Source organism: Pseudomonas sp. 24 E 13 (assembly GCF_900004715.1).
GTDB classification, from domain to species: domain Bacteria; phylum Pseudomonadota; class Gammaproteobacteria; order Pseudomonadales; family Pseudomonadaceae; genus Aquipseudomonas; species Aquipseudomonas orientalis_A.
Window position 1 is genome coordinate 1 of the sequence record NZ_CVTO01000058.1, and the last position, 49,532, is coordinate 49,532.

The 49,532-nt window shown below is 58.5% G+C and carries 49 protein-coding genes, 4 tRNA genes and 1 riboswitch; of the genes, 31 read left to right on the plus strand and 22 right to left on the minus strand.

Annotated elements, in window-relative coordinates:
- Positions 1-1,008 precede the first annotated feature (1,008 nt).
- A complete protein-coding gene (locus BFP90_RS02375; protein ID WP_065884417.1) occupies positions 1,009-1,278 on the minus strand; it encodes a DUF2790 domain-containing protein in 270 nt (89 codons plus the stop codon).
- Between the two features lie 400 nt (positions 1,279-1,678).
- On the opposite strand from BFP90_RS02375, the gene acs reads away from it, so the two are divergent.
- From acs to BFP90_RS02410, 7 genes are all read left to right on the plus strand, one after another.
- Complete coding sequence (gene acs, locus BFP90_RS02380) at positions 1,679-3,634, plus strand: acetate--CoA ligase (protein ID WP_065892695.1); 1,956 nt, start codon at positions 1,679-1,681, stop codon at positions 3,632-3,634.
- Between the two features lie 696 nt (positions 3,635-4,330).
- On the plus strand, positions 4,331-5,116 hold the full coding sequence (locus BFP90_RS02385) for an ABC transporter substrate-binding protein (RefSeq protein WP_065892694.1): 786 nt from the start codon (positions 4,331-4,333) through the stop codon (positions 5,114-5,116).
- 92 nt (positions 5,117-5,208) lie between these two features.
- Positions 5,209-5,898, plus strand: coding sequence for an ABC transporter permease (locus tag BFP90_RS02390; protein ID WP_065895863.1), 690 nt, complete (start codon positions 5,209-5,211; stop codon positions 5,896-5,898).
- On the plus strand, positions 5,895-6,593 hold the full coding sequence (locus BFP90_RS02395; RefSeq protein ID WP_065892692.1) for an ABC transporter permease: 699 nt from the start codon (positions 5,895-5,897) through the stop codon (positions 6,591-6,593). The genes BFP90_RS02390 and BFP90_RS02395 overlap by 4 nt, the downstream gene beginning before the upstream one ends.
- 1 nt (position 6,594) lies before the next feature.
- Positions 6,595-7,707 (plus strand): succinylglutamate desuccinylase/aspartoacylase family protein, encoded by a 1,113-nt coding sequence (locus BFP90_RS02400; RefSeq protein ID WP_065895864.1) that lies wholly within the window; start codon positions 6,595-6,597, stop codon positions 7,705-7,707.
- A gap of 27 nt (positions 7,708-7,734) precedes the next feature.
- On the plus strand, positions 7,735-8,499 hold the full coding sequence (locus tag BFP90_RS02405; protein WP_065884422.1) for an ABC transporter ATP-binding protein: 765 nt from the start codon (positions 7,735-7,737) through the stop codon (positions 8,497-8,499).
- Between the two features lie 144 nt (positions 8,500-8,643).
- Positions 8,644-9,624: a GlxA family transcriptional regulator gene (locus BFP90_RS02410; protein WP_065895865.1), complete on the plus strand. Its 981-nt coding sequence runs from the start codon at positions 8,644-8,646 to the stop codon at positions 9,622-9,624.
- A 6-nt stretch (positions 9,625-9,630) separates the two neighbouring features.
- Here BFP90_RS02410 and BFP90_RS02415 read toward each other — a convergent pair whose 3' ends face one another.
- Positions 9,631-15,516, minus strand: coding sequence for a dermonecrotic toxin domain-containing protein (locus BFP90_RS02415; protein ID WP_065895866.1), 5,886 nt, complete (start codon positions 15,514-15,516; stop codon positions 9,631-9,633).
- Between the two features lie 295 nt (positions 15,517-15,811).
- On the opposite strand from BFP90_RS02415, the gene BFP90_RS02420 reads away from it, so the two are divergent.
- The 7 genes from BFP90_RS02420 (at position 15,812) to astE (ending at position 23,558) form a co-directional block, all read left to right on the plus strand.
- Positions 15,812-17,032, plus strand: a complete 1,221-nt coding sequence (locus tag BFP90_RS02420; RefSeq protein WP_065884425.1) for an aspartate aminotransferase family protein — start codon at positions 15,812-15,814, stop codon at positions 17,030-17,032.
- A 198-nt stretch (positions 17,033-17,230) separates the two neighbouring features.
- The gene (gene aruF, locus BFP90_RS02425) at positions 17,231-18,250 is read left to right on the plus strand and encodes an arginine/ornithine succinyltransferase subunit alpha (RefSeq protein WP_065884426.1); all 1,020 of its coding nucleotides are present in this window, start codon (positions 17,231-17,233) and stop codon (positions 18,248-18,250) included.
- A 51-nt stretch (positions 18,251-18,301) separates the two neighbouring features.
- Complete coding sequence (gene astA, locus BFP90_RS02430) at positions 18,302-19,327, plus strand: arginine N-succinyltransferase (RefSeq protein ID WP_065884427.1); 1,026 nt, start codon at positions 18,302-18,304, stop codon at positions 19,325-19,327.
- Complete coding sequence (gene astD / locus BFP90_RS02435) at positions 19,324-20,793, plus strand: succinylglutamate-semialdehyde dehydrogenase (RefSeq protein ID WP_163001579.1); 1,470 nt, start codon at positions 19,324-19,326, stop codon at positions 20,791-20,793. Before astA ends, astD begins: the two co-directional genes overlap by 4 nt.
- An 88-nt stretch (positions 20,794-20,881) precedes the next feature.
- Complete coding sequence (astB, locus tag BFP90_RS02440; protein ID WP_065895867.1) at positions 20,882-22,228, plus strand: N-succinylarginine dihydrolase; 1,347 nt, start codon at positions 20,882-20,884, stop codon at positions 22,226-22,228.
- Positions 22,229-22,254: 26 nt separating this feature from the next.
- Positions 22,255-22,542 carry a topoisomerase II gene (locus BFP90_RS02445; protein WP_065884430.1) on the plus strand — a complete coding sequence of 96 codons (288 nt, stop codon included), beginning with the start codon at positions 22,255-22,257 and terminating at the stop codon, positions 22,540-22,542.
- An 11-nt stretch (positions 22,543-22,553) separates the two neighbouring features.
- Positions 22,554-23,558, plus strand: a complete 1,005-nt coding sequence (astE, locus tag BFP90_RS02450) for a succinylglutamate desuccinylase (RefSeq protein WP_065895868.1) — start codon at positions 22,554-22,556, stop codon at positions 23,556-23,558.
- A gap of 131 nt (positions 23,559-23,689) precedes the next feature.
- On the opposite strand, the gene BFP90_RS02455 is transcribed toward astE, so the two are convergent.
- Complete coding sequence (locus BFP90_RS02455; protein WP_057723717.1) at positions 23,690-24,199, minus strand: 6,7-dimethyl-8-ribityllumazine synthase; 510 nt, start codon at positions 24,197-24,199, stop codon at positions 23,690-23,692.
- Between the two features lie 97 nt (positions 24,200-24,296).
- Positions 24,297-24,466: riboswitch (FMN riboswitch) on the minus strand.
- A 190-nt stretch (positions 24,467-24,656) separates the two neighbouring features.
- Here BFP90_RS02455 and ltaE point away from each other — a divergent pair.
- The 8 genes from ltaE (at position 24,657) to mgtE (ending at position 32,407) form a co-directional block, all read left to right on the plus strand.
- Entirely contained in the window at positions 24,657-25,661 is a 1,005-nt protein-coding gene (ltaE, locus tag BFP90_RS02460) for a low-specificity L-threonine aldolase (RefSeq protein WP_065895869.1), read from the plus strand.
- Between the two features lie 146 nt (positions 25,662-25,807).
- Entirely contained in the window at positions 25,808-28,426 is a 2,619-nt protein-coding gene (gene alaS, locus BFP90_RS02465) for an alanine--tRNA ligase (protein ID WP_065892685.1), read from the plus strand.
- Between the two features lie 97 nt (positions 28,427-28,523).
- Positions 28,524-29,765 (plus strand): aspartate kinase, encoded by a 1,242-nt coding sequence (locus BFP90_RS02470; RefSeq protein ID WP_057723714.1) that lies wholly within the window; start codon positions 28,524-28,526, stop codon positions 29,763-29,765.
- Between the two features lie 174 nt (positions 29,766-29,939).
- Positions 29,940-30,128, plus strand: a complete 189-nt coding sequence (gene csrA / locus BFP90_RS02475) for a carbon storage regulator CsrA (protein WP_003175645.1) — start codon at positions 29,940-29,942, stop codon at positions 30,126-30,128.
- Between the two features lie 62 nt (positions 30,129-30,190).
- A tRNA-Ser gene (locus BFP90_RS02480) sits at positions 30,191-30,281 on the plus strand.
- A 108-nt stretch (positions 30,282-30,389) separates the two neighbouring features.
- Positions 30,390-30,466, plus strand: a tRNA-Arg gene (locus tag BFP90_RS02485).
- 73 nt (positions 30,467-30,539) lie between these two features.
- A tRNA-Arg gene (locus BFP90_RS02490) sits at positions 30,540-30,616 on the plus strand.
- Between the two features lie 348 nt (positions 30,617-30,964).
- On the plus strand, positions 30,965-32,407 hold the full coding sequence (mgtE, locus tag BFP90_RS02495; protein WP_065892684.1) for a magnesium transporter: 1,443 nt from the start codon (positions 30,965-30,967) through the stop codon (positions 32,405-32,407).
- Positions 32,408-32,503: 96 nt separating this feature from the next.
- Here mgtE and BFP90_RS02500 read toward each other — a convergent pair whose 3' ends face one another.
- The 3 genes from BFP90_RS02500 to BFP90_RS02510 all read right to left on the minus strand — a co-directional run bounded on the left by BFP90_RS02500 (position 32,504) and on the right by BFP90_RS02510 (position 33,641).
- Complete coding sequence (locus BFP90_RS02500; RefSeq protein ID WP_065884435.1) at positions 32,504-32,830, minus strand: Arc family DNA-binding protein; 327 nt, start codon at positions 32,828-32,830, stop codon at positions 32,504-32,506.
- Between the two features lie 392 nt (positions 32,831-33,222).
- Positions 33,223-33,402, minus strand: a complete 180-nt coding sequence (locus BFP90_RS02505) for a PA3371 family protein (RefSeq protein WP_065884436.1) — start codon at positions 33,400-33,402, stop codon at positions 33,223-33,225.
- 11 nt (positions 33,403-33,413) lie between these two features.
- Complete coding sequence (locus BFP90_RS02510) at positions 33,414-33,641, minus strand: hypothetical protein (protein ID WP_065895870.1); 228 nt, start codon at positions 33,639-33,641, stop codon at positions 33,414-33,416.
- A 319-nt stretch (positions 33,642-33,960) separates the two neighbouring features.
- On the opposite strand from BFP90_RS02510, the gene BFP90_RS02515 reads away from it, so the two are divergent.
- A tRNA-Arg gene (locus BFP90_RS02515) sits at positions 33,961-34,037 on the plus strand.
- 141 nt (positions 34,038-34,178) lie between these two features.
- Positions 34,179-35,000 (plus strand): hypothetical protein, encoded by an 822-nt coding sequence (locus BFP90_RS02520; RefSeq protein ID WP_065895871.1) that lies wholly within the window; start codon positions 34,179-34,181, stop codon positions 34,998-35,000.
- Here the strand turns inward: BFP90_RS02520 and BFP90_RS02525 are convergent.
- Positions 34,978-35,595, minus strand: coding sequence for a recombinase family protein (locus tag BFP90_RS02525; RefSeq protein ID WP_065895872.1), 618 nt, complete (start codon positions 35,593-35,595; stop codon positions 34,978-34,980). The two genes, BFP90_RS02520 and BFP90_RS02525, sit on opposite strands and share 23 nt — an antisense overlap.
- 269 nt (positions 35,596-35,864) lie before the next feature.
- Between BFP90_RS02525 and BFP90_RS02530 the strand changes: the two genes are divergently transcribed.
- Positions 35,865-36,329, plus strand: coding sequence for a trypco2 family protein (locus BFP90_RS02530; protein ID WP_065895873.1), 465 nt, complete (start codon positions 35,865-35,867; stop codon positions 36,327-36,329).
- A 136-nt stretch (positions 36,330-36,465) separates the two neighbouring features.
- Here BFP90_RS02530 and BFP90_RS02535 read toward each other — a convergent pair whose 3' ends face one another.
- From BFP90_RS02535 to BFP90_RS02560, 6 genes are all read right to left on the minus strand, one after another.
- Positions 36,466-37,062 (minus strand): tail assembly protein, encoded by a 597-nt coding sequence (locus BFP90_RS02535; RefSeq protein ID WP_065895874.1) that lies wholly within the window; start codon positions 37,060-37,062, stop codon positions 36,466-36,468.
- A gap of 8 nt (positions 37,063-37,070) precedes the next feature.
- Positions 37,071-37,415 (minus strand): hypothetical protein, encoded by a 345-nt coding sequence (locus BFP90_RS02540; RefSeq protein ID WP_065895875.1) that lies wholly within the window; start codon positions 37,413-37,415, stop codon positions 37,071-37,073.
- Between the two features lie 69 nt (positions 37,416-37,484).
- On the minus strand, positions 37,485-38,318 hold the full coding sequence (locus tag BFP90_RS02545) for a hypothetical protein (protein WP_065895876.1): 834 nt from the start codon (positions 38,316-38,318) through the stop codon (positions 37,485-37,487).
- A 4-nt stretch (positions 38,319-38,322) separates the two neighbouring features.
- A complete protein-coding gene (locus tag BFP90_RS02550; RefSeq protein ID WP_141688907.1) occupies positions 38,323-38,532 on the minus strand; it encodes a hypothetical protein in 210 nt (69 codons plus the stop codon).
- A complete protein-coding gene (locus BFP90_RS02555) occupies positions 38,519-38,950 on the minus strand; it encodes a hypothetical protein (RefSeq protein ID WP_058410856.1) in 432 nt (143 codons plus the stop codon). Before BFP90_RS02555 ends, BFP90_RS02550 begins: the two co-directional genes overlap by 14 nt.
- The gene (locus BFP90_RS02560) at positions 38,947-39,363 is read right to left on the minus strand and encodes a DUF5681 domain-containing protein (protein ID WP_065895877.1); all 417 of its coding nucleotides are present in this window, start codon (positions 39,361-39,363) and stop codon (positions 38,947-38,949) included. The genes BFP90_RS02555 and BFP90_RS02560 overlap by 4 nt, the downstream gene beginning before the upstream one ends.
- Before the next feature lie 719 nt (positions 39,364-40,082).
- On the opposite strand from BFP90_RS02560, the gene BFP90_RS02565 reads away from it, so the two are divergent.
- Complete coding sequence (locus BFP90_RS02565) at positions 40,083-40,274, plus strand: hypothetical protein (protein ID WP_256097428.1); 192 nt, start codon at positions 40,083-40,085, stop codon at positions 40,272-40,274.
- A 186-nt stretch (positions 40,275-40,460) separates the two neighbouring features.
- On the opposite strand, the gene BFP90_RS02570 is transcribed toward BFP90_RS02565, so the two are convergent.
- The 3 genes from BFP90_RS02570 to BFP90_RS02580 form a co-directional block, all read right to left on the minus strand.
- Positions 40,461-42,005 carry a TIR domain-containing protein gene (locus BFP90_RS02570; protein ID WP_065895879.1) on the minus strand — a complete coding sequence of 515 codons (1,545 nt, stop codon included), beginning with the start codon at positions 42,003-42,005 and terminating at the stop codon, positions 40,461-40,463.
- A 378-nt stretch (positions 42,006-42,383) separates the two neighbouring features.
- Positions 42,384-42,650 carry a DUF6953 family protein gene (locus BFP90_RS02575; RefSeq protein WP_065895880.1) on the minus strand — a complete coding sequence of 89 codons (267 nt, stop codon included), beginning with the start codon at positions 42,648-42,650 and terminating at the stop codon, positions 42,384-42,386.
- On the minus strand, positions 42,650-42,844 hold the full coding sequence (locus BFP90_RS02580; protein ID WP_065895881.1) for a YodC family protein: 195 nt from the start codon (positions 42,842-42,844) through the stop codon (positions 42,650-42,652). The genes BFP90_RS02575 and BFP90_RS02580 overlap by 1 nt, the downstream gene beginning before the upstream one ends.
- 261 nt (positions 42,845-43,105) lie before the next feature.
- On the opposite strand from BFP90_RS02580, the gene BFP90_RS02585 reads away from it, so the two are divergent.
- Positions 43,106-43,309: a hypothetical protein gene (locus BFP90_RS02585; protein WP_065895882.1), complete on the plus strand. Its 204-nt coding sequence runs from the start codon at positions 43,106-43,108 to the stop codon at positions 43,307-43,309.
- 20 nt (positions 43,310-43,329) lie between these two features.
- Here BFP90_RS02585 and BFP90_RS02590 read toward each other — a convergent pair whose 3' ends face one another.
- Positions 43,330-43,992, minus strand: a complete 663-nt coding sequence (locus BFP90_RS02590; protein WP_043050367.1) for a DUF4145 domain-containing protein — start codon at positions 43,990-43,992, stop codon at positions 43,330-43,332.
- A gap of 289 nt (positions 43,993-44,281) precedes the next feature.
- On the opposite strand from BFP90_RS02590, the gene BFP90_RS02595 reads away from it, so the two are divergent.
- From BFP90_RS02595 to BFP90_RS02605, 3 genes are all read left to right on the plus strand, one after another.
- Complete coding sequence (locus BFP90_RS02595; protein ID WP_065895883.1) at positions 44,282-44,500, plus strand: hypothetical protein; 219 nt, start codon at positions 44,282-44,284, stop codon at positions 44,498-44,500.
- A gap of 121 nt (positions 44,501-44,621) precedes the next feature.
- Positions 44,622-44,936 (plus strand): hypothetical protein, encoded by a 315-nt coding sequence (locus tag BFP90_RS02600; RefSeq protein ID WP_065895884.1) that lies wholly within the window; start codon positions 44,622-44,624, stop codon positions 44,934-44,936.
- On the plus strand, positions 44,933-45,451 hold the full coding sequence (locus tag BFP90_RS02605) for a hypothetical protein (RefSeq protein WP_065895885.1): 519 nt from the start codon (positions 44,933-44,935) through the stop codon (positions 45,449-45,451). Before BFP90_RS02600 ends, BFP90_RS02605 begins: the two co-directional genes overlap by 4 nt.
- Before the next feature lie 468 nt (positions 45,452-45,919).
- Here the strand turns inward: BFP90_RS02605 and BFP90_RS02610 are convergent, their stop codons facing one another.
- The 4 genes from BFP90_RS02610 to BFP90_RS02625 form a co-directional block, all read right to left on the minus strand.
- On the minus strand, positions 45,920-46,324 hold the full coding sequence (locus BFP90_RS02610; RefSeq protein WP_065895886.1) for a hypothetical protein: 405 nt from the start codon (positions 46,322-46,324) through the stop codon (positions 45,920-45,922).
- 63 nt (positions 46,325-46,387) lie between these two features.
- Positions 46,388-46,660 (minus strand): helix-turn-helix domain-containing protein, encoded by a 273-nt coding sequence (locus tag BFP90_RS02615; RefSeq protein WP_083203141.1) that lies wholly within the window; start codon positions 46,658-46,660, stop codon positions 46,388-46,390.
- Positions 46,651-46,923 (minus strand): hypothetical protein, encoded by a 273-nt coding sequence (locus tag BFP90_RS02620; protein WP_065895887.1) that lies wholly within the window; start codon positions 46,921-46,923, stop codon positions 46,651-46,653. Before BFP90_RS02620 ends, BFP90_RS02615 begins: the two co-directional genes overlap by 10 nt.
- Positions 46,924-47,018: 95 nt before the next feature.
- Positions 47,019-47,225, minus strand: a complete 207-nt coding sequence (locus BFP90_RS02625) for a helix-turn-helix domain-containing protein (protein WP_065895888.1) — start codon at positions 47,223-47,225, stop codon at positions 47,019-47,021.
- A 117-nt stretch (positions 47,226-47,342) separates the two neighbouring features.
- Here BFP90_RS02625 and BFP90_RS02630 point away from each other — a divergent pair, with 117 nt between their 5' ends.
- Complete coding sequence (locus BFP90_RS02630) at positions 47,343-47,867, plus strand: hypothetical protein (protein ID WP_065895889.1); 525 nt, start codon at positions 47,343-47,345, stop codon at positions 47,865-47,867.
- Here BFP90_RS02630 and BFP90_RS02635 read toward each other — a convergent pair.
- Entirely contained in the window at positions 47,864-49,075 is a 1,212-nt protein-coding gene (locus BFP90_RS02635) for a site-specific integrase (protein WP_065895890.1), read from the minus strand. The genes BFP90_RS02630 and BFP90_RS02635 overlap by 4 nt on opposite strands.
- Between the last annotated feature and the right edge of the window lie 457 nt (positions 49,076-49,532).

Consider the following 49,532-nt stretch of genomic DNA (forward strand, 5'->3'; position numbering starts at 1 on the left):
TGGCGGCGGCGGCGCCGGCTCCGTCGAGGCGGTCCATGTTGGCTTCGGTGGCGTGGCCGGCGTTGGCGCCCTTGGTGGCTACTTCGCCTTCTTCTTCTTTGTCGAATTCGTCCCAGCTCAGCATGACGTGTCGTCTCCTGCGTGAGGGCTCAAAGGTGCCCGTGTGAAACCGGATAGTGGGGTGTTCACACGGCCCTGAGGCCGCGGTGGATCTTAAGGAATCGTTTGTTGCAGCAGCTCGCGCAGGCAAATAAACGGAAATTGCGTAACGGGTACTGCATGAGGCTTGAGGTGCGGAGCGGTAGGTGCAGGCTCCAGCGGAGGCCTCAGGTCTGGCTCTTCATCCCTGTGTAAAGGGATATTGCAGGCCCGATTTACCCGCGCATTATAGGGAAAAAAACGGGTTTGTGTTGTGGCGGATTGTCCCGGTGGGCGGACAAAAAGGTGGATATTTAGGCCAGAGTGAGGGATTACGGGGGGTTGGTGGGTAGGAAGTTTTTGACGGGAGGTGTCGGTATTTTACCGAGGGGGGAAGAGGTGATCAGGTTGTGGGTATTTGCGTTGCTCTGCGACGAGGAGCTCCCTTAAATTGCAGCAGTCAGCTACGTTGGGGAGGCAACTTGTTATGCGCACTGTTTCGATCATTGAGAGTGGAGAGGGTCAGACGATCCATTTGCTAGCGGATATGGCTTACGACGGGGTGGATGAGCTGGAAATTCTCAGGGAGGGGGACACAATTATTCTGAGGCCAGTCAGGCCCAGTTGGTTGTCGCTGGTCGATTTGCCTAAGGTGGATGAGGTTTTTTTTGCAAGAAAGGAAAGATGTCATTGAGCGTGTGAAGCCCGATTCGGGCGCTTAGAGCGGATTGCAGTGGTGCAGCATCTATCGTCTTCGCGAGCAAGCCCGCTCCCACATTTGATCTGTGGTGCATTCGAGGTGGGTTCTTGGCCGCAAGAACGATCTCCTGCGGCGACCAAGATCCGGGTTAAAGCTAAATAACGAAGTTATTACCCGTTAGAGCAACCATTCCCCATCACATGATAATTAAGAATATGACGCTGGCCTTGCGAGTCTTCATATTCCATCTTCACCGGTACTACTTCACACACTTGTGGAATGTCACTCATGGACACTACTTTGGCGACGTCCAGGTGGGTGCTGTAGGTGTAGTCCTCGACAATCGGCGCGTTGCCGCCAGCCAGCTCCGTCGGGGCTTCGTCGGCCAGGGCGGCGGTGGCGCACAGGCTGCTGAGGGCTAATACTACTAAAGCTTTCATTTCTCTATTTACCTTCTTCAGGGCGAAAGGGGTCACGGGGCCCTTGTGAGGCCACGTGTGTCACTTGAAAGTTGGGAAGTTCGGATTAACGTTGCCTTCGTGGGGGCTGTTACGGTGTTAATCACAGTGCCTTGGTTGGCGGAGTTGATTTTAGGCGCCCGGGTTATATTCATATACCCGTGGTTTTGATAAACACTTTTGACGGTTTTTGTAACAATCCCTCGATGGAGATTTTTTAAGCAGGCCGCCAAGCGCCACAGGACGCGGGCCAGAGCGGGATACCGGCATAGCTGGGCAATTTGTAGGGTCTTGTTACTACCATCGTCGAATGGTTCTATAGGCCTACCCCGGCTACAACAGGGGCCATACAACAACAACTATTGTCACCGAGGTAAGAAAGATGAGTGCGGCTTCCCTGTACCCCGTTCGTCCCGAAGTAGCAGCCAACACGCTGACCGACGAGGCGACCTACAAGGCGATGTACCAGCAGTCGGTGGTCAATCCCGATGGTTTCTGGCGCGAGCAAGCCAAGCGTCTCGACTGGATCAAGCCTTTCACCACGGTGAAGCAGACCTCGTTCGACGATCACCATGTCGACATCAAGTGGTTTGCCGATGGCACCTTGAACGTTTCCTACAACTGCCTGGACCGCCACCTCGCCGAGCGCGGCGACCAGATCGCGATCATCTGGGAGGGCGATGACCCTGCCGAGAGCCGCAACATCACCTACCGCGAACTGCATGAACAAGTCTGCAAGTTCGCCAACGCCCTGCGCGGCCAGGACGTTCACCGCGGCGATGTGGTGACTATCTATATGCCGATGATCCCCGAAGCCGTGGTCGCCATGCTGGCCTGTACCCGCATCGGGGCGATTCATTCGGTGGTGTTCGGTGGGTTCTCGCCGGAAGCCCTGGCCGGTCGCATCATCGACTGTAAGTCGAAGGTTGTTATCACGGCTGACGAAGGCATTCGCGCGGGTAAGAAGATTCCGCTCAAGGCCAACGTCGACGATGCCCTGACCAACCCGGAAACCAGCAGCATCCAGAAGGTCATCGTGTGCAAGCGCACCAATGGCGCGATCAAGTGGAACCAGCATCGCGACATCTGGTACGAAGACCTGATGAAAGTGGCGGGCACCGTGTGTGCGCCCAAGGAGATGGGCGCCGAAGAAGCGCTGTTCATCCTCTACACCTCCGGCTCCACCGGCAAGCCTAAGGGCGTGCAGCACACCACCGGCGGCTATCTGCTGTATGCGGCCCTGACCCATGAGCGCGTGTTCGACTACCGCCCGGGCGAAATCTACTGGTGCACCGCCGACGTCGGCTGGGTCACCGGCCACACCTACATCGTCTACGGCCCGCTGGCTAACGGCGCGACCACGCTGCTGTTCGAAGGTGTGCCGAACTACCCGGATATCACGCGGGTGGCGAAGATCGTCGACAAGCACAAGGTCAACGTCCTCTACACCGCGCCGACCGCGATCCGCGCGATGATGGCCTCGGGCACCGCCGCCTGCGAAGGCGCCGACGGCAGCAGCCTGCGCCTGCTGGGGTCGGTGGGCGAACCGATCAACCCGGAAGCCTGGGACTGGTACTACAAGAACGTCGGCCAATCCCGTTGCCCGATTGTCGACACCTGGTGGCAGACCGAAACCGGCGGCAACATGATGAGCCCGTTGCCGGGCGCCCATGCGCTCAAGCCGGGTTCGGCGGCGCGTCCGTTCTTTGGCGTGGTGCCGGCGCTGGTGGACAACCTGGGCAACCTGATCGAAGGTGCGGCCGAAGGCAACCTGGTGATCCTCGATTCATGGCCGGGCCAGGCGCGTACGCTGTACGGCGACCATGATCGTTTCGTCGACACTTACTTCAAGACCTTCCGCGGCATGTACTTCACTGGTGACGGTGCGCGACGTGACGAGGACGGTTACTACTGGATCACCGGGCGTGTGGACGACGTGCTCAACGTGTCCGGCCACCGCATGGGCACCGCCGAGATCGAAAGCGCCATGGTCGCCCACCCGAAAGTCGCGGAAGCGGCGGTGGTGGGGGTGCCGCATGACATCAAGGGGCAGGGCATTTATGTCTACGTCACCTTGATCGGCGGCGAAGAGCCCAGCGAGCAATTGCGCCTGGAGTTGAAGAACTGGGTGCGCAAGGAGATCGGCCCGATTGCTTCGCCGGACGTGATCCAGTGGGCGCCGGGCTTGCCGAAGACACGCTCGGGGAAAATCATGCGGCGCATTCTGCGCAAGATTGCCACGGCTGAATATGACGGGCTGGGGGATATCTCCACCCTGGCCGACCCGGGGGTGGTTGCGCAGTTGATTGAGACGCACAAGACCATGAACGTCGCGTAAGGCGGGGTAGGTGGGACAAAGCCCCATTCGGTGCAGGCCGGGTGGGGCTTTTTTATGGGATCTTGCACACAGTGAAGATCCCTTGTGGGAGGGGGCTTGCCCCCGATGGCAGTGGGTCAGTGGAGCATGTATCAGCTGGCACACCGCTATCGGGGGCAAGCCCCCTCCCACATTTGGATTGCATTTCAAGGCGTGTGCAGAGGGTGGTCTGACAGACCCGCATAACCAACAAGCCAATAAATATCGATTTGCGCAGTAGGATATTTCTGAATGTTACCGTCGAACGCAAATGTGTAACCCTGCGCCCTGGCATGAGGCGAACGGCTACATCCGCGCCCCGAAAAACCGCGTTTCAGACACCCCCGCAAATAAGATTAAACGCCACACTTGCCGTGCCAGAAGGGTTTGCGAATAATAGGCCCGCAATTTGCAGCATTAGCTGGTTTAATATCTTTTGTCTCTGCATAAAATTCAGAGGCTGTCAATGGGCTGGAACCGCTTTCTCGGTGCTTCTGTAAATTGTTGTCGCATTGAGGAAATATCGGCTTTCCGCCTGTCGTTAGAATGCCGATCACTCGCTCGTCGTCGCTGGCACTCTCTGGCGCAGGACGCTGCAACGCTATTCGGTTTCACCTTCGCCGCATCGTGGGCCATGGCTCATACTGCTGTTTTGCCCTATACCGATGGAGTCCCAAGATGAAGAAACTCGTGCTGTTGGGCGCCCTGGCGCTGTCCGTGCTGTCCATGCAGGCTTTCGCCGAAGGCAAGCCACTGAAGATTGGTATTGAAGCCGCTTACCCTCCGTTTGCCTCGAAGGCGCCGGATGGCAGCATCGTCGGTTTTGACTACGACATCGGCAACGCCCTGTGCAAGCAGATGGACGTGAAGTGCACTTGGGTCGAGCAGGAATTCGACGGCCTGATCCCGGCGCTGAAAGTGCGCAAGATCGACGCGATCCTGTCGTCCATGTCCATCACGGAAGACCGCAAGAAGTCCGTCGACTTCACCAACCGCTACTACCTGACGCCGGCGCGCCTGGTGTTGAAGGAAGGCACCACGGTCAGCGACAGCCTGGATGAACTCAAGGGCAAGAAGATTGGTGTGCAGCGCGGTTCGATCCACGATCGCTTCGCCAAGGAAGTGCTGGCCCCCAAAGGCGCCACGGTTGTGCCTTACAGCTCGCAGAACGAAATCTACCTGGACGTGGAAGCCGGTCGCCTCGACGGCACCGTGGCTGACGCCACCCTGCTGCAGGAAGGTTTCCTCGACACCCCCGCCGGCAAAGGCTACGCGTTCACCGGCCCATCGTTCACCGACGTCAAATACTTCGGCGACGGCGTAGGCATCGCGGTACGCAAGGGCGACCAGGAAAACCTGGACCGTATCAACGCCGCTATCGCAGCGATCCGTGCCAACGGCGAGTACAAGAAAATCCAGGACAAGTACTTCAACTTCGACATTTACGGGCCTGAAGCCAAGTAAATCGTCGCAGCTGTCTGTCTGAAATGGCGCAAGCAACAGAACACTCTGAAGTTTGCGCCATTTTTTCATCCCCCTTTTCGAGGACCTGAATCATGTTGAAAGGCTACGGGGCCGTTATCCTCGATGGCGCATGGTTGACGCTTCAGCTCGCCTTGTCGTCCATGGCCCTGGCCATTGTTCTGGGTCTGATCGGGGTCGCGTTACGCCTGTCGCCGGTGCGCTGGTTGGCCTGGCTGGGTGACTTGTACTGCACGGTGATCCGCGGGATCCCCGACCTGGTGCTGATCCTGCTGATTTTCTACGGCGGTCAGGACCTGCTCAACCGCGTCGCGCCGCTGCTCGGCTACGACGACTATATCGACCTGAACCCCCTGGCCGCCGGTATCGGCACCCTGGGTTTCATCTTTGGCGCCTACCTGTCGGAAACCTTCCGCGGCGCCTTCATGGCCATTCCCAAGGGCCAGGCTGAAGCCGGCCTGGCGTATGGCATGAGCAGCTTCCAGGTGTTTTTCCGGGTGATGGTGCCGCAGATGATTCGGCTGGCGATCCCCGGTTTCACCAACAACTGGCTGGTTCTGACCAAGGCGACTGCGCTGATTTCAGTGGTGGGCCTGCAAGACATGATGTTCAAGGCCAAGCAGGCGGCCGACGCCACCCGCGAGCCTTTTACCTTCTTCCTCGCAGTGGCGGCGATGTACCTGGTGATTACCAGCGTGTCGTTGCTGGCCCTGCGCTACCTTGAGAAGCGCTACTCGGTAGGCGTAAGGGCGGCTGATCTATGATCTTCGACTACAACGTCATCTGGGAGGCCATGCCGCTGTACCTCGGCGGCCTGCTGACCACCCTCAAACTGCTCGCCATCGCACTGTTCTTCGGCCTGCTCGCCGCCTTGCCCCTGGGCCTGATGCGCGTGTCCAAGCAGCCGATCGTCAATGGTGCGGCGTGGCTGTACACCTATGTGATTCGCGGCACGCCGATGCTGGTGCAGCTGTTTTTGATCTACTACGGGCTGGCCCAGTTCGAAGCGGTGCGGGAAAGCTTCCTGTGGCCGCTGCTGTCCAGCGCTACGTTCTGTGCGTGCCTGGCGTTTGCGATCAACACCAGCGCCTACACCGCCGAGATCATCGCCGGCAGCCTCAAGGCCACGCCCAATGGCGAGATCGAAGCGGCCAAGGCCATGGGCATGTCGCGCTACAAGCTGTACCGCCGCATCCTGTTGCCTTCGGCCCTGCGCCGCGCGCTGCCGCAGTACAGCAACGAAGTGATCATGATGCTGCAGACCACCAGCCTGGCCTCCATCGTCACCCTGATCGATATCACCGGTGCCGCGCGCACGGTGAACGCCCAGTATTACCTGCCGTTCGAAGCCTATATCACCGCCGGCGTGTTCTACCTGTGCCTGACATTCATCCTGGTGCGCCTGTTCAAGTTGGCCGAGCGCCGCTGGCTGAGCTACCTGGCTCCACGGAAGCATTGATATGGAACGTATCGATCACCTGTTGCCCTGGGGTCACCTGGGCTGTGAACGCCAGCTGAGCGTGTTTCGTTTCGGCAGTGGCGAGCGCAAGGCGTATATCCAGGCCAGCCTGCACGCCGATGAGTTACCCGGCATGCGCGCGGCCTGGGAGCTGAAAAAGCGCCTCACCGAACTGGAACAGCAAGGCGCGCTTAACGGCGTGATCGAGTTGGTACCGGTGGCCAACCCGATGGGCCTGGGCCAGTTGCTGCAAGGCAGCCATCAGGGCCGTTTCGAGGTGGGCAGCGGCAAGAATTTCAACCGCGATTTCGTTGAGCTGAGCGAGCCGGTCGCCGAGCGGCTGCAAGGCAAGCTGGGCGATGACCCCCATGCCAATGTGCGCATGATTCGCCAGGCCATGAGCGATGTGCTCACGGCCTTGCCCGCGCCGAGCAGCCAGTTGCAAGGCATGCAACGTATCCTGCTCAGCCATGCCTGCACCGCCGACGTGGTGCTCGACCTGCATTGCGACGCCGAGGCCGCGCTGCACATGTACGCACTGCCCCAGCACTGGCCGCAGTGGCGCTCGCTGTCGGCGCATTTGCATGTGAAGGTCGGCCTGCTCGCGGAAGATTCCGGCGGCAGTTCGTTTGATGAAGCCTGTTCGTTGCCCTGGCTGCGTTTGTCGCGCACGTTCCCCGACGCGCAGATTCCACTGGCCTGTCTGGCGACGACGCTGGAGTTGGGCGGCCAGGCTGACACCGGTCGCGATGAAGCGATCTTCCACGCTGAAGGCATCCTGGCGTTTCTGGCCGAGCAAGGCCTGATCAAGGGCGAATGGCCGGCACCGCAACACGAAGCGTGCGAAGGCATGCCGTTCGAAGGCACCGAATTGCTGTTCGCTCCCCACGCCGGGGTGATCAGTTACCTGCGTAAGGCCGGTGACTGGGTCGAGCAGGGCGACCCCATTTTTGAAGTGATTGATCCCCTGGCCGACCGCGTGAGCATTATCTGCGCGGGTACGTCCGGGGTATTGTTTGCCGTTGAACGGCTGCGTTATGCCCAAGCGGGTTTCTGGCTGGCCAAGGTGGCGGGGCGCGAAGCGCTGCGTCACGGGCGCTTGCTCAACGACTGACCACCTGTTTTTGTGAGAACCGACCGCATGTACAAGCTTGAAGTCCAAGACCTGCATAAACGCTATGGCAGTCATGAAGTGCTCAAGGGCGTGTCCCTGGCCGCCGCAGCTGGTGATGTGATCAGCATCATCGGCTCCAGTGGTTCGGGCAAAAGTACGTTTTTGCGCTGCATCAACCTGCTGGAGCAGCCCCACGCCGGCAAGATCCTGCTCAACAACGAAGAGCTGAAACTGGTCGCGACCAAAGACGGCGCGATGAAGGCCGCCGACCCCAAACAACTGCAGCGCATGCGTTCGCGCCTGTCCATGGTGTTCCAGCATTTCAACCTGTGGTCGCACATGACCGCGATTGAAAACGTGATGGAAGCGCCGGTGCATGTGCTGGGCGTGTCGAAGAAAGAAGCCCGTGAAAAGGCCGAGCACTACCTGGCCAAGGTCGGTGTGGGCCATCGCAAGGATGCGTTCCCCGGCCACATGTCCGGCGGCGAGCAGCAGCGCGTGGCCATTGCCCGTGCCCTGGCGATGGAGCCTGAGGTGATGCTGTTCGACGAACCGACCTCGGCGCTTGACCCCGAGTTGGTCGGTGAAGTGCTCAAGGTGATGCAGGACCTGGCCCAGGAAGGCCGCACCATGGTGGTGGTGACCCATGAAATGGGCTTTGCCCGTGAGGTGTCGAACCAGTTGGTGTTTCTGCATAAAGGCATTGTCGAAGAGCGCGGCAACCCGCGCGAAGTGCTGGTGAACCCGCAGTCCGTACGGTTGCAGCAGTTCCTCTCCGGCAGCTTGAAATAGTCCTTTGCTGTTGGAGCTGCTTTATGTAGGAGGGGGCAAGCCCCCTCCCACATTTGATCACCATTGTTTTTGAGATTTGTGTCGGTTTACCGGCTAGCATTGGCCTCTGTCTTCATTACCGTTACTCGCTTCGGATAGCACTCCATGACCGCCCATAAAATTGGTTTCCTGATTTGGCCCAGCACAAAAGCACTCACGCTTGCGCTGGCTGAGGAGGCCTTGCGCGTTGCTCAGCGGGTGCATCCGGAGGTGGTCTACGAGTTATCGTTTCTACAGGCCGAGCCGCAAACCGAAGGGGCCTGGCAGTTGCCCGGCGAGCCGTGGGCCGGCAAGTTGGACGGCTTTCAGAAACTGTTCCTGCTGGCGGACGAGCCGCCCACCTTCATCGCTTCCCAGCTCAGCACTGCGCTCAAGCAACTGGTCCGGGCAGGGTGTGTGATCGGTGGATTATCGGCGGGCGTGTACCCGCTGGCCCAGCTCGGCTTGCTCGACGGCTATCGCGCCGCCGTGCACTGGCGCTGGCAGGACGATTTTGCCGAGCGCTTCCCCAAGGTCATCGCCACCAGTCATCTGTTTGACTGGGACCGTGATCGCCTGACCGCTTGCGGCGGCATGTCGGTGCTCGATCTGCTGCTGGCGGTACTCGCGCGTGACCACGGCGCCGAACTGGCCGGCGCGGTCTCCGAAGAACTGGTGGTAGAGCGCATCCGTGAAGGCGGCGAGCGCCAGCGCATCCCCTTGCAGAACCGCCTGGGTTCCAGTCATCCGAAACTGACCCAGGCTGTTCTATTGATGGAAGCGAATATCGAAGAACCGCTGACCACCGATGAAATCGCCCAGCACGTGTGCGTGTCCCGACGACAACTGGAACGCATCTTCAAGCAATACCTCAACCGCGTCCCCAGTCAGTACTACCTCGAATTGCGCCTGAACAAGGCCCGCCAGATGCTGATGCAAACCAGCAAGTCGATCATCCAGATCGGCCTGTCGTGCGGCTTTTCCTCGGGGCCGCACTTCTCCAGCGCCTACCGTAACTTCTTCGGCGCTACGCCGCGCGAAGACCGCAACCAGCGCCGCAGCAGCAGCCCGTTTGAATTGTCGTCGGTACCGTCCGAGCGCGGTTGATCGACCTCAGTCTTCGTCGGGGACAGGCCTGGCCACTACCAGGGGTCTGCCTTGATTGTCCACGGTGGCGGCCGCCACCTGGAAGTCCACGCCCGTGCGCTGATAGTACTGACGCAAGCGCAGCAGGCTTTGCGCCGACAGGGGGTTGCCGCTCAAATCGCTGTCGCCATTGAAGGCTGCCGAGGTCTCCAGCAAGTCCGCCGGTATCTCCTGGATGGCGTTGTTGCTCAAGTCCAGCGTTTGCAGTTGATCCAGGCCAAAGACGCCCTGCGGAACTTCGTTCAGTGCCGCGTTGCTCAAGTGCAGCGAGGTCAGTTCACGCAATGAGCTGATTTCAGGGGTAAGGCCCAAGGGGTTGTGGCTCAGATTGACGAACTCAAGTTCGGTCAGGGCGGTCAGCCTGCCACGGGTTTCGGGGGTCAATCGTATCGCGCATTCGGTCATGTCCAGCGTGGACAGCTTGGGCATGCGCTGGAGCGCCTCGGGCAGGGCGCCCAGGGAGCATTTGCTGAGCCTGAGTGTTTGCAGGTGGGTGAAGCTGCGCAACATCGTGTCGACGCCGGTCGTGGTGCCGTTCCCGTCCAGTTGGAGCAAGGTCACGTGGTCGAAGTTGGCGTTCAATGTTGGTAAATCGCCCATCACCGGAGTGTCGAGTATGACTTGATGGGTGAGCTCATCGTCCAGGCTGTCTTCATCCTCGGGGCTTTCTCGTCGCCAGGCCTGTTCCAGCAGTGTCTTGAAGTTGCGTCGCCTCAGTTGGTCCTGGGCACGGGTTTGTTCATCAATGGGTACATCCAGGATCGGATGGCGGTCCGGAACGGCCTGCACCCACAGTTGCAGGTCATTGCCCAGTTGTTCGTACTCGGCCGCCAGGTGCGTCAGCGTTGGGTCCACTGCCGCCAAGTCGCCGGGCAGGTGGAAGATGAAACGGTCTGCCTCGGTGTCGAGGAACGAGGGGTATAGCTGCTGCGTGCGCCGGCGTTGGGCCACGGGTGCCTGGGCGGCGAAGCTTTCGCCGGTGCGCTGGCAGTAGCGTTTGATCGACTCCAGGGCCTGGGGTGCCAACGGGTTTTCCGACAGGTCCAGGCCACTGGTGCTCGAGGCCGGCATGGAAAACAGCGCGTCGGGCAGTTGCTCGATAGCGTTTTTGCTCAAGTTGATCGACTGGCGTGGCGGGTCGCCCAGCAGGCTCTGGGGGACCTGCGTCAATCCGGTGTCCTTGAGTGAAATGCTGCTCAGTCTGGACAAGTGACTGAAGTCCGGGGTGTTTACCAGTGGATTGTGATCCAGGTTCAGGTATTCGAGGCGGCTCATGCCTTGCAACTTCGCGGCGCTGGCGGGGCTCAGTGCTATCGAGCAGCGTGGCAGTCCCAGTACGGTCAGTGCCGGCAGGTTGAACACCGGCGCCGGCATGTCGCCGAGCGCAACGTTTTCGAGGTGCAGGATGCTCAGGGCCGGGAAACTGTCGATCAAGGCCGTCGATTGCATTGGGCCGCCATTGCCTTTGATGGTCAGTGAGCCAACATGCTTGAAGCGCGCGCTCAGCGTGGGCAACTCGCCCGCCAGTGTTGCGGGGATTTCCAGGGCATGGACGAATTGAGTGTCCTGGGGGATTTCCCTGCGCCAGCTTCGTTCAAGCAAGGCGTTAAGCTGGCTGCGCCGGGTGGCTTCCGGGGGCGCCAGCTGCGGTTGTTGCGCCCAATGGTTGAGTTCTGACTGCAGCGTACCCAATTCCCCCGCCAATCTTGCCAGCTCGCGCTTACCCGCTTCCAGATTGCCTGGGAGGCTGTAGATAAACTGGTTGATCTTGTTGATGTCCAGCGAGGGGTACAGCTGTTGTGCGTCACGCACATCTACCGCTGGCGCATTGGCCTCCCAGTAGGTGCCATGTTGCTGATAGTAGGTTTTAACGCGCTCAAGGGTGGCCGATGACAGCGGGTTGTCAGACAGGTCGAAGGCAACGCTGGTATGTGAGGGCAGTTCGAACAGCGCCTCAGGTAATTCGCTGATCCGGTTGCCGCTGAGAAAGGCCGCGCTCAGGTCATTGCGGGTGAGCATGCCGGGAGGGAGGCGATCAATGCCGGTTTCGGACAGGTCCAGGGTGTTCAACTCGTTCATTGCTTCCACGCTGGGCACCCGGCCCAAAGGGTTTTTATGCAGGTCCAGGGTTTGCAGTTGGGTCAGCGAGGCGAGCCGGGTCTGGCTGTGGGGCGTCAGGGTGACGCTGCAGTCGCTCAGGCTCAGTACGTTCAGGCCGCGCATCTGAAACACGACCGGCGGCACGCTGCCCAAGGGAATACTGTCAACGCTCAGATGGCGCAGGCGGGGAAAGAGGGCCAGAAACCCGGCGGCGCCCTGTGTGTGGTGGCTGCCTGAGAGGGTCAGCATCGAGACGTGATCGAAGTTGGCCGATAGCCGTGGAAGTTCGCCGCGAATGTGATAGTGAAGGTTCAGCCGGTAGCCGTCGCGCGCAGGGTCTTCGAAGTAATCATCAACGGGCAGCTCCCGGCGCCAGCAGCGTTTGAGTTCAGTGGCAATGAGTTCGCGATTGCGTTGCTCGTACTGGCGCTGGCGCAGGCTGAGCAGGGAGCCGTGCGCGGGGTCTTGAAGCGGGATATTGCGTTGCCAGGTACTGAGGTCACGTTCCAGTTGGCGGTATTCGATGCCCAGCGCTTCCAGGCCGGCGAGCGCGCCACCTGTCTGTGAGTGCAAGTGGTTCACCAGCGTGGTCAATGGGTGTTCGCGAAGTTCGGGGTACAGGGCGCGCGCGCGGTCCAGCAGGCTCGGCGGGCCCAGCGGTGCCGGTGCCTGGGCACGGTAGCCGTTGTCGCTGCCTAACAGGCGCAGGGTTTCCGTGACGCTCTGCGGTTTGATATCAGGCGTGAGCAGCACACGCAGTTCATCGCGGGGCAATGAATGTTGCCGCAGGCGCCTCTTGAGTTCGGCGCCCTGGTGAATCCGCAGGTCGAGCTGATCGCGTTGTTGATCGGGCAGTGCACTCAAAATGGCCGAATACAGGTCCGTTTCACTCGAAAGCTCGCCCTGTTCGTCGCAGGGGATGTAGCGCCCTGCTTCGGTGCGCACCAGTGTGCGGTGAATGGGCGCATCGGTCGGGCCGATCTGCAGCCAGGTGGGGCCGGTGGGCGAGTGATGGCGAGCGTCGAACCGTATCTCGCTCGACCAGCCCGGCAGCAGGCGCAGGCTGTTCAATTCAAGGCGATCGGTGTCCAGGGGCGGCGGTGCGGCCAGGTGCTGCCCCTCGTAGGCGCGATTGACCCGTACTTCGCTCCATGCGGTGCGTGCCAGTTCGGCCAGGCGTGGCGGGGTGTTGCCGTCATGCAGGAGCGCAAGCTCGGCGCCGGTCATTTGGTTCACCAGGGTTTGCGCAACGCTTGCGGGCAATTCAGGTGTGGTGCTGAGCAATTGTTGGGTAAGGGGGGCGACGGAGGCCCGCAACGGTGCATAGCGCGATTCGAACAACGCGCTGCGCTGACGCTCGGCAATATCGGCCAGGCTATGGCGCAGCAGGCGGCTGCGGTTTTCCAGGCTCAGCTCGGGGTCGCTGGCGCGTTCATCGAATTGGGCGCGAATTTCCTCGGGGCCCAGCCCACGCAAGACGGTTTTGAGCAAGTCGCCGTTTTCCAGCTGGGCTTCGTGTACCTGGATCACCGGCACGTTCCTGTCGCCGAACGCCCAGGCGGTCTGGCCCTTGTCATCGATGATGCGCAACGCTTTGGTACGCGGCCATGGCCCGTGGGTGGTCAGCAACTGCAAGGTGTCTTGAGGGTCGATCTGGTGATGCACCGCCGGGTCGTCGCTGCGCAGCTGCTCGATCAGCCGTTGGAGGCTGCGGTCGATGCGCAGGCGGCTCAAGGTATCGTCCAGCAGGGGCGACAGGCGTTCGCTGTTGACGTGCATCTTGCGCACGGCGTCTTCGGGAACGCCGCTGATGTCCAGGGCCAGTTCCCGGTCCGCCTCGCTCAGTGCCTGGGCACTGTGCCCCAGCCGACGCAACAGCGTAGGTCTGTCCCACGCCAGCGGTTGTTCAAGCTCGGTATGCCAGGCGCCGGCCTGGTTGTGCCGCACCACGGGGCGGTAGGCTTCAGGACGGCTTGGGTGCTTGATGCGATAGAACTCGCTGTCGGCGTCTTTTTCCACGGAGTACAGCTTGCCTTCATGGGGCAAAATCGATTCCCTGCGCACCTCGTGCAGGCCCAACTCATTGATGCCGATGCGCGGCGGCAAGGCGGATGGATATTCGTAGGGCGCCAGGTCCGGTTTCCAGTAGCGTTGGGCGCCGTTGGCCAGGCTCACCGGTTTGAAGCTGTCGATGTACGCGAGGACGGGTTCGGGCAGCACTTTGCGCAATTCGGCCGGGCCAATCTGGCCGCCCACTGCGAAAGCCCCCATTTGCACCAGGGATTCCAGCACGCTCATGAGATGACCAAAAGCCTCCTTGCCCAGGCCTTCGGCCCAGTCGACGATGCCTTCGAACACGTCATCAAGCAGTTGATAGGCCATGTAGCCCAGCATCAATTCGCCCAGCCCCGGGACGAAGGGGGCCACCACCATCAGTGCGGCATTGAGGATTGAGGCCGCTACATCGACGAAAGAGTCCCACAGCCGCCAGCGCGCCTCACGATCGACGCTGGCGGTGGAGACCGCCAGCGTGCGGGCGTCGTTGAGGATCTTGTCGAGTTTGCGATGGTACAGGTGCAACCAGGGATCGCCCGTGATGGGCTGGGCATCAAACTGTAGCTTGGGGTCGTCGATGGGCGTGCTGCGCCAGGGCGCCTGGCCGCTGCCCTTGACCGGCGGGTGCCAGGTGATCCGTGCCAGATGCTGGCTCAAGCCGGAAAAAAACACCCCGAGTTGAGCGTGGGGCACGAAGCGGCTGAAAAAGGTTTGGTAGTCGCGGTCACGCAGTTGTCGGGTCAGCTCCTGCTTGAACGCCAGGGGTGACGCATATTCCTTGACGGGGTGCTGCGGATCATCGGGAACATACGCCACCAGGCGTTGCGGCGACCGCGGGCTTTCAAGCTCGGGGGCGAACAGTTGAATGCCCGTCAGCGCAATCCCCATCATGCGTAAATCCTGGCAGCGCAGGCGCGCGCCGTCGAGCCTGGGGTCGGGTGTGCCGGCGATCAAGCTTTCGATCACGTCAGCGTAGTCATCGCTGATATCTGCGTTGATCCGGGCCAATTGCAGGGCTGCCCGTAGAGCGGCTTTCTGGCTGGCATCGACCTTCAGGCGCAAGACCGCAGCGGCCACAGGGTTGGACATGCCCAGCGCTTCGTTGAGGTAGCGGGCGTAGCGGGCGCCGATATCCAGGTCACGGCACAGGCTGGTGAACGCCGGAATTGAAAGCACACGCTTGATCTGCGCCAGGGTGTCGAATTGGCCGCCGGTCGAGGGCTTTGTGATAAAGGTCGAGGCCGGTGCGTAGGCGTCGACCAGGGTTTCCTTGTGTTCGAAATTATGCAGGGCGGCGTCCAATAGCGAGACCGTCCAGGTTCGCGCTGCGCCGGAGCGTATCGAAAACCAGGGGATGTGATCGGGGATGTACAGGCGCAGATAGGTCGCCTCGACATCCAGCACCAGGTTGAAGTCGGCTTTGAGTGCCTGTTCGAGTATCGGCGTGGCGAACGCCTTGATGTCCTGCAGGCTTTGCAACCCCAGGTCTACGCTGTTTTGCGCCTCCCAGTGGGCGCCGGTCAGCCGCGCAAGTGCGGCCCGTTGTTCAGCGCTGCCCTGCAACTGCAGCGGCTGGACGGCTTTGAGCGCCTGGCGTTTGCTGGCAGAGGCATTGCCGAGCCAGGGGGGCAGGGTGCCGGTCAACAGTTGATAGTGGCTGTCAGGCAGGCGGGTATCGGAATAGTCGATGTTCGTCATGGAGCGGGTCCGTGCAAGTCATGAAGGCTTGCAGTTAACCAGCCGGTCCCGGGCGGCGAACTTTAGATAGTTAGCGCGTCGCCACCCTTTCACCGGATATCCTGACGCAAACCTGATGCACCGTTTAAACTGCGCCATTGCGACGCTATTTGTCGCATTGGCGTAAACCCCCGAAAAACGCGGGTTGGCGCTATAAGAAGTTGTCGCTTGGCGACAAGGCCCAGCCGAAAACTGTCCTTACAATCCCTGCATCGCCCGCCAGTTCCAGGCAGGCGTTCCTCTTCAGGAGACTCCGATGTCCGTTGAGCAAGCCCCGGTGCAACGTGCCGATTTCGACCAGGTCATGGTGCCCAACTATGCACCTGCCGCCTTTATTCCCGTGCGTGGCGCAGGTTCGCGCGTGTGGGACCAGGCGGGTCGTGAGTTGATCGATTTTGCCGGCGGCATCGCGGTCAACGTATTGGGCCACGCCCATCCGGCGCTGGTCGGTGCGCTGACCGAACAGGCCAACAAACTGTGGCATGTCTCCAACGTGTTCACCAATGAGCCGGCGCTGCGCCTGGCTCATAAGCTGATCGACGCCACGTTTGCCGAGCGCGTGTTCTTCTGCAACTCCGGCGCCGAAGCCAACGAGGCCGCCTTCAAGCTGGCCCGTCGCGTCGCGTTCGACCGTTTCGGCAGCGAGAAGTACGAGATCATCGCCGCGCTGAACAGCTTCCACGGCCGTACGCTGTTCACCGTCAACGTCGGTGGCCAGTCCAAGTACTCCGATGGTTTCGGGCCGAAAATCACTGGCATCACCCATGTGCCTTACAACGACCTGGCTGCACTGAAGGCCGCTGTGTCGGACAAGACGTGCGCCGTGGTGCTGGAGCCGATCCAGGGTGAGGGCGGTGTATTGCCGGCCGAACTGACTTACCTGCAAGGCGCCCGCGAACTGTGCGACGCCCACGACGCGCTGTTGGTATTTGACGAAGTGCAAACCGGCATGGGCCGCAGCGGTCACCTGTTCGCCTACCAGCATTACGGCGTGACGCCGGACATCCTCACCAGCGCCAAGAGCCTGGGCGGCGGTTTCCCGATTGCCGCGATGCTCACCCGTGAAGACCTGGCCAAGCACCTGGTGGTCGGCACCCACGGCACCACCTATGGCGGCAACCCGCTGGCGTGCGCGGTGGCGGAAGCCGTGATCGACGTGATCAACACCCCCGAAGTGCTGGCCGGCGTGAATGCCAAACACGCGCTGTTCAAGGCGCGCCTGGAGCAGATCGGCACGCAATACGGCATCTTTACGCAAGTGCGCGGCATGGGCTTGCTGATCGGTTGTGTGCTCAGCGATGCATTCAAAGGCAGGGCCAAGGACGTGTTCAACGCCGCCGAGAAAGAGAACCTGATGATCCTGCAAGCCGGCCCGGACGTGCTGCGCTTTGCGCCAAGCCTGGTGGTGGAAGAGGCGGACATCAAGGAAGGCCTGGACCGTTTTGAACGTGCTGTGAAGACGTTGACCCAAGCCTGATAGCAACACATTTGGCAGGTCGGACCGTTTCCAAATGTGGGAAGGGGCTTGCCCCCGATGGCGGTGGATCAGTCCCCTGATTTATCAACTGACACACTGCTATCGGGGGCCAGCCCCCTCCCACATGGGATCTGTGTGAACTCAGTTCCCGTGTCCGGTATTTTTTCCTATGAGTTTTTCGAGTTAAGGAGTGACACCATGCTGGTGATGCGCCCCGCGCAAATGGCTGATCTGGGCGAGGTACAGCGTCTGGCTGCGGACAGCCCGATTGGTGTGACTTCCTTGCCGGATGATGTGGAACGCCTGAGCGACAAGATCGCCGCCAGTGAAGCGTCCTTCGCGGCCGAAGTGAGTTTCAACGGTGAAGAAAGCTATTTCTTCGTGCTTGAAGACACCGACACCGGCAAGCTCGCCGGCTGCTCGGCCATCGTTGCTTCAGCCGGCTACTCCGAGCCGTTCTACAGTTTTCGTAACGAAACCTTTGTGCACGCCTCCCGCGAGCTGAAGATCCACAACAAGATCCACGTGCTTTCCCAGTGCCACGACCTGACCGGCAATAGCCTGCTCACCAGTTTCTACGTGAAGCCTGCATTGGTCGGTTCGCCGTGGTCGGAACTCAATTCCCGTGGTCGCCTGCTGTTCGTCGCCAGCCACCCGGAGCGCTTTGCCGATTCGGTGGTGACCGAGATCGTTGGCTACAGCGACGAAAACGGCGATTCGCCGTTCTGGGACGCCATCGGTCGCAACTTCTTCGACCTCAACTACGCCGCCGCCGAGCGCCTGTGCGGGCTGAAAAGCCGTACCTTCCTCGCCGAGCTGATGCCGCATTACCCGATCTACGTGCCGCTGCTGCCGGACGCAGCCCAGGAGGCCATGGGCCAGGTGCACCCGCGTGCACAGATCACCTTCGACATCCTGATGCGCGAAGGCTTCGAGACCGATCACTACATCGACATCTTCGACGGCGGCCCGACGCTGCACGCGCGGGTGTCGGGGATTCGCTCGATTGCCCAGAGCCGCGTGGTGCCGGTGAAAATCGGCGAGATGGCCAAGGGCGTCGGTCGCCAGTACCTGGTGAGCAACGCGCAGTTGCAGGATTACCGCGCGGTGATGCTGGAGCTGGACTACGCGCCGGGCAAGCCAGTGATTCTGGACCTGGAGGCAGCTGAAGCCCTGGGTGTGGGCGAAGGTGCGAGTGTGCGCCTGGTTGCGGTTTAAAAAGAGAGTTTCGCGGGTGGCTGACCACAGCGGCCCGTTCGAGGAGATAGCATGATCGTTCGTCCCGTACGCAGCAGCGATTTACCGGCCCTGATTGACCTGGCGCGCAGCACCGGCACCGGCCTCACCACCTTGCCGGCCAACGAAGAGCGCCTGACCCATCGCGTGGGCTGGGCGGAGAAAACCTTTCGCGGCGAAGCCGGGCGCGGCGATGCGGACTACCTGTTCGTGCTGGAAAACGACGAAGGTCGGGTAGTGGGGATTTCGGCCATTGCCGGCGCCGTCGGCCTGCGCGAGCCCTGGTACAACTTCCGGGTCGGCCTGACGGTCAGCGCCTCCCAGGAGTTGAATATCTACCGCGAAATTCCGACGTTGTTCCTGGCCAACGACCTCACCGGCAATTCCGAGCTGTGCTCGTTGTTCCTGCACGCCGATTACCGCAACGGCCTCAATGGCCGCATGCTGGCCAAGGCGCGCCTGTTGTTCATCGCCGAATTCCCGCAATTGTTTGGCAACAAGATCATTGCCGAGATGCGCGGCGTGTCCAACGAGGCAGGGCGCTCGCCGTTCTGGGAAAGCCTGGGCCGACACTTCTTCAAGATGGAGTTCAGCCAGGCCGACTACCTCACCGGCGTCGGCAACAAGGCGTTTATCGCCGAGCTGATGCCGAAGTTTCCGCTGTACAGCTGCTTTCTTTCCGAAGACGCGCGCAACGTGATCGGCAAGGTGCATCCGGACACCGAGCCGGCGCTGAGCATGCTCAAGAGCGAAGGCTTCAGCTACCAGGGCTATGTGGATATTTTCGACGCGGGCCCGGCGGTGGAGTGTGAAACCAGCAAGATTCGTGCGGTGCGCGACAGCCAGGCGCTGGTGCTGGCCATCGGCACGCCGGGGGACGACGCCACGCCGTTCCTGATCCATAACCGCAAACGCGAAGACTGCCGCATCACGGCCGCACCGGCCCGTCTGGCTGCGGGCACGTTGGTGGTCGATCCCCAGACCGCCAGGCGCCTGCAGTTGGTGGTCGGTGATCAAGTGCGTGCTGTTGCGTTGTCTGCTGCTCGGGAGTCGAAATAATGAATTCGTTGTACATCGCAGGTAGCTGGCTGGCTGGCCAGGGTGAACTGTTTGAGTCGCGTAACCCGGTCACCCAGCAAGTGCTGTGGAGCGGCAATGGCGCGACGGCCGAACAGGTCGAGTCCGCCGTGCAGGCTGCGCGTCAGGCGTTTCCAGGCTGGGCTCGGCAGTCGTTGGAAGAGCGCATCGGTGTGCTCGAAACCTTCGCCGCCACGCTGAAAAGCCGCGCTGATGAAATCGCCCGCTGCATTGGTGAGGAAACCGGCAAGCCGCTGTGGGAATCGGCGACTGAAGTCACCAGCATGGCCAACAAGATCGCCATCTCGGTGCAAAGTTATCGCGAGCGTACCGGCGAGAAGAGCGGCGCCCTGGGCGACGCCACCGCTGTGCTGCGCCACAAGCCTCACGGTGTGGTGGCGGTGTTCGGCCCCTACAACTTTCCCGGTCACTTGCCGAACGGGCATATTGTCCCGGCGCTGCTGGCGGGTAACACCGTGCTGTTCAAACCGAGCGAGCTGACGCCCAAAGTTGCCGAGCTGACCGTGCAGTGCTGGATCGAAGCGGGTTTACCGGCGGGTGTATTGAACCTGCTGCAAGGCGCGCGGGAAACCGGTATCGCGCTGGCGGCCAACCCAGGCATCGACGGTCTGTTCTTCACCGGTTCCAGCCGAACCGGCAACCACCTGCACCAGCAGTTCTCCGGGCGTCCGGACAAGATCCTGGCCCTGGAAATGGGTGGCAACAACCCGCTGGTGGTAGACGAAGTGGCCGACGTGGATGCGGCGGTGTACACCATCATCCAGTCGGCGTTTATCTCCGCCGGCCAGCGCTGCACCTGCGCCCGTCGCTTGCTGGTGCCGGAAGGCGCCTGGGGCGATGCGTTGCTGGCACGTCTGGTAGCGGTCAGCGCCGCCATTGAAGTGGGCGCGTTCGACCAGCAACCGCCGCCATTCATGGGCTCGGTGATTTCCCTGGCTGCCGCCAAAGCCTTGATGGACGCCCAGGAACTGATGTTGGCCAATGGCGCTGTGGCGCTGCTGGAAATGACCCAACCCCGGGACCAGGCCGCCTTGCTGACCCCGGGCATCATCGACGTGACCTCAGTGACCGAGCGCGAAGACGAAGAACTGTTCGGCCCGCTGTTGCAGGTGATTCGCTACGCAGATTTTGCTTCGGCGATTGCCGAGGCCAACGACACCCAGTACGGCCTGGCCGCAGGCCTGCTGTCGGATTCCGAGGCGCGTTACCAGCAGTTCTGGCTGGAAAGCCGCGCCGGTATCGTCAACTGGAACAAACAGCTGACCGGCGCCGCCAGCACCGCGCCGTTTGGCGGGGTCGGGGCCTCGGGTAACCATCGCGCCAGTGCGTATTACGCGGCCGATTATTGCGCGTACCCGGTGGCGTCGCTGGAGACCCCAACGTTGGCGGTGCCCGCCACGCTAACACCTGGCATTACGCTTATTTGAATGTGGGAGGGGGCAAGCCCCCTCCCACACTGAATCTGTGGTGTGTTGAAGATTGCCTATAAGAACAGATGTTCGTGGAGCCTCGCCGATGAAATCCTATGAAGTCAATTTTGACGGTCTAGTGGGGCCGACCCATAACTACGGCGGCTTGTCCTTCGGCAACGTCGCGTCCCAGAGCAACAGCCAGCAGCATTCCAACCCCAGGGAAGCGGCGTTGCAGGGGCTGCAAAAAATGAAAGCGCTGATGGACATGGGCTTTGTGCAAGGCGTACTCGCGCCCCAGGAGCGCCCGGATGTGGCCGCTCTGCGCAACCTCGGTTTCAGCGGCACCGACGCTCAGGTCATCGAGCAGGCGGCCAGGCACGCCATGCCGTTGTTGGTGGCGAGCTGCTCGGCGTCGAGCATGTGGGTGGCCAACGCCGCCACGGTCAGTCCCAGCGCCGACACGGCGGATGGCCGCGTGCATTTCACCGCTGCCAACCTCAACTGCAAATACCACCGCAGCATCGAACACCCGACCACCAGCCGCGTGCTGGGGGCGATGTTCGCCGACCAGAAGCACTTCGCCCATCACGCGGCACTGCCGGCGGTGGCGCAGTTTGGCGATGAGGGCGCGGCCAATCACACGCGCTTTTGCCGTGAATACGGTGAGGCCGGCGTCGAGTTCTTCGTGTTTGGCCGCAGTGCGTTCGATGCTCGCTACCCGGCCCCGCAAAAATATCCGGCGCGCCAGACCCTCGAGGCGTCCCAGGCGGTTGCACGTCTGCACGGCCTGAAGGATGACGGCGTGGTCTACGCCCAGCAGAACCCGGCGGTGATCGATGCCGGTGTGTTCCACAACGACGTGATCGCGGTCGGCAACGGCGAGGTGCTGTTCTACCACGAGGACGCGTTCCTCAACACCGAACAGATGCTCGCCGAACTGCAGGGCAAGTTGGGCAAGCGGGGCGGCAACTTCCAGTCCGTGTGTGTGCCGCGTTCCCAGGTCAGCGTCGAAGATGCGGTGCGCTCCTACTTGTTCAACAGCCAGTTGCTGACACGTCCCGATGGCTCGATGCTGCTGATCGTGCCGGAAGAATGCCGCGCCAACCCGCGCGTCTGGGCGTACCTGCAGCACCTCACGGCCAGCGGCGGCTTGATCCGCGAAGTGAAGGTGTTCGACCTCAAGCAAAGCATGCAGAACGGCGGCGGCCCGGCGTGCCTGCGTTTGCGTGTGGCGTTGAACGAAACCGAACTGGCGGCGGTGAATCCAGGCGTTATCATGACCGCGCCGCTGTACGACACCCTGACCCAATGGGTCAACAGGCACTACCGCGACAGCCTGCGCGAAACCGACCTGGCTGACCCGCAATTGCTGCTTGAGTGCCGGACGGCACTGGATGAACTGACGCAAATCCTTAAACTGGGCTCGGTTTATCCTTTCCAGATCAATTAACGCCCTACGGCTGAGATATTTTATTTATGACCGACACCCTGAAGCTGATCCTTGAAGACACCGACGGCACCCAGCTGGAAACCTCCTGCACCCGCGTTGCCGTGGTCTGGCAGGGCAAGGAGATCTGGATCCAGCATGACGGCCGTGGCCAACTGCTGATCGGTGTGGATGTGGAAGAGGGCGACGCCGAGTACGCCAACCTGCTGATGCGCCCGCTGGCGACCAACCTGATGAGCCTGGAACTGGAAATGGAACCGGCCGACGTCGAAGGTGACGACGACGATCACGTCCACGGCCCAGGCTGCAACCACTAAGGAAGCTGCTTATGCTCGCCCTCGGCAAACTGCTTGAACTGACCCTCGCCGGTCGTGAACCGGCGCAAAAAATTCAACTGACTGTCGACGGCGTGCAGATGCGCTGGCTCAGTGAGGGCGCGCTTGAAGTGCGCCCGCCTGAAGCCCGGGACAATGGCGGCGACCTGCTGCTGTCGTCCGGCATCCATGGCAACGAAACCGCGCCGATCGAACTGCTCGACCGCCTGTTGCATGGCATCGCCCGTGGGGAGATCAAGCCCCGCACCCGTATTCTGTTCCTGTTCGGCAACCCCGAGGCCATGCGTCGCGGCGAGCGTTACCTTGAACTGGACATCAACCGGCTGTTCAACGGCCGGCATGAAAGCAACATTGGTCCCGAAGCCATGCGCGCCGCCGAACTTGAACAGTTGGCCCGCAGCTTTTTCAGCCAGCCGGGCCGTTCGCGCCTGCATTACGACCTGCACACCGCGATTCGCGGCTCGAAGATCGAGCAATTTGCGCTGTATCCGTGGAAAGAAGGGCGCCAGCATTCGCGCCGTGAGCTGGAGCGCCTGCGCGCCGCCGGAATGGAGGCGGTGCTGCTGCAGAACAAGCCTTCTATCACTTTCACGGCGTTCACCTACGAACGACTCGACGCCGAGGCCTTCACCCTGGAGCTGGGCAAGGCCCGTCCTTTCGGCCAGAACCAGAGCGTGGATGTGTCCAGGCTGGAGACGCGCCTCAAGCACATCATCGAAGGCACCGAGCCTGAGACAGGCGACCTCGACGGCTTGAAGCTGTTCGCCGTTGCACGGGAAATCATCAAGCACAGCGACGCGTTCCTGCTGCATTTGCCGGCGGACGTGGAAAACTTTTCGGAATTGGAAAAGGGGTATCTGCTGGCCGAAGATGTGGCCCAGACCCGCTGGGTGATCGAGGAGGAGGGCGCACGCATCATCTTCCCCAACCCGAAGGTGAAGAATGGTTTGCGCGCGGGAATTCTCATCGTGCCGACCACAGAAGCTGGCCTTGCATAGATCTCAGGCCTGACTGGCTTCAAATGTGGGAGGGGGCTTGCCCCCGATAGCGGTGTTTCAGCTACAGATGAGCTGACTGACACACCGCCATCGGGGGCAAGCCCCCTCCCACACTCGTTTTGCGGTGTTGCTTAGACCGCTACAGCACGCGGCTCGCTACGACGGATCGCCCGCACCTTGTGCAGGGTGTCGGCACACGTCCGCGCAGCTTCCTGGCCCTTGTGCACGAAATGCTCGTAGAAGAACGTGGTGTGTTCGCTGCCCCCGTGGAAATGGTGGGGAGTCAGGGATACCGAAAATACCGGCACTTCGGTTTCCAACTGCACCTGCATCAGGCCGCTGACCACCGATTGCGCGACGAATTCGTGACGATAAATGCCGCCATCCACCACCAGTGCGGCGGCGACGATACCGGCGTAACGGCCGGTCTTGGCCAGCAGCTTGGCGTGCAGGGGCATTTCAAAGGCGCCGCCGACTTCGAAGAAATCGATGTCCGATTCCTGGTAGCCCTGGGCGATCATTTCGGCGAGGAAGCCTTTGCGCGACTGGTCGACAATATCCTTGTGCCAGCAGGCCTGGATAAACGCGACACGCTCGCCGTGATGGTTTTTGCTTTTGCTGTCGATTGCGGTGGGTTGCATGTTCTGACTCCTGTTTAAGAAAAAAACAGGGCGTTATGAATCGAATGGGATTTAAGGGTACGCGTGCGCGAACAGGCGCGCGGCCCTTAGGTGCCAATCCCGTTCTCTCTTCATCCGGACTATGACCGTCGGCCCCGGGATCACACCGGGTCTGCTGACCTTGTCGCCGTCCTGCCTGAGCAGTTCGAGGCGCCAAGCGCTCGCGGGCTATGCACATTGCGCGCAATTACCGCCGGTGGGGAATTACACCCCGCCCTGAGAACGTTGCCGCCAGAACCCTGGCGGCGCAGAGTTTTTAACATGGTTTTTCAAAAACTGCACGGTTGCCGTATCGATAAGCTATATCGGTTTGTTTGGTGGGTATTCGATTGAGTGCAGCGGGGACTTGATATTGCGTGGCTTTGCCCGCAGTAATCACTCACAAAAGGACTTATCCATTCCGTTAGAGGCCCCCTTCATGACCGTGATCGACCTGCGCAGCGACACCGTGACCCAACCCACCCCCGGTATGCTCGATGCGATGGCCAACGCCGTCAGCGGTGATGACGTCTACGGCGAAGACCCCAGCGTCAACCAACTGGAGGCTGAACTGGCCAGGCGCCTGGGGTTCGACGCTGCGCTGTTCGTGCCCACCGGCACCATGAGCAACCTGCTGGCGTTGATGGCCCACTGTGAGCGCGGCGAGGAATATATCGTCGGGCAACAGGCCCATACCTACAAATACGAAGGCGGCGGGGCGGCCGTGCTCGGTTCGATCCAGCCGCAGCCGCTGGAAGTGCAGGCCGACGGTTCCCTCGACCTGAATCACGTGCTCGACGCGATCAAGCCCGACGACTTCCACTTCGCCCGTACGCGCTTGCTGGCGCTGGAAAACACCATGCAGGGCAAGGTGCTGCCGCTGGAATATCTGGCCCGGGCGCGTGCGTTTACCCGTGAACACGGCCTGGCTTTGCACTTGGATGGCGCGCGGCTTTACAACGCAGCGGTCAAATTGGGCGTGGAGGCACGAGAGATTGCCCGGCATTTCGATTCGGTGTCGGTGTGCCTGTCCAAGGGGCTCGGCGCACCGGTCGGCTCGGTGCTGTGCGGTTCCACAGCGTTGATCGCCAAGGCGCGGCGCCTGCGCAAGATGGTCGGCGGCGGCATGCGCCAGGCCGGTTCCCTGGCGGCGGCGGGCCTGTATGCCCTGGATCACCAGGTGCAGCGTTTGGCCGATGACCACGCCAATGCGCAGTGGCTGGGGGATGCGTTGCGCCAGGCCGGTTATACGGTCGAGCCGGTACAGACCAACATGGTCTATGTGCAGATGGGCGATCGGGCGCAGGCCCTGAAAGGCTTTGCCGCCGAGCACGGGATCAAGTTGAGCGCCGCGCCGCGTCTGCGCATGGTCACGCATCTGGATGTCAGCCGGGCCCAGATCGAGCAAGTCGTGCAGACATTCGTCGCATTTTCGCGGAAATGACAGTGCAGGCCGTCTAATTGACTGTTTCTATCACATAAACACGCTGTACCACCGGCAAAGGGCCGATATAATGCGGCCCTTTGCCGTCGCTTCGTCTGATGATGTTGCGCACTGGCCTTTGGCCGCAGCCTCCGTGGAAGAACCTAATGAAAAGCGCAGAAATCCGTGAAGCCTTCCTTCGCTTCTTCGAAGAGCAAGGCCACACCCGTGTAGCCTCAAGCTCCTTGATCCCAGGCAATGACCCAACCCTGCTGTTCACTAACGCGGGGATGAACCAGTTCAAGGACTGCTTCCTGGGCCAGGAAAAGCGCGCCTACACCCGCGCCACCAGCAGTCAGAAGTGCGTACGCGCCGGCGGCAAGAACAGCGACCTGGAAAACGTCGGTTACACCGCGCGCCATCACACCTTCTTCGAAATGCTGGGCAACTTCAGCTTTGGCGATTATTTCAAGAAAGATGCGATCACCTTCGCCTGGACCTTCCTGACCGGCGTGCTGAAGCTGCCCAAGGAAAAGCTCTGGGTCACCGTCTACGCGACGGATGACGAAGCGTATGACATCTGGACCCAGCAAATCGGCGTGCCCGCCGAACGCATGATCCGCATCGGTGACAACAAGGGCGCGCCTTACGCGTCCGATAACTTCTGGACCATGGGCGATACCGGCCCGTGCGGCCCCTGCACCGAGATTTTTTACGATCACGGCGCCGACATCTGGGGTGGCCCGCCGGGTTCGCCGGATGAAGATGGCGACCGCTATATCGAAATCTGGAACAACGTGTTCATGCAGTTCAACCGCACCGCCGATGGCGTGTTGCATCCGTTGCCGGCACCGTCGGTGGACACCGGCATGGGGCTGGAGCGCATCAGTGCGGTCATGCAGCACGTTCACTCCAACTATGAAATCGACCTGTTTACCAACCTGTTGAGTGCCTCGGCTGCGGCCATTGGCTGCGCCAATGAGAGCCAGTCTTCGCTCAAGGTGGTCTCGGACCACATCCGTTCCTGCGGTTTCCTGATTGCCGATGGCGTGTTGCCGTCCAACGAAGGCCGGGGCTATGTGCTGCGCCGCATTATCCGTCGCGCCTGCCGTCACGGTAACAAACTGGGTGCGACCGGCAGCTTCTTCTACAAGATCGTGGCTGCGCTGGTGGCCGAGATGGGCGACGCCTTTCCGGAACTCAAGCAGCAACAAGCCAACATCGAGCGGGTGCTCAAGGCTGAAGAAGAGCAGTTCTCCAAGACCCTGGAGCATGGCCTGAAAATCCTCGAGCAGGACCTGGCTGAGCTCAAGGGTACGGTGGTGCCTGGCGACGTGGTGTTCAAGCTTTATGACACCTACGGTTTCCCGATGGACCTGACCGCCGACATTGCCCGTGAGCGCGAGCTGACCATCGATGAGGCCGGTTTCGAGCGTGAGATGCAAGCCCAGCGCGTGCGCGCGCGTTCGGCCAGCTCGTTTGGCCTGGACTACAACACCTTGGTCAAGGTTGATGTGCCCACCGAGTTCATCGGCTACAAGGCAACCGCCGGCTCCGCCAAAATCGTTGCCATTTATAAAGACGGCAAGTCAGTCGATGTGCTGAACGAGGGCGATGAAGCGGTCGTGGTCCTGGACCAGACGCCGTTCTACGCTGAGTCGGGTGGTCAGATCGGCGACTGTGGTTTCCTCGGTTCGACGTCCGGTCGTTTCGAGGTGCGCGACACCACCAAGACCGGTGGTGCGTTCCTGCACCATGGTGTGTTGGTGCTGGGCAACCTGGTCGTGGGTGCGCCGGTCGATACTCAGGTCGATGCCGATGTACGGCATGCAACCGCGCTGAACCATTCGGCCACTCACTTGCTGCACGCTGCGTTGCGCCAGGTGCTGGGTGAGCATGTCCAGCAGAAGGGTTCGTTGGTCGATAGCCAGCGCCTGCGTTTCGATTTCAGCCATTTTGAAGCGATCAAGCCTGAGCAGATCAAGGCGCTGGAAGATATCGTCAACGCGGAAATTCGCAGGAACAGCCCGGTTGAAACCGAGGAAACGGATATCGAGACCGCCAGGAACAAAGGCGCCATGGCGCTGTTCGGCGAGAAGTACGGCGACCAAGTGCGCGTACTGAGCATGGGCGGCAGTTTCTCGGTGGAACTGTGTGGCGGTATCCACGCCAATCGCACCGGTGACATCGGCCTGTTGAAAATCATCAGCGAAGGCGGCGTGGCCTCGGGTGTGCGCCGTATCGAGGCGGTGACCGGCGCTGCGGCGCTGGCCTACCTCAATGCCGCCGAAGAACAACTCAAGGAAGCGGCCGGCCTGGTCAAGGGCAGCCGCGACAATCTGATCGACAAGCTGTCCGCCGTGCTTGAGCGCAACCGCGCGCTGGAGAAACAGCTGGAGCAGTTGCAGGCCAAGGCAGCCAGTGCCGCGGGCGACGATCTGTCGGCCTCGGCGGTTGACGTCAAGGACGTAAAAGTCCTGGCGGCGCGCCTGGACGGTCAGGACGGCAAGGCGTTGCTGGCCTTGGTCGATCAGTTGAAGAACAAGCTCGGCCGCGCAGTGATCCTGCTCGGCAGTGTCCATGAGGATAAGGTCGTTCTGGTTGCCGGTGTAACCAAGGACCTGACTGGCCAACTCAAAGCCGGTGATTTGATGAAGCAAGCTGCTGCGGCAGTGGGCGGCAAGGGCGGAGGTCGTCCGGACATGGCGCAAGGCGGTGGTGTGGATGCCGGCGCCCTGGACGCGGCCCTGGCCTTGGCCGTGCCGTTTGTCGAGGCAGGTATTTAAGGCGCTGTTAATGAGCCCATGGTTTAGTCGTGGGCTCGCTCGGTTGCTGGAAGATTCGTTTATTGGGCGCCCCTTTACGGGCTGAGGCGGCTTAGAAATGGCTTTGATCGTACAGAAATTCGGAGGCACCTCGGTCGGTTCTGTCGAAAGAATCGAGCAGGTCGCCGACAAGGTTAAGAAGTTCCGTGATGCCGGCGACGACCTGGTGGTCGTGCTGTCGGCCATGAGCGGCGAGACCAATCGCCTGATCGACCTGGCCAAGGCCATCAGCGGTGATCAACAGCCGCTGCCGCGTGAGCTGGATGTCATTGTGTCCACCGGTGAGCAGGTGACTATTGCGTTGCTGGCCATGGCGTTGAACAAGCGCGGTGTGCCGGCGGTGTCCTACACTGGTAGCCAGGTGCGCATTCTTACCGACAGCGCGCATACCAAGGCGCGCATCCTGCAGATCGACGATCAGAAGATTCGTGCCGATCTGAAGGCTGGACGCGTGGTGGTTGTAGCCGGTTTCCAGGGGGTGGACGAGCAGGGCAATATCACCACCCTCGGGCGTGGCGGTTCGGATACCACGGGCGTGGCGCTGGCAGCGGCTCTCAAGGCCGACGAATGCCAGATCTATACCGATGTGGATGGCGTCTACACCACTGATCCGCGCGTTGTGTCCGTGGCCCAGCGCCTGGACAAGATCACCTTTGAAGAGATGCTGGAAATGGCCAGCCTTGGTTCCAAGGTGTTGCAGATCCGTGCGGTGGAGTTCGCCGGCAAGTACAACGTTCCGCTGCGCGTACTGCACAGCTTCAAGGAGGGTCCGGGCACCCTCATTACTATTGATGAAGAGGAATCCATGGAACAGCCGATCATTTCCGGCATCGCTTTCAACCGCGACGAAGCCAAGCTGACGATCCGTGGCGTGCCAGACACTCCAGGTGTGGCCTTCAAGATCCTCGGCCCTATCAGCGGTGCGAATATCGAAGTCGACATGATCGTGCAGAACGTTTCGCACGATAACACCACCGATTTCACCTTCACCGTGCACCGCAACGAGTACGATGCGGCCGAGCGTATCCTGCAGAACACGGCGAAGGAGATCGGCGCCCGTGAAGTGATCGGTGATACCAAGATCGCCAAGGTATCGATCGTGGGCGTGGGCATGCGCTCCCACGCCGGTGTTGCCAGCCGCATGTTCGAGGCGCTGGCCAAGGAAAGTATCAACATCCAGATGATCTCTACATCAGAGATCAAAGTCTCGGTGGTGATCGAGGAGAAGTACCTGGAGCTGGCTGTGCGCGCGCTGCATACCGCTTTTGAGCTGGACGCTCCGGCCCGACAGGGCGAGTGATGCGATGCCAGAAAGGCGCGGCTTACCGCGCCTTTCATTTTTTTGTTGAGCGCATGTTCTTTTGCGTGGGCTCGACAATACTTAGGCGGTAGGGCTATGGCCGTCTGGTTGTAGGTCCAATGCCTTTTTTTTGCAGACTGTTGTTCCTGAAATGAATTGCGTGAGGTGAAAGGTATGTTGATTCTGACTCGTCGTTGCGCAGAAAGCCTGATTATCGGTGATGGCGAAATCACCGTGACCGTGCTCGGCGTCAAAGGCAATCAAGTGCGTATCGGGGTTAACGCTCCGAAAGAGGTAGCGGTCCATCGCGAGGAAATCTACCTGCGGATCAAGAAAGAGAAGGACGAAGAACCAAGCCTTTAATTTTTATCGTTTTTTATGTTTGCAAACGGGGAGGAACGTGGTTAATATACGCCCCGTGTTGCGGAGAGCTGGCCGAGTGGCCGAAGGCGCTCCCCTGCTAAGGGAGTACACCTCAAAAGGGTGTCGGGGGTTCGAATCCCCCGTTCTCCGCCATTATTTGCTTAGTACGTTGCAATCTGGTTTTTTCGGTAAGTTGTTGAAAATACTCGAAAAAATAGCTTTACATAGAGATTGAACGGCCTATAATGCGCGGCAACAAATGCACTCGTAGCTCAGCTGGATAGAGTACTCGGCTACGAACCGAGCGGTCACAGGTTCGAATCCTGTCGAGTGCACCATTTAAGAGTTGGTTGCAGTAATGCAGGTGACTTGGCTCCAACCAGTTGTGATCTGGTCTAAAAAGCACAATCTGCACTCGTAGCTCAGCTGGATAGAGTACTCGGCTACGAACCGAGCGGTCACAGGTTCGAATCCTGTCGAGTGCACCATACAAACAAAAAGCCCGCCTAGTGCGGGCTTTTTGCCGTCTGGGGTTTGTGTAGGTTTTATCCTGGCGCAGGCCTTTTTCGATTTTCCGTGTGTTTTCCCTTCCGGCTGTGTCGTCGCAGTTCATGGATGCAGCCAATACTCAACTTTGGCTTGCAAGCGCTTGTTCTTTCCAGTTTTTTGACGTTAAAAGCGGTTGGTCGGTGTATCATGCGCCGGTCAGCCCCGCCGGGGCTTATGGACTGCCTCCATGGACTTACCCAGTAGTTACTCAGTACCCCGCTTTACCAATCATGAATTGACTGATTGATCCTTCCGGCGCGCTCCGCTGCTGGGAGTGGAGTTCGCCTATGACCGAAGTAGAAGTAAAGAAAACACAAGAAAGCCTGCAGGATCGTCTGGCTCAAGTTATCGAGCTGCTGCAGCGCCAGCGCGTGGTCGAAGACCTCACGCACCGCCAGGAAGGTCCGCACCATGACCGCGTCGAAAACCTGGTTCACCGGCAAAATCTTGTCGAGTTGCAACGTAAGCTGGATGACCTGCACTCCGCCGACGTCGCTTACATCCTCGAAGCCTTGCCGTTGGATGATCGGCTGACGCTCTGGCAACTGGTCAAGGCTGATCGCGACGGCGACATTCTCCTCGAAGTATCCGATTCGGTTCGCGAAACCCTGATTGCCGACATGGACGATCATGAGCTCCTGGCTGCGGCCAAGGAGATGGACGCGGACGAACTGGCCGACCTGGCGCCTGAATTGCCGCGTGATGTTGTTCATGAGCTGATGGAGGCGTTGGACACTCAGCAGCGTGAGCGTGTGCGTTCGGCACTGTCTTATGATGAAGACCAGGTCGGCGCGCTGATGGACTTCGAGATGGTCACCATCCGCGAGGATGTCAGCCTGGAAGTGGTGTTGCGCTACCTGCGTCGTCTCAAAGAGCTGCCTGGCCACACCGACAAGCTGTTTGTGGTCGACTACGAAGGCATCCTCAAGGGCGTATTGCCCATCAAGCGCCTGCTGGTAAATGATCCGGAGAAGAGGGTTGCTGACCTGATGGCCAGCGATACCGTGAGCTTTCATCCGGATGAAGATGCCTACGACGCGGCCCAGGCTTTTGAGCGTTACGACTTGATCTCGGCTCCGGTGGTCGACAAGAACGGCAAGCTGATCGGCCGTCTGACAATCGATGAAATCGTCGACTTGATTCGCGAAGAGAGTGAAACCGAAGTCCTCAACATGGCAGGTTTGCGTGAAGAGGAAGACATTTTTGCGTCAGTCTGGCGTTCGTTGCATAACCGCTGGGCGTGGCTGGCCGTCAATTTGATTACCGCGTTTATCGCGTCCCGCGTGATCGGTCTGTTTGAAGGCTCCATCGAAAAGTTGGTGGCCTTGGCAGCTTTGATGCCGATAGTGGCTGGCATCGGCGGCAATTCCGGTAACCAGACTATCACCATGATCGTACGTGCCATGGCCTTGGATCAGGTCAGTACCGCAAACTCTTCGCGTCTGTTGCGCAAGGAATTGGCGGTGGGCCTTATCAATGGCCTGGTATGGGGCGGAGTGATAGGGGTGGTGGCTTACTTGCTATATGGCAGTTGGTCGTTGGGCGTGGTGATGACCGCTGCCATGACTCTCAATTTATTGTTGGCTGCCTTGATGGGGGTTCTGATTCCCATGACCTTGGCGCGTTTGGGGCGCGATCCTGCGATGGGGGCCAGCGTGATGATTACGGCCATGACCGACAGTGGGGGCTTTTTCATCTTCCTGGGCTTGGCCACCATCTTCCTGCTCTGACCTTCCCTGCGAGGGCAATTCTGCCCTCGCTTCCCTTGCTCAAATCCCACACAAAAAAAAGCCAGCATATAGCTGGCTTCGGCTTTCAAGTGTAAATCAATTAGCTTCTGCGGCCGCCTCTACGTCGTGCGCGATCAGCGAAACGAGAGCATTTTGCTGGCGGTGGGAAAGCTGACGAAAACGCTGCAGCAGTTCGCGTTCGTGCAGTGACAGCTCCGGACTGTCCAGGCGCATGCTTAGCTCTTCACCCAAAGCACCTTCCTGAATAAGGCTCTGTTCCAGGCGAGCGATGATTTCCGAGTTCATGCTGCGATGATGATTGCGGGCCACATCGGCAATGCGTTCCCGCATTCCGTCTGGCAGACGTACGACGAACTTGTCAGCCGTACGGCTGGAATAAATTGCCTGTTTCAATGGGCGCATATATTTAACCGGTTAGTTCAGGGGAGCGGTTTCTGGAATTGGCCGCAAGGATGTGTGTTAAGACAAGGCTCACGACCAAAGTTCAACCCGAATTGCAAAGAGGCCGCATCATGCCTCAGATTTGACATTTCCTTGGCGTCAATTCTGTGACAAATATTGAACCGCCTACAGGCTTTATGCCAGCACTGATTTGCATTTTTGCGGACTGGTTGGAAAAGTTTTTGCTCGGATCGGACATTCCTGATCTTCACGCAAACCTGTCCTGCATCGGGTTGAAGAGTTTGTGCCGGAAGCAATATGGCCTTTTGCCCTCATCTATAAGGGTAGTGGCAGTATGCTCTTTTACTAGCGCGGGGCGACGTAAGGTAGGGCAGGGTTTGAGGCGGGGAGGGCTAGCGCAGCACGGGGTCGAATTTGATACGACGACCAATGGCGAGCGACACGATCAGCAGGCAGCCGAACACAGCGCTGGCGATAAATGCGAGGGTCGCGCTTTCCCGCATATCGTTACTCAAACCCAGTAGAGCGGTGAGAAGCGTCAGGCAAAGAAATAACCATGCGGATTTGGACATGAGTAGCGCTCTCAAAATACCCAGTGTTCGGATGCTGGGGCTTCTTGGGTGCCTTGGGCCAAGCGAATGGGCGATTGGGCATTGGCAGTCATGACCGCCAACTGTGGACGTTGCTGCAGATGGTGGGGGACGGGTTGATTGATCTGAGCAGTGTCTTGGAAATCGGCAGGCTGGAAGTGAAAGGTTGCCAGCGCGGCCAGTGCCAATGCGTTGAGGCCGAGCAAAAGGGCGCTGTTCATGATTTCTTCTCCGTATGCCTGTATCAAATCGGGTTAGTAGAAGAACTATTGCAGCTCTCGTGCCAACCTATTAGTTCAATATAAACAATGGCTTGCGGGTCAGTCGAGGTTGTGGTGCATTGCAATTTGCAATGATGGCAATTTGCTGGGATGCAATCTGCACGATGGGGCGGGGCGAGCGAATGTAGTGCGGCACCACGTATATGCTTGCAGGATTGGCCTACGATCAAAAAGCCAACGGATGACATGACAAACTTTACCGTGGCCGTTAACATGCACGCCGTCCGTCGCTGAGCCTTTGGCCCGACGATCGCGACATGTCCCAGTAGCTCAATTGGATAGAGCATCCCCCTCCTAAGGGGAAGGTTGGCCGTTCGAACCGGCCCTGGGACACCATATAAATCAGGCCTTTCAAGTCATGCCTCTCACAGAGTTATTTCTTCGTGACAGCAGGGTGACAGCAGGAGGTAAAAAGAAAGCCCCATTCAGGAGCACCTGGCGGGGCTTTTTCGTATTCACGGCGTATGGAAGATGCTGATGGAAAACCTGCTGGAGATGGTGTGGTCCGCGTTAAAGTCTGCCGTAACTCCGACCGTCCTTGTGCTTGCAATAGGCTTGCTTTGCAGGACATGGATTGCCGAAAAGTTAAAGGCAAGCGTTAAGCACGAGTACGATGATCGACTAGAGCAGCTCAAAGCTGAACTACGGGCTCAAGGCGATTCAAACCTCGCTATCTTGAAATCGGAAATTGATCGGCAAGCCGACAAGCTACGCATAGCGTCATCATCTTTTACAGAGGTCCAAAAGGCCACGATCCCGAAGAGAATTGAGGCGATCGAAGTGCTCTGGCTCGCGGTGCTGGAAGCGCGCGAGTTGTTCCCCGCGGGAATCAAGTTGTCTGATGTACTGGTGCGATCCGAGCTCTTAAAAATCTACCAAGGCCCATTAGGCGATGGATTGCGCAAGGTCGAACACGATTTGATGGTCAGGTTTTTTGGAAAAGTGGAAAACCACCGTCCATTCCTTGGTGAGGTCATCTGGGCTCTTTTCGCCACCTATCATGGAATGCTCGGAAGAGTTGTTTATCTCTTTCGGGAGGGTAGGGCCGAGCCCAACCGGCTCATCTGGTATGAGGATGAAAATATTTACTCCCTGATCCATGCGGCGCTAGGGCCAGTGGTGCTGGATGAATTCAAGCGCCAGCCCCACTCCCGATTGCGCTGGCTTAACCTCCAATTCGATAAGCAGTTGTTCCAAGCATTCGATCAATTGCTCAGCGGGCAAGATTTTGGGTCGGCAGCGCTTCGTCATGCTGAAGCAACCCTAGTTGCCGTCTCTAAGGCAGAGTCGCGTCCCTAATCCTGAGTACTGTGGTGGTCGAGCAGTTGGCGTGCCGGGCCGTCGCGCGAATGCCCAGGCCGGCGCCGAGCAACTCGGTCACGCGTTTGTGCAGATCGGCGTCCACCGGGCGCCCCTGGTACTTGCCGGCGGCCTTGGCTTTCTCGATGCCCTGGGCCTGCCGGTCGCGGCGCTGTTCGTAATCCTTGCGCGCGATCGCCGCCATCATTTCCACCAGCATTGAGTTGATTGCCCCAAGCATCCGTCCGGTGAACTCGTCGCCCTTCGTGTCCTGCATTCCCTGGTGACTGGTCGGCAGGTCGAGCGCGACGATGCGCAGCCCCTTGGAGTCGATCGCGGCCTTGAGCTTTTGCCAATCCTCCGCCGGAAGGCGGGATAGCCGGTCGATGGATTCCACCAGCAGCACGTCACCCTTACGTGCATCTTTCAGCAGGCGCAGCAGCTCCGGCCGGTCGGCGGTGGCGCCGCTGGCGTTCTCTAGGTACACGCTGGCGATGACCTTGTTATGGTCGCTGGCGAACTGCTCGAGCGAGGCGCGGGCGCGGCCTGCGTCTTGCTCTTCGGTGGAGGCTCGGAGGTATGCGCGAATGAACATCATGGGTGCCTGTATCAGTTAGGGCGTTCTACTAATACTGTTGCACTTTGGGTGTTACTTATCAAGCGAAAATCCCGAGAAAGGCAAAATAAGCCTGTATCTGGATAGGCATACCCTCAAGCTGTACCGGATTCGAGCGCTTCGATCCATGCCTCGAACTCCTCTCTTGGTTCTACCCCCAGTTTTAGCAAAGCTCAGGTCTTGAGCTAACATCAGAACCACTCAGTTGCAGCTGGCTGATTATCGTATTTCACTTAAAAGGATATGTGATGAAAGGGAATATAAGCCTGTCTGACTTCATAAAAGAGGTGAAGGCCGAGCTGATTGAATCAATCGATAACGACACCCCATTTTTTGAGATGGGAGAGGTCCAGCTGGAGGTTTCTTTTAGTTTGGATGCAAGCGCTAAGGCTGGGGCAAAGCTCTTAGTTCTTGATATTGGCGGGTCAACAAAGGCCACTCAGACTCACAAGGTGACGATAAAATTGCATCCCTTTGTGTACGCTGATGCGGACGAGGAAATGCATCCCATAACGATACCTGACAAGGTGACGCCAACGGCACTTAAAGGCAGATCAACAAATACCTTCACTGTTTCATTACCTCGAGGGACGGTCGTCAAAGAAGCGCCGAAATTTGTCAATAAAGAGGCGCCTAGAGCGAAGAAATCTGGCCCCTCGAAAAGCTCTCCTACGGCTACAGGCAAGAAAAGTACTCACAAAGGTCCGAAATAGTGATGCTTTAGGTGAGATGACGACAGCGCTCCTGTCGCCACGCATTTTATTGGGGCATGGGCGCGGTTGCTTAAGTGGAGAGCCCCATCAAGACGGATATCTGTTAGACGTTCTGATGGTTCGTACTCGATTGCGCTTACACCTGATCCTCAGCATAAATAGCAGCGCTGATGATCGCGCCACCCCAGCGGCGGTAGCCGCAGCAAAGCGGTACCGGGTTGCCGGAGGCTGTGGTATTCCGAGCGGAGCCAAACGCATATCCCGGCGTGTTTTCTGGCGCTGAGCTCGTCTTGAGGCCGCCAGCCTGGGGGCTGAGCATTTGGATTACGCCGCCGGCGACCATACCCACGCCAGATGCAAACAGGCCGGCTGATACTGGAGGCGCCCAGAACGTGAAGAATGAAGCAGCTATAAGCAGCGCACCGACGACCGTTTGCAAAACCCCAGCGCGCTTACTGCCAACGATCACAGGCGCGATGATGATGTCGCCTTGTCCTTGGTAGGTGAGCTCGCTCTCCCCGATATTTTTCTTGCCTCGAAACACGGCAAACACGAGCCCGCGAGACTTTGCGTTAGACAGAAACCGTTCAAACCCTGGGATCTGCACTGACAGTGCTTTGATGGCCTCGGCCGTCGTGCGGACGGAGAACTGGTAGGACTTACCGAACTGCCGTAGCTGCCCGTACAGTTTGATGGTGGTGAGCGGGGCGTATTCGATTGCTGTAGCGGCCATGGGGCCTCCTATGGATTGGTGGACGGGGCTGGAAGCCCAAGGCGAATGGCGAGCACTGCGCGCGACATATGCGCCTGATCGATGGTCAACTGCTCCTGGCGCGGGTCGTAGTTCCACACCCGGTTGTAGATCGCCTCACTGGCCCGGGCGCCTCGGAATGTACCCCTCAGCAGGTCGGCCGAAACCCTGGCCTCTTCCTCGGTGAAGAAGGGGCCGTCGATTGTCACCTGTTGGCCACCGCTGACGTGCTGGACCTCCCACACCGTGTAGCCGGCGTCCGGCCCCTGGATCAGTTCGTAGGGTTTGAATTTCTGCGTTTTGCACGCCTCGGTATAGCGCTCTTGAAACGTCATGTTTTCTTACTCAAAGAATCAGCCGGCTGATCGGCGCTACCAATATTTGCGTAGCGCACGGATGGTCAGTTAGGCCGCTTCGGAATGATCAGGGGTCGCTTTTGCAGAGGTGCGAGTGGGCATTTTCGCCAGCCATTCGCGAAGTGCTTCGGAGCCCTCACAGCCCGATCGCCACTTCTCAAACCGGCCGGTGTATCCATTCGAATTGGCGACCATACCGCTCAGTGCGACACCGGCATTGGAGGCGGTGGCCAACACGTCATCGTAGATCGCTAACATCTGCTTGAGCCCTTCGATGTCTTCGGCGCGCGACGCGGCAATGCCTGCACGCGAAAGGCTGTCAGCCGCCTCTGGCGATAGCCCGGAGAGCATTGGGTTTGCCCTGAGTACAGCCTCTACAACGTCGGGATGACTGCCTGCGCGCGCCTCAGCGACTAGTCGCTGGCGCTCTTCCGGCTTGAGGCTACGCACGATGGCTCGTAGCTCCTGATCGGCCAGGAAACCAACAACGTCCGAGCTAGCGCGCGGCGTGACCGCGGCAAAGCCGCTGGCCACTGTTTGGGCCAACGTGAGCATATCTTTTGCTGCCTTCTCCATCGCCGGCATCAGGACGGGGATGATTCCATCAATCTGCTCCTTGCCCTTGCGCTCAATAGCAGCGGCGTTGAGGTCCTTGTTCCCGCGAATCGAGAGGATTTCCTCTCCGAGGTCCTTGAACGCCTCCAGCGACAAGCCCTGCAAATGGCGAACAGACTTCAACAAGCCACCGGCCTGCCAGGTGCCTTTGGTGCCATCGGGGCGCTGGATATTGAATGTTCTTGCCTCTACCTGGTGGTGTTCGTATTCGGAGTAATGGAGATTGGCCAAGCCAACTTTGAGGACGGATCGTTTGCCGATTTTCATGGGGTTACCTTTTGATTGTCTGGCCGTGGTTCGGCCGGTTTTGGTCTGAGGCTTCGCTCAGGATTTGGAGTAGGGACAAGTTCTCCCGGGCGTCACCGCCGGTTGCTGCTGCGTGCAACTCGTCCATAAGGGCGCTGATCTCTCGCACGTCACGATTGAATTGAGTGAGCCCGGATTGCTGACGCAGCTTGGCCACCTGGCTACGGATGTTCATGGCGGGCCTCGAGGATCAGCCGGTACTGTTCGGCGACGTGATTTTTGATGTCTTGCCCGTCAGCCAATGGCGGGAAGATCCAGGCGCCAGCGCTTGGGAATGGCCGCATATCCATCACACCTACTGGAGCGGGACGGCGGAGACTTTCAATTGCTCGGACGTGGAGAATGAACGCCTCTGCCAGATTGGCCGCGTCATAGCTGTTCATGGTGCACAGTGGGAAGTGCATGACCGTCTGTACGCCGAGGACGGGATAGTTGAAGGAGTGGCCCACTGTCTTGGGGTAGTCCATCTCCTCCTCAACCGCGCCAACCCTGCAGTCCACCACCGTCAACATAACGAGCACTGTTTCTTCGTCATCGGCGCCGATCTTTTCTGCAATTCGCTTGAGCTCGGCCCGCATCCACTTGATGCTCATTGCCGCATTCCCTCCATCTGTTCGCGGAGTTCTTCGACAGCCTTCTGTAGCTCGGCAACCTCGATGACTCGGGCAACAGCGCCTAGCCCTTCGATCAATGCCTTGCCCTGGTCGGGCGGTAGCTCGCCGGCGGCAACTGCGCGAAGGATTGATTTGGCTGCGCTGGGTAGGTCGGTGTCGTCGAGTTCGAAGCACACTGTCTCGGCAGTTGGCTTGATTGGCGGTACCAGGCGCTCAAGGATCAGACGGCAAGCCTGCATATCGCCCTTCTTGGCCGCTGTCAGAACCTTCTTTGTTACGGCGTCTGCACCTTCAGCGAGTCGGGCGCGCAGCTCTTGCGTCTGGCTAGAGCGGCCACCTGGATTGCCTGACTGCCCCGGCTTCCATTTGCCGGCTTTATCTCGATCAGTCATGCGGCGGGCGATTCCATGGCGATGACCGGTTTGTTTTCAGCGAGCGCTATCAGCAGGGCGGATGCTTGAACGCTTCCGTCTGCTGCGGCTTCGCGAAGACGGCCCCAGGCGGCAGCAACTTCGGAGCGAGTTGGTTTGTGCTGACGTCCTCGGGCGGGCTTAGCTGTGTTCATAGGTGCTGCCTCGAATGGGTTTTGAGTGGCTCAAAAACTCACATTAGGCATGATCTGATCATTTATCCAGTGCTTTTTAGGTGCACCTCAGGTGCTACACAGAACGGGATTGAATGGGACTGAAATACTTAGTTTTGGCAGGATTGTAGAGGGGGATTTTGTTGCATTAAGTCGGCAGAAGCCAAAATGATACAGGGCCGGGTTTTCGGCTCAGTCCGAACTCATTTTGAGGATGGAGCTGGGAGGGCTGACATCCCATTTCGGTATGTCAGGTGTGCGCGCCACGTTTTGCGAGATATGAAAACGTGGCGCGGATTTGATGCGTCCAGCTTTGGACGCATCTTCCACCAGTGGTGGTAAACCTACACTGCTACCAGGTATTCCGATTGGGCCTTGCGTGGACTGTCGAAACTGATGCTCTTTTTTGGACAAGTAGCGATCCTGAGCTAACGTCATGGCCACAGGCCAGATAGCCGGCCTGCTCACGAGCTACCGTACAAAGGAAAGCTAATGGAGCGTTATAGGAACTTAGGAGGAGACTCAAATGTGGCCGCATTTGAGATAGGGAATGGTTCTATCACTGTCGAGTTTAATGACGGTGCGCAGTACCTCTATACCAATGAAAGCGCTGGGCCGGGATCTATTGCTGAAATGCACCGGCTGGCTAAAGCTGGCCAAGGGCTGAATAGCTATATTGGGCGTGTGGTCAAGAAAGGCTACGCAAGAAAAATCCGCTAAGAGGCAGATGCGGCACGCTTTCGCGTTTTGAGGGCGTGCCCTGGTTTAAGTGGCCCAGATCACCGTTAAATGAAGGTGTTGCTGTCATCGCAACACCTGTTCCAGCCTGCTGTCAGGAGGAGCGGGAGCCAAGCAGACCAAACGGTCCGAGTCGGATCCTTTGGTCTGTCTAACTGTGGACCATACTTACTCTTCCGGCGCTTCTTCTTGATCCTCAGATGCCTGATCAGCACCTTCTCTTCGCGCACGGTCATCAACAATTTTTTGGCAAAGCATTTCTACTGCGATATCCAAATCAGCTTGTAGTTCCTGCCTTCGAACCCTCATATGCCCAACATCAGCCGTCATATCGAATTGTGACGGATTGAAGTCATCAATAAGTATAGGTAGTACCGAGTTCTCCCCGAACCGATTTTTGAACTGTTCCGATTCGAACTTAGTCCATATTTTGCGTGGGTATGTACTGCTAATCATTGGTAGGACGTAATTTGCTTCTGTCCGATAGATAGGAGCAAGATACTCTTCGACATCGTTTCCCAAAATTCGATGAGATTCGTTTTCATCATAAAATACGGTTAACTCTCGAGATGCAAGACTCTCGTATAGCGCGCGCGCGATTTCTCGATCTTCTCCGGCGAAAGAAAGAGCATAGTCGTAGCGGCCAATAAACTCCAAATTATCGTAGCCTACTTGTCGCGCGAACTTTGACCACACGAGATGTCGTATAAAATATAGAAATTTTGGGTCTTCTACAGTGAGCAGTTGGCTCACTGAGTCAAAGTGAATGATTGCGGAAATTCGAGCATTTCCAGAAATCAGCATGGATAAGTGTTCTTTCTCTATAACCTGAGAGACGCTTCCTTTCAGAGTAGGATTTGCCCGTATAGCCTCTCTGGTATCCAAGTCTCCCTCAGGTGTGGCAGATAGCCATTTCAGGAGGTGGAGGTATGGCGCTCGCCCCTCCCGCCGAAGCTTATTACCGGTAGCAAAATCTTTGGCGACCTGATAAAAGTTCGGTGTAAGCTCTTTAATTATCGACTCTCTGATCGCCGGCAAGCTAACCTCAACTACTCGTGTAGAGGTCTCCGATGCTAGAACTCCCGCCTGTAAACAGGCTTCGTGGCAAAGGACTTGCGCCATCGCGAAACTGCCTTCGGACTCTTCAGCAATTCCGTCCGCTGCGACAATAGAACAGTTTAATGCTTCTTGTCCTCTTGCTATCAGCTTTGCTATGCGCTCTATGTTGGTTCTGCCGAACCTAATTATTTCTACTCGATGGAGAAGGTCAGGCGCATAATCAATTAAGGATTGCCCAGCTCTATTGATACCTATCAATACAAGCTTACTAGTCTCGTCCTCTTCGTCTGAAAGAAGCTTGATTTTATCTGCTAGCCGTTGCTTTAGTGGCTCTTCAAGACGGTGAAAATCATCGATTATAATTAGACCGAGATTACCTCTGTCAGGTATGCCCTCTATTTCCTGCACATCTGAAGTGCGACGGGCCGTCAAAAATCTGCACTCAAGGTCGGGGATTTTTTCTACCGCTCTTCTTATGGAGGACGTTTTCCCTATACCAGAGGGGCCTTCGATGATCATGCCTCGTCCGGCCGTTCGCAGCGCGACCAAAACTCTGTTGAATTCGCTTGCCTCGACGAATGTATGAGTTGGAACTCCACTCTTTTTGAAAACGTCTTGGAGCTCGACTGTTGCGGGCGGCAGCGAATTAGTCATGATTCTCAACCCAAAAAGAGATCATCTTAGCTAACGGAATACCTTTCTGAAAGCCGAAAACATCACGATCCACTGCTCTGACCGTAATCATTCGCTTGAATCGCATTTTCGGTCTGATGACCCGGTGAGGAAATGAGACAAAGTCCTGGCGCCGAGCGATGATTCACTGTCGTAGAAGAGTATCTCAGGGTTTTTACCTGGTTATGGAGGTGCACTCAAATTTGAGTGCAGGAGTGAGATGCGGGTATTTCTGCTCGCATCTCCGCCATCCATACAATATTGGGCGCATCCACAGATTGAGCGAGTAAGTCATGCAACGCTTGGTGATCTATGCTGTGCTCTGCCTGCTAGGTAGGGCGTAGGGCCTGTAACCTCAGCTCAACCTCTTGCATCACGTCCTGGCTCATCCTCAGCCACACGGAAACGCCAATACCGATCAGGCTTGACCCATACCACGTTATCCGGTGTCAGCTTGCGAAAGGCGGCCAGCACCTCCTTACCGACCACTAGATTCCCGTCTGTATTTTCGGTTAGTAGGCTCTCTTGCTTGGCTTTCACCAGATGGTCCACTACATCCTCTTGATAGATGCAGTCTTCCCGTTGGATCTGAGCGAGCATCCAATTTGCAACAGTTTCCGCGTCCATCAACTTTTCTCAGGCGCAAGGTCAACACGTACCAAGCTTTCAGTTCGAAATTCGCCCTGATCCAGTTTCTTGCCGGCAAACCATTGACACGTATAGAGGTTGTTGGAAAGGCGATAAGCTCTCACCGTCATATCGGGACCTCCGGATTTCAACTTTACAATTTCACCAACCTTGAATTCGATACCAGTGCTCATTCCTTTGCCTTCTCGTATGTCGGGGAAATTTCCCACGCCTCACAGTATCGAGATGGCAAAAGGCTTTCAAGCTCGGAGGGACTGACATTGCGATCGCGCTTCGTTTTGTGGGTAGTTGTTGAGATAGACCAAACCGTCTCAGTGAGACCAAAACGTCACACTGCGCGATAATTCACTGCCTTTTGGCGAATATGCGGATTTTTCACCTGGAAGTGCTGCGCGGAGATAAGCTCAAAGCTGAGCACATCTATCGGAGCCCCTATGTCAGTCATCGATTGCGATTACCTGCCCGACCCATCCAACACCACATTCCCGCCCGAACTGGCGCTGCTGATCGTGCGCAAGGCTGCATCCATGGCCGAGGCGTTCGAACAGCAGGCCCTGGACCAACTGACCAAAGACGCCATCTCAGCAATATCCGCCGGCGCCGATCCGCGCCAGGTGATCAGGCAGCTGAGATTATAACGCCCATGCCGTCCGAGAGCTCATTGCAGGGCCATAGCCAAGAATCTCTCAACGTCGTCAATCATCCCCTTCACCTCTGCAGCCGTAAATTCTTCCGGCTTGCCATGAGCCGCGCTGTTGCGAGTTCCTGCCAAGGCCGTGATTCGTTTTTTCTGAGTGGCGTTATAAGCGTTCGCTCTAGCCAGATCGTCATTCATTTTGTTGAGGCTGCCGTGCTCTATCCCGTGCGCTGTACATAGATCGCGCAGGGTCGTCTCAAGCACAACTCCTGCAATGACCGCTGCAGCTGTTGCATACCCAGATTTGAGCAGCTCCTCGGCTTGCTCCAGTTCGCTGGTGAACACTTCTGCCTGCACCAGGTTGCGAACGCTGTTGAGGTAGCCACCTTCATAATCTTCTTTGGCTGCCAGAAAGACGGCCTTAACGCGCTGAAGCGTTTCGAAATTGTTTGAGTAGGGGCGCGGCTTCTCTGCTTCGACGAAAGCGGACAAATGATACGATTTTTCGCCACACGCATTCGATAAAAGCGACTTCGCTTTGACAGTCCAGTTGAGAATTAGATCGGCGTTAATGTGCGGGTATGGGGATCCGCTCAGAGCGCCTTGCTCCATCCGCTTGGTCGCCTCGATAGCTTCGAGTTGCACCTCAAGTTCGCCGAACCGTTTTTCCAAAAGCCTCGTCATGTTCAATTCCCTTTCCGTCTTGGCGATTTTTCTGCATCGATACTCGCTTGCCTTCCTGTGTATTAGCAATAGCGCTGAACTTCCTAGCTGGTGTTGATTGTGGGAGCGGAACCCTTTTACGACTCCCTCGCAAAACTACCGGGATTTCAGTAGAGGCCACGCGAACCCGTGTTATCTCGGCCGTGCAGATAACCCAGATTTGGGGGATGCAATTATTTTGCACACCCTATTGCGTTACCGGTAATGCCGTGACAGTATGATTTCACGTTACCGGTAATGAGGAATTCAGATGGCAGACAAACCCGAAAGCCCGAACACGTTGCGCCAGCGAGCATTCAAGGAGCGTCAGAAAGCAGGGGGCTACAAGAACACCACGGTGTGGATTCACACAGAGACGGAGCAGGAAGGTAAGCAGGCGGCACGCGATGGGAAGCCACTCAAGCCGATGGGGTCGAAAGACCCCTTGAGCTGGGCGGCAGGCTGGATCAGCGAGAAGGGTAAGCGCTAATCGGCTGAAACCTTAGCCGATCGAATCGATAGTCCAGGTTTGGGCCATCTCAGAAGAGGTGCCAAGCCGCTGCGCTAACAGCGGCCTGGCGATCACACGACGAAACTTGAAGGTACACGTCATGCAACTATACCAAAATACCAGTAACCCACTGAAACGCCAAGACAATCACGCCGCCGGGGTCCAGCGCAGCATTCAAGAGGTCGCCCATGACGCGCTTGAGGACCTTGAAAGCGCCCAGATAGCCCTACGCAAAGTTGAGGCGGTTCTCTACGCTGCGTTGGCAGACAAGGGCACCAGTCAGCACGTCCGCAACTTGGTAGACGTCGCATGGAACTTGGCTGCTGACGGCGCCAACACCGCCGACTGTAACCGCGAGCAAATCGCCGCCGCGCTGTCCGGGTGTGCTGCGCTGGGCGCCGGGGGTGATCAATGAGCCGCTCCCACAAGGCAATCGCCGAGACTGCCGTCCAGGATCTGTACGAAGTGACCAGCGCCTTCGATAACGTGAGCGCAATATTCACGCTGATGCTTGAGACCTTCCCCGAAGACAGTACGCCTCACGCGCTCGCGCAACTGGGCACCCTCGCCCTAAAGGACTGGTATTCCAAGGTTTATCAGTGGTGCGAGTGCATGGAAAACGAACTGGATGATGCGAACGCGGAGGCGCAAAAGGCGCCGCCGTTGTCCCACTACCTGCTGGATCAGCGCAGTAACGAAGTGGTCGAGGCGATTTCTGCCGAACGCACACACGCTACCCGGTGGTGGACGCACTTGAACGAGATGCGGCGCCGCAAGGAGCTGCCAGAGTGGGTAGCGGCGGGCATCGGCACGCATGATGAACACGATCTGATGCTGGAGAGCCGGAAGGCTGTCAATCGGTCCATTTTCGGTTCGGATGACCTGGGCGGCGATCAACCCTACAGGGCAATTCCACTGGACCAAGCCTGAAACAACGAAACTTTCGTGGTATCAAGGGCACTACCCCGTCACAGGGTGGTGCCCTTTTTCATTTGTTGGCGGTGGGTGCCTTCTCAGCGAGGTAGATAAGGTCCTTCCTCACTTCCTCGGCACACGGTCTGCACATTCCGATCTTTGTCCAAGGCAACCAGTCGATAACAAGGAAAGTGAAGCCTCCGATACGCTTACATTTCCCTGCATACCCATGGGTGCATCGGGCCTGTTGGTACGTCTGTGGTCCCATCTTATTAACCCCTGGTGGTGGTAATTTAATAAGGGTGGGATATTTTCCTTCCAGCTACACCGCTGGAGGCCCCGGTTTTATTGAAAGGTAGTAGGAAAAAATCCCAGTACCCCGGCACTCAAGAAAACTAACGGGACGCAACGGGATAGCTAAAGGTCGATGACTGGGAAAAATTCCCACTACTCGACGGAAAAATTCCCACCGAAAAACTCGAATTACACGAACTTGAAGCGTGGCGGGCCAGGCCCTATTTCCAGATCCTTTCCAGGGCAGTCGTCTATCGCTGCCCAGGTGATCGCGTACAGCGCGCAACGAGCCATTCCCTGCTCCCTGCCTCCTTTGCGGTTCTCCCTGGTGCGAATGATCAGCCCGGCGTCCATCAGCTCGGCCAGGGCAGAGGAAAGCGTCTTTGCGTCCATGGACTTACCCTTGGCCATCATTGAGGCTGTGCACGATAGGTCGCCGTTGTTGCGGCCGTTGTAGTTCCTGGCCAGCTTGATCAGCACGGTCACGGCTTTTGTCGACAGATTGTCGAAGGCGTCACTGATCAGCAGTCGATAGGGCAAGGCCAGTACTCGACCACCGCCGAAGTCGACCTTGTATTTAGTCTTTCTGGCCATTCGGCAACTCGCAGGCAGGCACACACCGACGCCCTCGGGAATGAGGGCGTCTACGCGGCTCGTTTACTGGCTTTCCTTGGTAAGGACGTACAGACCGACCCGGTGCGGTCGCCTGCCTGGTGCGGCGGTCTGGTAGCACCACTCCGTCATGATCGCCCACCCTTTGCGCCTCAGGTGTCGGATCGTGGAGGGCGGGTGAACGATATCCAGGGAACGTGCGGCGTCGATGGAGGACACCGGCCCGGCCTTTAGGGCCTGAATCATCCTGAGGGCTTGCGCCTCTGTTGAGTGGCTGTCCGGGTCTGGCTGGGCGGGCTCGATTGGTTCTACGCGCATTTGGCGGCCCTCCACAACGCAGCGGCCTTGGGCGGCGGCGTGAAGTCATCAGGCAATTGCATGAGGCTGCGCGCGAGGACACGGTACCGCTTGCCCTCGACCACCATCAGCCAGTGGTCGCCGTCGGCGTGTAGTAGGAGACCGGACCGCCCAATCAGGTTGGCGCGCTCCGGGGTCAGGATCAGCGCGCGACGGCCGCTGACCAGGTTGTGTGCCTCGCTGGCGCTATTGGCGGCGCTGGCAGTAGAATTGATCAGTCTCATCTGTGGCTTCCCAAAGCATTCCGATGTGATACGTCGGGCCGGTGTTGGTAGCACCGGTTCGACAACCCCCTCTAAGGCCATCCCAGGCCGAGCCTTCACCGAGCACCAGCCTTCGCGGCGCGCTCAACAAAAGCCTTCAGCTCCGACACCAGAATCAGACGACGACGACCGATCTTGAAAGCCTTCAGGTCGCCGGCGGCGATGGCCTTATAGATGCCGGTCCGAGTGCAATCCGTAATCCGTGCCGCCTCATCAACCCCGAGGGAGATTTGAGACGGGTCAACCTGTAGCGCTGCATTCATTTTGTTTCCCCTTGATCGTTCCGTTGGTCTGTATGATACTGAATGGAACGTAAGCATCCTATTTGTAAGTAACACGATCTGAAAGCAAAAAGTTTGTAGACGATTCGAGGCCCGTCAATGTCAAATCGGTCAAAAAAAGTTGTGCTGTCTGCCAGGGTTGCGCCTCACCTAAAAGATGGCCTGGAACTGTATGCACGGGTCAAAAATATAAAAATTGTCGAGGCGGTAGAGGAGCTGATTGAGCGGGCGCTCGAGGAGGTGAATATCCCGTCTCCGCTTCGAAGCCTCTCTGGTGATCGAAGCAAAGTCCCTGTTTCGACAATCATTAGCTGGCTGTGGGATCCAGACCCAATAATTTTCAAGCTGAGGCTCGCGAATGTGAGCCCTGAACTGGTAGATAAAGAGACCTACCTCGTGTATGTCGAGACAACCAGCAACAGATTCAAAGGGGACGTGGATATTTTCGAGGATGTCCGCAGGCGTGCCCCTTATCAGGACGTCTACCACAAGGCATCACTCAATCTTGAGAGAGTTCGTGAGGAGTGGGATGACCTGGTCGCTTATGCGAAGTTCATCGAGGCGAACAAGCCGATTGTGGTCGATTACGAAGTTTGGCTTCGCATGATCAGGCCTGAGGCCTAGAGAAGGTCGACTGCTGCGGCCTTGGTGCCCGGCGCCAAGTGCGCGTAACGCAGCGTCATTTTGATATCGGCGTGTCCCAACAGGTCCCGCACCGTGTTCAGGGGCACTCCAGCCATTACCAGGCGTGACGCAAAGTCGTGCCGCATATCGTGCCAGCGGAAAGCCTCGATATTCGCCCGCGCCAGAAGCTTGAGCCAGGCGCTTTTCACATCTTCAAAGCGGCCGCCGTCCTGCCCGGGGAACACATACTGGGAATCTCCACTCTGTTTTTTCCAGTCGTCCAGCACTCCGAACGTCTCTTTGTTCATCGGGATGTGCCGCGTGTCGGCTGTTTTGGTGGTGTCGCCGGCGACGGTCACCGTCCTGGTTTCGAAGTTCACGGCCGGCCATTTCAGATCAAACAACTCGCCGCGCCTCATGCCCGTATTCAGGGACACCAGCACCATTGGCTTCAAATGATCCGTGTACGGAATCTGCAGCAGGCTTGCCAACTGCTTTTTCCCTCGATCTGCGCGCCACTTGTTCGCCGTCTCGCGCTCGGTGCGCGCCTCATCCTGGCGGGCGTCCAGCGCCTCCCGCAGGCGCTTAGCCTCTTCTGTGCTTAGGTACCGGATAATCCCGTTGGAGTCGACCTTGAGCTGTTTCAGCTTGGCCAGGGGGTGATCCGCGATGTAGTCCCACTCTACTGCGCGACTGAATACCCCGCTAATGGAGCCCATTTTGCGGTTCACCGTTGAAGCCTTGTTGCCGGCCTGCATCCATCCGGTACGGATCTGCTCCAGATCTCGACCGGTGATGTCGCCCAGGCGCCGAGACATGATCGCTTCGAAATTGTTGTCGAGCGTGTGCAAGGTCTTTTCATGGCCTTTGTGGTGGGCCTTGAACCACGGCATATAGGTGTCGTCGATGAATTCACGCAGAGACGGTAGGGCGATGCCCTTTCGGCCCTGGGCGACTGCCAGGGGCTCGCCGTGGGCGTGCGCGTCGGCAAGATATTGGGCGGCCTCGGTTCGGGCTTGATCAAGCGTTAGGACGCCAACGCGCCCCAGGGTTGCGTTCTTGTTGCGCCCCCAGGTGACCATGTACGACTTGTGTCCGCTGGGCAGCACGCGGATGAAGAAACCCGGTTGCACGGTGTCATGCACGCGGTATGCTTTCGGCTCGGCGGCCAGGCTGCCGATCAGCTTTTGAGTGATTTTGGTTTTCAAGGGCTCGACCGTGACAGCAGGGTGACAGCAAAAAACACTATACCGTTGTGTTCCGCTGTACTCAATGGAACTCAAAGCCCTTTATTTACAGGTGCGGCCCTTTGTTTGCTGGCTCTATTTTGACCCTACTAAGGGGAAGGTTGGCCGTTCGGACCGGCCCTGGGACACCATCTTCTGCGCTTCATGTTATTGGCGTTCGCCATACACAAGACCTTCGCTCCCTTGCCTGGCCATCATCTCTCCCGAAAAGAGGGGAGGTATTCAGCTCATGGGGCCTGAAACTACCGCTTTTTGATACGTCTGGTTTGTTCTTCTATATAGAGGGACGGCGAACTGGAAGGAAATCTCCATTTTTTTGGTTTAGGCGCTTGACGCCCTTGGTGGATTCTGTAGAATTCGCCTCCCGCTTACGAGAGATCGCAAGCGCAAGTGGTTGAAGTTGTTGAAGAAATCTTCG

What these genes read in the sequence shown, in the direction of transcription:
- BFP90_RS02375 (WP_065884417.1), bottom strand. Translation starts at nt 1,278, where the DNA reads ATGAAAGCTTTAGTAGTATTAGCCCTCAGCAGCCTGTGCGCCACCGCC.
- acs (WP_065892695.1), top strand. Translation starts at nt 1,679, where the DNA reads ATGAGTGCGGCTTCCCTGTACCCCGTTCGTCCCGAAGTAGCAGCCAAC.
- BFP90_RS02385 (WP_065892694.1), top strand. Translation starts at nt 4,331, where the DNA reads ATGAAGAAACTCGTGCTGTTGGGCGCCCTGGCGCTGTCCGTGCTGTCC.
- BFP90_RS02390 (WP_065895863.1), top strand. Translation starts at nt 5,209, where the DNA reads ATGTTGAAAGGCTACGGGGCCGTTATCCTCGATGGCGCATGGTTGACG.
- BFP90_RS02395 (WP_065892692.1), top strand. Translation starts at nt 5,895, where the DNA reads ATGATCTTCGACTACAACGTCATCTGGGAGGCCATGCCGCTGTACCTC.
- BFP90_RS02400 (WP_065895864.1), top strand. Translation starts at nt 6,595, where the DNA reads ATGGAACGTATCGATCACCTGTTGCCCTGGGGTCACCTGGGCTGTGAA.
- BFP90_RS02405 (WP_065884422.1), top strand. Translation starts at nt 7,735, where the DNA reads ATGTACAAGCTTGAAGTCCAAGACCTGCATAAACGCTATGGCAGTCAT.
- BFP90_RS02410 (WP_065895865.1), top strand. Translation starts at nt 8,644, where the DNA reads ATGACCGCCCATAAAATTGGTTTCCTGATTTGGCCCAGCACAAAAGCA.
- BFP90_RS02415 (WP_065895866.1), bottom strand. Translation starts at nt 15,516, where the DNA reads ATGACGAACATCGACTATTCCGATACCCGCCTGCCTGACAGCCACTAT.
- BFP90_RS02420 (WP_065884425.1), top strand. Translation starts at nt 15,812, where the DNA reads ATGTCCGTTGAGCAAGCCCCGGTGCAACGTGCCGATTTCGACCAGGTC.
- aruF (WP_065884426.1), top strand. Translation starts at nt 17,231, where the DNA reads ATGCTGGTGATGCGCCCCGCGCAAATGGCTGATCTGGGCGAGGTACAG.
- astA (WP_065884427.1), top strand. Translation starts at nt 18,302, where the DNA reads ATGATCGTTCGTCCCGTACGCAGCAGCGATTTACCGGCCCTGATTGAC.
- astB (WP_065895867.1), top strand. Translation starts at nt 20,882, where the DNA reads ATGAAATCCTATGAAGTCAATTTTGACGGTCTAGTGGGGCCGACCCAT.
- BFP90_RS02445 (WP_065884430.1), top strand. Translation starts at nt 22,255, where the DNA reads ATGACCGACACCCTGAAGCTGATCCTTGAAGACACCGACGGCACCCAG.
- astE (WP_065895868.1), top strand. Translation starts at nt 22,554, where the DNA reads ATGCTCGCCCTCGGCAAACTGCTTGAACTGACCCTCGCCGGTCGTGAA.
- BFP90_RS02455 (WP_057723717.1), bottom strand. Translation starts at nt 24,199, where the DNA reads ATGCAACCCACCGCAATCGACAGCAAAAGCAAAAACCATCACGGCGAG.
- ltaE (WP_065895869.1), top strand. Translation starts at nt 24,657, where the DNA reads ATGACCGTGATCGACCTGCGCAGCGACACCGTGACCCAACCCACCCCC.
- alaS (WP_065892685.1), top strand. Translation starts at nt 25,808, where the DNA reads ATGAAAAGCGCAGAAATCCGTGAAGCCTTCCTTCGCTTCTTCGAAGAG.
- BFP90_RS02470 (WP_057723714.1), top strand. Translation starts at nt 28,524, where the DNA reads ATGGCTTTGATCGTACAGAAATTCGGAGGCACCTCGGTCGGTTCTGTC.
- csrA (WP_003175645.1), top strand. Translation starts at nt 29,940, where the DNA reads ATGTTGATTCTGACTCGTCGTTGCGCAGAAAGCCTGATTATCGGTGAT.
- mgtE (WP_065892684.1), top strand. Translation starts at nt 30,965, where the DNA reads ATGACCGAAGTAGAAGTAAAGAAAACACAAGAAAGCCTGCAGGATCGT.
- BFP90_RS02500 (WP_065884435.1), bottom strand. Translation starts at nt 32,830, where the DNA reads ATGCGCCCATTGAAACAGGCAATTTATTCCAGCCGTACGGCTGACAAG.
- BFP90_RS02505 (WP_065884436.1), bottom strand. Translation starts at nt 33,402, where the DNA reads ATGTCCAAATCCGCATGGTTATTTCTTTGCCTGACGCTTCTCACCGCT.
- BFP90_RS02510 (WP_065895870.1), bottom strand. Translation starts at nt 33,641, where the DNA reads ATGAACAGCGCCCTTTTGCTCGGCCTCAACGCATTGGCACTGGCCGCG.
- BFP90_RS02520 (WP_065895871.1), top strand. Translation starts at nt 34,179, where the DNA reads ATGGAAAACCTGCTGGAGATGGTGTGGTCCGCGTTAAAGTCTGCCGTA.
- BFP90_RS02525 (WP_065895872.1), bottom strand. Translation starts at nt 35,595, where the DNA reads ATGTTCATTCGCGCATACCTCCGAGCCTCCACCGAAGAGCAAGACGCA.
- BFP90_RS02530 (WP_065895873.1), top strand. Translation starts at nt 35,865, where the DNA reads ATGAAAGGGAATATAAGCCTGTCTGACTTCATAAAAGAGGTGAAGGCC.
- BFP90_RS02535 (WP_065895874.1), bottom strand. Translation starts at nt 37,062, where the DNA reads ATGGCCGCTACAGCAATCGAATACGCCCCGCTCACCACCATCAAACTG.
- BFP90_RS02540 (WP_065895875.1), bottom strand. Translation starts at nt 37,415, where the DNA reads ATGACGTTTCAAGAGCGCTATACCGAGGCGTGCAAAACGCAGAAATTC.
- BFP90_RS02545 (WP_065895876.1), bottom strand. Translation starts at nt 38,318, where the DNA reads ATGAAAATCGGCAAACGATCCGTCCTCAAAGTTGGCTTGGCCAATCTC.
- BFP90_RS02550 (WP_141688907.1), bottom strand. Translation starts at nt 38,532, where the DNA reads ATGAACATCCGTAGCCAGGTGGCCAAGCTGCGTCAGCAATCCGGGCTC.
- BFP90_RS02555 (WP_058410856.1), bottom strand. Translation starts at nt 38,950, where the DNA reads ATGAGCATCAAGTGGATGCGGGCCGAGCTCAAGCGAATTGCAGAAAAG.
- BFP90_RS02560 (WP_065895877.1), bottom strand. Translation starts at nt 39,363, where the DNA reads ATGACTGATCGAGATAAAGCCGGCAAATGGAAGCCGGGGCAGTCAGGC.
- BFP90_RS02570 (WP_065895879.1), bottom strand. Translation starts at nt 42,005, where the DNA reads ATGACTAATTCGCTGCCGCCCGCAACAGTCGAGCTCCAAGACGTTTTC.
- BFP90_RS02575 (WP_065895880.1), bottom strand. Translation starts at nt 42,650, where the DNA reads ATGGACGCGGAAACTGTTGCAAATTGGATGCTCGCTCAGATCCAACGG.
- BFP90_RS02580 (WP_065895881.1), bottom strand. Translation starts at nt 42,844, where the DNA reads ATGAGCACTGGTATCGAATTCAAGGTTGGTGAAATTGTAAAGTTGAAA.
- BFP90_RS02585 (WP_065895882.1), top strand. Translation starts at nt 43,106, where the DNA reads ATGTCAGTCATCGATTGCGATTACCTGCCCGACCCATCCAACACCACA.
- BFP90_RS02590 (WP_043050367.1), bottom strand. Translation starts at nt 43,992, where the DNA reads ATGACGAGGCTTTTGGAAAAACGGTTCGGCGAACTTGAGGTGCAACTC.
- BFP90_RS02595 (WP_065895883.1), top strand. Translation starts at nt 44,282, where the DNA reads ATGGCAGACAAACCCGAAAGCCCGAACACGTTGCGCCAGCGAGCATTC.
- BFP90_RS02600 (WP_065895884.1), top strand. Translation starts at nt 44,622, where the DNA reads ATGCAACTATACCAAAATACCAGTAACCCACTGAAACGCCAAGACAAT.
- BFP90_RS02605 (WP_065895885.1), top strand. Translation starts at nt 44,933, where the DNA reads ATGAGCCGCTCCCACAAGGCAATCGCCGAGACTGCCGTCCAGGATCTG.
- BFP90_RS02610 (WP_065895886.1), bottom strand. Translation starts at nt 46,324, where the DNA reads ATGGCCAGAAAGACTAAATACAAGGTCGACTTCGGCGGTGGTCGAGTA.
- BFP90_RS02615 (WP_083203141.1), bottom strand. Translation starts at nt 46,660, where the DNA reads ATGCGCGTAGAACCAATCGAGCCCGCCCAGCCAGACCCGGACAGCCAC.
- BFP90_RS02620 (WP_065895887.1), bottom strand. Translation starts at nt 46,923, where the DNA reads ATGAGACTGATCAATTCTACTGCCAGCGCCGCCAATAGCGCCAGCGAG.
- BFP90_RS02625 (WP_065895888.1), bottom strand. Translation starts at nt 47,225, where the DNA reads ATGAATGCAGCGCTACAGGTTGACCCGTCTCAAATCTCCCTCGGGGTT.
- BFP90_RS02630 (WP_065895889.1), top strand. Translation starts at nt 47,343, where the DNA reads ATGTCAAATCGGTCAAAAAAAGTTGTGCTGTCTGCCAGGGTTGCGCCT.